Annotated in this window: 53 protein-coding genes, 1 tRNA gene, 4 pseudogenes and 2 riboswitches (2 of these 60 only partly in view); of the genes and pseudogenes, 18 read left to right on the top strand and 40 right to left on the bottom strand. The window is 34.1% G+C overall.

The genetic code is table 11. From position 1 onward, the window contains the following. Positions 1-939 (top strand): annotated as a pseudogene (locus GTO82_RS01375) (IS3 family transposase) (it extends 438 nt beyond the left edge of the window). Positions 940-1,193: 254 nt separating this feature from the next. On the opposite strand, the pseudogene GTO82_RS01370 reads toward GTO82_RS01375, so the two are convergent. Then, a pseudogene (locus GTO82_RS01370) lies at positions 1,194-1,697 on the bottom strand (GNAT family N-acetyltransferase). A gap of 53 nt (positions 1,698-1,750) precedes the next feature. Next, positions 1,751-2,896: a YncE family protein gene (locus GTO82_RS01365; RefSeq protein WP_260983169.1), complete on the bottom strand. Its 1,146-nt coding sequence runs from the start codon at positions 2,894-2,896 to the stop codon at positions 1,751-1,753. Between the two features lie 295 nt (positions 2,897-3,191). On the opposite strand from GTO82_RS01365, the gene GTO82_RS01360 reads away from it, so the two are divergent. Further along, the gene (locus GTO82_RS01360; RefSeq protein WP_180873509.1) at positions 3,192-3,284 is read left to right on the top strand and encodes a putative holin-like toxin; all 93 of its coding nucleotides are present in this window, start codon (positions 3,192-3,194) and stop codon (positions 3,282-3,284) included. Between the two features lie 186 nt (positions 3,285-3,470). Here GTO82_RS01360 and GTO82_RS01355 read toward each other — a convergent pair whose 3' ends face one another. Beyond that, positions 3,471-3,662 (bottom strand): hypothetical protein, encoded by a 192-nt coding sequence (locus GTO82_RS01355; RefSeq protein WP_235058720.1) that lies wholly within the window; start codon positions 3,660-3,662, stop codon positions 3,471-3,473. A gap of 7 nt (positions 3,663-3,669) precedes the next feature. Continuing rightward, positions 3,670-3,930, bottom strand: a complete 261-nt coding sequence (locus GTO82_RS01350) for a hypothetical protein (RefSeq protein WP_180873508.1) — start codon at positions 3,928-3,930, stop codon at positions 3,670-3,672. Positions 3,931-4,079: 149 nt separating this feature from the next. Here GTO82_RS01350 and GTO82_RS01345 point away from each other — a divergent pair, with 149 nt between their 5' ends. Both GTO82_RS01345 and GTO82_RS01340 read left to right on the top strand, forming a co-directional pair. Beyond that, entirely contained in the window at positions 4,080-4,613 is a 534-nt protein-coding gene (locus GTO82_RS01345) for a TetR/AcrR family transcriptional regulator (protein WP_023599177.1), read from the top strand. Position 4,614: 1 nt separating this feature from the next. Then, the gene (locus GTO82_RS01340) at positions 4,615-5,199 is read left to right on the top strand and encodes an NAD(P)H-dependent oxidoreductase (RefSeq protein ID WP_180873507.1); all 585 of its coding nucleotides are present in this window, start codon (positions 4,615-4,617) and stop codon (positions 5,197-5,199) included. Between the two features lie 58 nt (positions 5,200-5,257). Here GTO82_RS01340 and GTO82_RS01335 read toward each other — a convergent pair whose 3' ends face one another. Beyond that, complete coding sequence (locus GTO82_RS01335) at positions 5,258-6,541, bottom strand: Fic family protein (protein WP_127795701.1); 1,284 nt, start codon at positions 6,539-6,541, stop codon at positions 5,258-5,260. A 300-nt stretch (positions 6,542-6,841) separates the two neighbouring features. Between GTO82_RS01335 and GTO82_RS01330 the strand changes: the two genes are divergently transcribed. Together GTO82_RS01330 and GTO82_RS09860 are read left to right on the top strand one after the other, a co-directional pair. Continuing rightward, positions 6,842-7,819, top strand: coding sequence for a helix-turn-helix domain-containing protein (locus GTO82_RS01330; protein WP_180873506.1), 978 nt, complete (start codon positions 6,842-6,844; stop codon positions 7,817-7,819). Positions 7,820-7,992: 173 nt separating this feature from the next. Then, complete coding sequence (locus GTO82_RS09860) at positions 7,993-8,085, top strand: putative holin-like toxin (RefSeq protein ID WP_180873505.1); 93 nt, start codon at positions 7,993-7,995, stop codon at positions 8,083-8,085. 159 nt (positions 8,086-8,244) lie between these two features. Here the strand turns inward: GTO82_RS09860 and GTO82_RS01320 are convergent, their stop codons facing one another. Together GTO82_RS01320 and GTO82_RS01315 are read right to left on the bottom strand one after the other, a co-directional pair. Further along, positions 8,245-8,754 carry a YbhB/YbcL family Raf kinase inhibitor-like protein gene (locus GTO82_RS01320; protein ID WP_180873504.1) on the bottom strand — a complete coding sequence of 170 codons (510 nt, stop codon included), beginning with the start codon at positions 8,752-8,754 and terminating at the stop codon, positions 8,245-8,247. A 162-nt stretch (positions 8,755-8,916) separates the two neighbouring features. Further along, positions 8,917-9,549: a TetR/AcrR family transcriptional regulator gene (locus tag GTO82_RS01315; protein ID WP_180873503.1), complete on the bottom strand. Its 633-nt coding sequence runs from the start codon at positions 9,547-9,549 to the stop codon at positions 8,917-8,919. A gap of 206 nt (positions 9,550-9,755) precedes the next feature. On the opposite strand from GTO82_RS01315, the gene GTO82_RS01310 reads away from it, so the two are divergent. Next, positions 9,756-10,148 (top strand): hypothetical protein, encoded by a 393-nt coding sequence (locus GTO82_RS01310; RefSeq protein WP_180873502.1) that lies wholly within the window; start codon positions 9,756-9,758, stop codon positions 10,146-10,148. A 187-nt stretch (positions 10,149-10,335) separates the two neighbouring features. Here GTO82_RS01310 and GTO82_RS01305 read toward each other — a convergent pair whose 3' ends face one another. The 6 genes and pseudogenes from GTO82_RS01305 to guaA form a co-directional block, all read right to left on the bottom strand. Beyond that, entirely contained in the window at positions 10,336-10,617 is a 282-nt protein-coding gene (locus tag GTO82_RS01305; protein WP_260983168.1) for a hypothetical protein, read from the bottom strand. 47 nt (positions 10,618-10,664) lie between these two features. Beyond that, entirely contained in the window at positions 10,665-11,108 is a 444-nt protein-coding gene (locus GTO82_RS01300) for a restriction endonuclease subunit S (RefSeq protein ID WP_180873501.1), read from the bottom strand. Positions 11,109-11,149: 41 nt separating this feature from the next. Next, positions 11,150-12,538, bottom strand: a pseudogene (locus tag GTO82_RS01295) (IS3 family transposase). A 37-nt stretch (positions 12,539-12,575) separates the two neighbouring features. After that, a complete protein-coding gene (locus tag GTO82_RS01290) occupies positions 12,576-13,247 on the bottom strand; it encodes a restriction endonuclease subunit S (RefSeq protein ID WP_180873500.1) in 672 nt (223 codons plus the stop codon). Next, positions 13,234-15,309 (bottom strand): HsdM family class I SAM-dependent methyltransferase, encoded by a 2,076-nt coding sequence (locus GTO82_RS01285; protein WP_180873499.1) that lies wholly within the window; start codon positions 15,307-15,309, stop codon positions 13,234-13,236. Before GTO82_RS01285 ends, GTO82_RS01290 begins: the two co-directional genes overlap by 14 nt. Before the next feature lie 220 nt (positions 15,310-15,529). Then, complete coding sequence (guaA, locus tag GTO82_RS01280) at positions 15,530-17,083, bottom strand: glutamine-hydrolyzing GMP synthase (protein ID WP_180873498.1); 1,554 nt, start codon at positions 17,081-17,083, stop codon at positions 15,530-15,532. Positions 17,084-17,270: 187 nt separating this feature from the next. On the opposite strand from guaA, the gene GTO82_RS01275 reads away from it, so the two are divergent. The 3 genes from GTO82_RS01275 to GTO82_RS01265 all read left to right on the top strand — a co-directional run bounded on the left by GTO82_RS01275 (position 17,271) and on the right by GTO82_RS01265 (position 20,167). Continuing rightward, on the top strand, positions 17,271-18,047 hold the full coding sequence (locus GTO82_RS01275) for a beta-carotene 15,15'-monooxygenase (protein WP_180873497.1): 777 nt from the start codon (positions 17,271-17,273) through the stop codon (positions 18,045-18,047). Positions 18,048-18,090: 43 nt separating this feature from the next. After that, positions 18,091-18,189: riboswitch (purine riboswitch) on the top strand. Positions 18,190-18,259: 70 nt separating this feature from the next. Then, entirely contained in the window at positions 18,260-18,838 is a 579-nt protein-coding gene (locus GTO82_RS01270) for a xanthine phosphoribosyltransferase (RefSeq protein WP_180873496.1), read from the top strand. After that, on the top strand, positions 18,839-20,167 hold the full coding sequence (locus GTO82_RS01265; protein WP_180873495.1) for a nucleobase:cation symporter-2 family protein: 1,329 nt from the start codon (positions 18,839-18,841) through the stop codon (positions 20,165-20,167). It abuts the gene before it with no gap. Between the two features lie 73 nt (positions 20,168-20,240). Here the strand turns inward: GTO82_RS01265 and GTO82_RS01260 are convergent, their stop codons facing one another. The 4 genes from GTO82_RS01260 to GTO82_RS01245 form a co-directional block, all read right to left on the bottom strand. Further along, positions 20,241-21,506 (bottom strand): UDP-N-acetylglucosamine 1-carboxyvinyltransferase, encoded by a 1,266-nt coding sequence (locus tag GTO82_RS01260; RefSeq protein ID WP_180873494.1) that lies wholly within the window; start codon positions 21,504-21,506, stop codon positions 20,241-20,243. 131 nt (positions 21,507-21,637) lie between these two features. Further along, entirely contained in the window at positions 21,638-23,260 is a 1,623-nt protein-coding gene (locus GTO82_RS01255; protein WP_180873493.1) for a CTP synthase, read from the bottom strand. Positions 23,261-23,389: 129 nt separating this feature from the next. Next, positions 23,390-23,932 (bottom strand): DNA-directed RNA polymerase subunit delta, encoded by a 543-nt coding sequence (gene rpoE, locus GTO82_RS01250; protein WP_004898759.1) that lies wholly within the window; start codon positions 23,930-23,932, stop codon positions 23,390-23,392. 48 nt (positions 23,933-23,980) lie between these two features. Beyond that, positions 23,981-24,400, bottom strand: coding sequence for a DUF1934 domain-containing protein (locus tag GTO82_RS01245; RefSeq protein ID WP_014567032.1), 420 nt, complete (start codon positions 24,398-24,400; stop codon positions 23,981-23,983). Between the two features lie 112 nt (positions 24,401-24,512). Here GTO82_RS01245 and GTO82_RS01240 point away from each other — a divergent pair, with 112 nt between their 5' ends. Beyond that, a complete protein-coding gene (locus GTO82_RS01240) occupies positions 24,513-25,877 on the top strand; it encodes an HD domain-containing protein (RefSeq protein WP_014567031.1) in 1,365 nt (454 codons plus the stop codon). A 37-nt stretch (positions 25,878-25,914) separates the two neighbouring features. Here the strand turns inward: GTO82_RS01240 and GTO82_RS01235 are convergent, their stop codons facing one another. The 22 genes from GTO82_RS01235 to trpS form a co-directional block, all read right to left on the bottom strand. Continuing rightward, on the bottom strand, positions 25,915-27,531 hold the full coding sequence (locus tag GTO82_RS01235) for a glycoside hydrolase family 13 protein (protein ID WP_180873492.1): 1,617 nt from the start codon (positions 27,529-27,531) through the stop codon (positions 25,915-25,917). Positions 27,532-27,605: 74 nt separating this feature from the next. Then, on the bottom strand, positions 27,606-28,463 hold the full coding sequence (locus tag GTO82_RS01230) for a sugar ABC transporter permease (RefSeq protein ID WP_012845590.1): 858 nt from the start codon (positions 28,461-28,463) through the stop codon (positions 27,606-27,608). 2 nt (positions 28,464-28,465) lie between these two features. Then, on the bottom strand, positions 28,466-29,821 hold the full coding sequence (locus GTO82_RS01225) for a carbohydrate ABC transporter permease (protein WP_004898738.1): 1,356 nt from the start codon (positions 29,819-29,821) through the stop codon (positions 28,466-28,468). Positions 29,822-29,857: 36 nt separating this feature from the next. Then, positions 29,858-31,075, bottom strand: a complete 1,218-nt coding sequence (locus GTO82_RS01220; protein WP_014567028.1) for an extracellular solute-binding protein — start codon at positions 31,073-31,075, stop codon at positions 29,858-29,860. 111 nt (positions 31,076-31,186) lie between these two features. Beyond that, entirely contained in the window at positions 31,187-32,290 is a 1,104-nt protein-coding gene (locus tag GTO82_RS01215) for an ABC transporter ATP-binding protein (protein ID WP_180873491.1), read from the bottom strand. Between the two features lie 20 nt (positions 32,291-32,310). Further along, positions 32,311-32,973, bottom strand: a complete 663-nt coding sequence (pgmB, locus tag GTO82_RS01210) for a beta-phosphoglucomutase (protein WP_004898728.1) — start codon at positions 32,971-32,973, stop codon at positions 32,311-32,313. After that, entirely contained in the window at positions 32,958-35,228 is a 2,271-nt protein-coding gene (locus GTO82_RS01205; RefSeq protein ID WP_180873490.1) for a glycoside hydrolase family 65 protein, read from the bottom strand. Before GTO82_RS01205 ends, pgmB begins: the two co-directional genes overlap by 16 nt. Before the next feature lie 152 nt (positions 35,229-35,380). After that, the gene (locus GTO82_RS01200) at positions 35,381-37,105 is read right to left on the bottom strand and encodes a glycoside hydrolase family 13 protein (protein WP_180873489.1); all 1,725 of its coding nucleotides are present in this window, start codon (positions 37,103-37,105) and stop codon (positions 35,381-35,383) included. Positions 37,106-37,124: 19 nt separating this feature from the next. Further along, positions 37,125-38,780 (bottom strand): alpha-glucosidase, encoded by a 1,656-nt coding sequence (locus GTO82_RS01195; protein ID WP_180873488.1) that lies wholly within the window; start codon positions 38,778-38,780, stop codon positions 37,125-37,127. 105 nt (positions 38,781-38,885) lie between these two features. Beyond that, a complete protein-coding gene (locus GTO82_RS01190; protein ID WP_014567023.1) occupies positions 38,886-39,830 on the bottom strand; it encodes a LacI family DNA-binding transcriptional regulator in 945 nt (314 codons plus the stop codon). 151 nt (positions 39,831-39,981) lie between these two features. Next, on the bottom strand, positions 39,982-40,953 hold the full coding sequence (locus GTO82_RS01185) for a ribose-phosphate diphosphokinase (RefSeq protein ID WP_069168854.1): 972 nt from the start codon (positions 40,951-40,953) through the stop codon (positions 39,982-39,984). Between the two features lie 111 nt (positions 40,954-41,064). Next, complete coding sequence (gene glmU / locus GTO82_RS01180) at positions 41,065-42,450, bottom strand: bifunctional UDP-N-acetylglucosamine diphosphorylase/glucosamine-1-phosphate N-acetyltransferase GlmU (RefSeq protein WP_180873487.1); 1,386 nt, start codon at positions 42,448-42,450, stop codon at positions 41,065-41,067. 47 nt (positions 42,451-42,497) lie between these two features. Continuing rightward, entirely contained in the window at positions 42,498-43,334 is an 837-nt protein-coding gene (gene purR, locus GTO82_RS01175) for a pur operon repressor (RefSeq protein WP_014567021.1), read from the bottom strand. A 117-nt stretch (positions 43,335-43,451) separates the two neighbouring features. After that, positions 43,452-43,691 (bottom strand): Veg family protein, encoded by a 240-nt coding sequence (locus tag GTO82_RS01170; protein ID WP_004895990.1) that lies wholly within the window; start codon positions 43,689-43,691, stop codon positions 43,452-43,454. A gap of 75 nt (positions 43,692-43,766) precedes the next feature. After that, positions 43,767-44,657, bottom strand: a complete 891-nt coding sequence (gene rsmA / locus GTO82_RS01165) for a 16S rRNA (adenine(1518)-N(6)/adenine(1519)-N(6))-dimethyltransferase RsmA (RefSeq protein ID WP_180873486.1) — start codon at positions 44,655-44,657, stop codon at positions 43,767-43,769. Next, on the bottom strand, positions 44,647-45,210 hold the full coding sequence (gene rnmV / locus GTO82_RS01160; RefSeq protein ID WP_180873485.1) for a ribonuclease M5: 564 nt from the start codon (positions 45,208-45,210) through the stop codon (positions 44,647-44,649). Before rnmV ends, rsmA begins: the two co-directional genes overlap by 11 nt. Further along, the gene (locus GTO82_RS01155; protein WP_180873484.1) at positions 45,194-45,967 is read right to left on the bottom strand and encodes a TatD family hydrolase; all 774 of its coding nucleotides are present in this window, start codon (positions 45,965-45,967) and stop codon (positions 45,194-45,196) included. Before GTO82_RS01155 ends, rnmV begins: the two co-directional genes overlap by 17 nt. Next, entirely contained in the window at positions 45,967-47,943 is a 1,977-nt protein-coding gene (gene metG, locus GTO82_RS01150) for a methionine--tRNA ligase (RefSeq protein ID WP_180873483.1), read from the bottom strand. Before metG ends, GTO82_RS01155 begins: the two co-directional genes overlap by 1 nt. 98 nt (positions 47,944-48,041) lie before the next feature. Continuing rightward, positions 48,042-49,073, bottom strand: coding sequence for a cation-transporting P-type ATPase (locus tag GTO82_RS01145; protein ID WP_180873482.1), 1,032 nt, complete (start codon positions 49,071-49,073; stop codon positions 48,042-48,044). Between the two features lie 69 nt (positions 49,074-49,142). Continuing rightward, positions 49,143-49,315: riboswitch (M-box (ykoK) riboswitch) on the bottom strand. A gap of 56 nt (positions 49,316-49,371) precedes the next feature. After that, positions 49,372-49,959, bottom strand: coding sequence for a TPM domain-containing protein (locus GTO82_RS01140; RefSeq protein WP_180873481.1), 588 nt, complete (start codon positions 49,957-49,959; stop codon positions 49,372-49,374). Then, the gene (locus tag GTO82_RS01135) at positions 49,949-50,437 is read right to left on the bottom strand and encodes a deoxycytidylate deaminase (protein ID WP_180873480.1); all 489 of its coding nucleotides are present in this window, start codon (positions 50,435-50,437) and stop codon (positions 49,949-49,951) included. The genes GTO82_RS01140 and GTO82_RS01135 overlap by 11 nt, the downstream gene beginning before the upstream one ends. A 19-nt stretch (positions 50,438-50,456) precedes the next feature. After that, a complete protein-coding gene (gene trpS, locus GTO82_RS01130; protein ID WP_180873479.1) occupies positions 50,457-51,485 on the bottom strand; it encodes a tryptophan--tRNA ligase in 1,029 nt (342 codons plus the stop codon). A gap of 134 nt (positions 51,486-51,619) precedes the next feature. Between trpS and GTO82_RS01125 the strand changes: the two are divergent. Next, positions 51,620-52,232: pseudogene (locus tag GTO82_RS01125) on the top strand (SOS response-associated peptidase family protein). A 26-nt stretch (positions 52,233-52,258) separates the two neighbouring features. Then, a tRNA-Gly gene (locus GTO82_RS01120) sits at positions 52,259-52,329 on the top strand. A gap of 43 nt (positions 52,330-52,372) precedes the next feature. On the opposite strand, the gene GTO82_RS01115 is transcribed toward GTO82_RS01120, so the two are convergent. Further along, a complete protein-coding gene (locus GTO82_RS01115; RefSeq protein WP_180873478.1) occupies positions 52,373-53,035 on the bottom strand; it encodes a CPBP family intramembrane metalloprotease in 663 nt (220 codons plus the stop codon). A 137-nt stretch (positions 53,036-53,172) separates the two neighbouring features. Between GTO82_RS01115 and GTO82_RS01110 the strand changes: the two genes are divergently transcribed. The 5 genes from GTO82_RS01110 to GTO82_RS01090 form a co-directional block, all read left to right on the top strand. Further along, positions 53,173-54,033 carry an ROK family protein gene (locus GTO82_RS01110; protein WP_180873477.1) on the top strand — a complete coding sequence of 287 codons (861 nt, stop codon included), beginning with the start codon at positions 53,173-53,175 and terminating at the stop codon, positions 54,031-54,033. Between the two features lie 202 nt (positions 54,034-54,235). Further along, positions 54,236-55,615, top strand: a complete 1,380-nt coding sequence (locus tag GTO82_RS01105; protein WP_180873476.1) for a glycoside hydrolase family 1 protein — start codon at positions 54,236-54,238, stop codon at positions 55,613-55,615. Then, on the top strand, positions 55,615-57,045 hold the full coding sequence (locus GTO82_RS01100) for a PTS sugar transporter subunit IIC (RefSeq protein WP_180873475.1): 1,431 nt from the start codon (positions 55,615-55,617) through the stop codon (positions 57,043-57,045). The genes GTO82_RS01105 and GTO82_RS01100 overlap by 1 nt, the downstream gene beginning before the upstream one ends. Positions 57,046-57,190: 145 nt before the next feature. Then, the gene (locus GTO82_RS01095) at positions 57,191-57,514 is read left to right on the top strand and encodes a PTS sugar transporter subunit IIB (protein ID WP_004898688.1); all 324 of its coding nucleotides are present in this window, start codon (positions 57,191-57,193) and stop codon (positions 57,512-57,514) included. A 4-nt stretch (positions 57,515-57,518) separates the two neighbouring features. After that, a protein-coding gene (locus tag GTO82_RS01090; protein ID WP_180873474.1) for a hypothetical protein crosses the window boundary here: on the top strand, positions 57,519-57,671 show its 5' portion. It continues 96 nt past the right edge of the window; only the first 153 of its 249 coding nucleotides appear in the window; it begins with the start codon at positions 57,519-57,521; the stop codon falls past the right edge of the window.

Below are 57,671 nucleotides of genomic sequence, written 5' to 3'. Positions count from 1 at the left end.
GGAAAATCTTGTCTTAAAAAAAGTGGCTGCCCGATATCCACGTTATCCAACAAACAAAAAACACAATTAATACAGGATATTCGGGCAAAACACCATCAAGTTAAACTTAAGGTCTTATTTAAGGTGCTTAAATTAAATAGAAAGACTTACTATGACAATGTAAAAAATAGAATTAATCAAGCTGATAAGTATGCTTTAGTAAAAGAGAAGATTCAAGAAATCTATTATGGCTATGAAGGACAAGAAACATATGGTTATCGTCCTATGTGGGGAGCGTTAAGAGATGAAGGATTTAAACTTTCTCTAGAAACAGTACGTAAGTTAATGAGAAGTTTAGGAATAAAAACAACAATTTATCATAAAAATACTGGTAAATATAGTTCGTATAAGGGTAATGTAGGAAAGAAAGCACCAAATATCCTAAATCAAACTTTTGATGAAACTATCCCCTATAAAGTTCTTCATACCGATGTAACCGAATATAAACTAACTAACGGCAAGAAAGTTTATATTTCTCCTGTAGTAGATGAAGCTTCTTTGGAGATTCTAGCTTGTGCAGTAAGTTACTCTCCTGAAATGAAAACTATTTATAATATGCTAGATGAACTAGCAGATAATCTTCCACCAGGAGCTGCTCCTATCCTTCATTCAGATCAAGGCTTTCAATATCAGAATCCAGGCTATCAGGCTCGACTAAAGAAAATGAATATAATCCAAAGCATGTCCCGAAAAGGAAATTGTCATGATAATGCACCAGGAGAAACGATATTTAATCTAATGAAGAGAGAAAAACTGAATCGACTTAAGATTGGAAGTTTAGAAGAGATGAAGGAAATTCTGAAAGATTATATTTATTGGTTTAACAATGTTAGAAGATCAAACAAATTAAAATACACGACTCCTGTAAAATACAGAAATCGTGTATTATCAAATCTTTAAAGTTTTATAAATGTCTAACTTTTCTATGGCACTTCAAGCTAACATGAGATTTTTATTTTACTCTTCTTTTTCTTTACAATGACTCTGACAAACGCACTTTTTCTCACTTACCATGGAACAATGACAAACACCATCTTTACCAGCACATGGGCATCCCTGTTGACATTTCATTCCATTATGACAAAATTCATTGCTCATAGTCAGGACCTCCTTTTATCACCATTATAAATCTCTTTTTATTCATTTCCAAAAATTCACTTTTTTAGCTCTCTCACCATATTGTAGCTACTTACGTTTTCTGGATCAGGGATATCATCACTGGTCTTGCCTTCATTGACAAAACCGCGCGTTTCATAAAAATGGAAGAGCTTAGGTAAACAAGTCAGTGTAACTGCACGTCTATCCTGTGCTTGAGCAATCTTACACAATTCCTCAATTAAAGCTGATGCAATCCCTTGCTTACGATATTCTTTTCTAGTTGCCAAACTCAAAATCGTTTGATAAGGATACTGGGCATTATTGGGTTAATTTTTGAAATATAGTTCATCCTTAATGTAGCGATCTTTACTTACGGGACCAAAAACGTGTCCCACTACTTTTCCATCAACTTCCGCAACTAAAAAAGTATCTGAGTAATTTTCAATCCGCCCGACCATATCCTTACGCGTCATTTCTTCTGACATATGAAAAGCACTTGATTCAAGCTCAATAATTGCATCTAAGTCATCCATTTTTACAGTACGAATATTTAGTGTCATCGGTTCTCCTTGCAGTTATGTTTTCTATTTTGGCTTAAGGTTTCTCTTAATAGCTATTCCTTACTATTTTCGCGGTCCTTAAATTTAACTTTCAACTTAATTACTCGATCCATATGCAGTAAATTAGGATTTTGACGGTATAATGCTGTAGCAGATTCAAACAACATATAAATTTCACCATCTTTACCAATAATTTGTTCCATATATGGCGGTAAAATAATGGTTTTATCTGCTTCAGAAAGATCAAGATTGTAATTTGGCTTATTCAATTTATTTTTAAAGATTAATAGCTGGGAATTTAAATCACCATATGAAGTAGATAGTAAAATATCATTTCTATCAAAACTAATTCCTTGAATTTGAGAGTAAGTTGACCAGTTTTCACTAGGAATAGCTAGACCATCTTGCATCTTATCTTTTTTAAATAGTCCTTTTTTATTAAGTTTATAGGCAAAAAGCTGACCCCCCCCTTGGATTTTATCGAAGTAGCCTATATAGAGTTTATTCTTATGATATGTCATATAAGAGGTTCGAAGTGGTGCCGATAAGTTAGTACCATGCTCAAATTTTATTGGCTTTTTCTGTTTCTTAAAATTATATTTTTCAATTTCTTTCAGCGTTACAGATTGAACTTGTGCTCGTTGCTCTTGATTAATAGTGGCTACCCATAAACGCTTATGATCTTCGTCATAAGTAATTCCCCCAACATGATCAATATTATTTAAGGCAACCGTTTTTACAAAGCGGCCAGTCTTAAAATCTAATACCCACAGAACTGAATCAAAGGTCTTGCTTTTACTATAAGCTGAAATAATTAAATATTTATGGTCAATAATCGCTAAGCCCTGCGGATCCATATCATACGCAATCCCTGGTTGTCCCTGACCAGGAGGAGTATATTTAATTGCTGCTGACTGAATCAAACCAGGAATTACATAGAAAGTTGGTTTTTGTTTAAAATTCAAGTTTTTATAAATATCTGGATAATTTTGGGATAATAAATTTTTGAATTCTTTAGTTGTATACGAAGATGGACGAGTACTAGTATTGTCAATTAAAGCAGGTTGAGGCTTCAATTTATGATGTGGAGTTTTCTTTTTAGAATTATTCCACCATATAAAGATACCCATACATATTATTAAAACTATTCCAATTGCAACCCAATAATTAACTCTTTTTAGAATTTTTTTATCTTTCAAAAATTCCTCCACCTTACTCCAAATAAGTTTTCTCTTTTGACTCTATCATATCAATAATTTTACTATAGTTTAGTATTAGCTACTTACGATGATACTTTTCAAAGAGAACTATTTTTTGAATATAATTATGATAAAAGCCCGCGAAATTAATCGCGAGCTTTTTGACTAATCTATATTCTTTTGCAAACAAATTTTCGCTATAATTATATCTGCAGAAAGTTTTATGAGCAGTGGCTGTTTTTCCTCCCGGAGGTGAGGCCTATGGTCCGACATCGATTGGAAAGGGTTCAGCCAGATGAGCGTATACGAGGTTATCTCGTTAATGCTTTTGTTTGGTACCTTTGTGTTAGCTTTGCTGACATATATTGATCATCACAACAAAAAATAAACAAAAACGCCGCTCAATTCATAACTTTGGCAGGTTTATTGAGTAGGCGCATGTCAACTTTATAACTTTAGCCACCGCTCTTAAAGCGGGCTTCATGGGAGATCTTCGGATCTCCTTTTTCTTTACCTAAATTATAGCATATTTATCAAAAAAGCCCGCAAATTAATTGCAAGCTTCTCCACTCTACTAATATTTAGAACTATGCCTCTTCAAAATAGTGGCAACTTTTATCATTTCATCCTCACTGTCAGCTGCAGTGGTAACTCCTAGTATCAATGCTATACCTTCTGACTTATTTAGCGACAAATTATATCCGTTTTTCTTTAAAAACAATTTAGTTGCAACATATGCAGTTCGTTTATTTCCATCAGTAAAAATATGTTTTTTATAAATCTTTCAATGCCCAAATCAAGTCTGAATCTTCATTTAAAATGTTAGCAATTTCTTTTTTATTTTCTTGAGAAATCTTTGAAAATTTATTATAAGATATCGACCTTCCATCTAGAGATATTTCTTTAATGAATTGATCACTAGGATTAAGATCTAATAATTCAGTATCCTTTTTTCTCAGTCTTATTGCTTCAGAATTGCCAGTCGTAAATAATTTAGACATTTTATATTTATCATAATTTGCAGTGTGATCCATAAAATTGTCCTTTCACTATCTTATAATTACAATTATATCGTTTGTATATACATTTATTCTTGCATATTTATCTCTATTTTTGTTAGTTTATGATAACAGTGTTATCATAAACTAAAAAGATAACACTGTTATCAAGAAAGAAGATAAAAATGACAACCGAAGAAAAAATTATAAATCAAACCATTCATCTAATTGACACTAATGGATATCAAAACTTAAGTTTACGCAAACTTACAAAGGAACTTGGACTTACAACAGGTGCTTTTTATAGACATTTCAAAGATAAAAATGAACTATTTCAAAAAGCAGTAATCCAATTATCTAAACGATTTATTGAGCAGATCCCATTAAATGTAGACTATTCATCTAAGCAACAGTTACTCATTATCGCTAAATATATTTGTCAGTCTATAACTATGCATCCCAACCAAATGGACTTCTTATTCTACCAATTGTCAGCACTGGATTTATATTCAAATGCTAATCAATATCCCTTTTTGCAGAAAGTAAAAGCTTTAATTACTAATCTTAATTCATCAACTACTCTTTCTGATCAAGATTTATTTATTCAAATCTGGTCCTTTATTCAAGGATATGCATTACTAATTAAAAATAAAATTACTCGCTATGACGCACAATTAGTGGAATACACATTAGATCAACTTTTGAAAGGAAAAGATTAAAATGGACTTCTTAATCATCTATTGTCATCCTTATAAAAAAAGTTTTAACCATGCAATTTTAGAATCAGTAAAATCAAATTTAGCACATAAGCATAAAAGCTTTAAAGTAATTGACTTGTATCAAGAACAATTTAATCCTATTTATGACAAAGAAGAATTACGTTTATTTCATACTGGTAAAACTCATGATCCTCTAGTAACAAAATATTTAGATTACTTAAGAGAAGCTTCCGCAATAATTTTTATTACTCCACTTTGGTGGAATAGTGTCCCAGCAATGCTTAAAGGTTTCATTGATAAAGTGATGAAAGAAGGAAAAGGATTATCTCATACTGTAAGCAAAACTGGTATTCATGGCGAATTAACCAACATTAAACATACTTATGTCCTTACTACTTCAACTTCACCAACATTTTATGTAAAACTCTTTTTGGGAAATGGTATTAAACGAATTTTTGTTAATAAAACTCTAAAGCAATTAGGGATGCAAGATCGACATTGGATTCATTTTGGTGGCGTTACAAATTCTACACAACACCAGAGAATAGCTTACTTAACTAAGATTAATCACTATAATTTTTTATAAGAATTCTTAATTAAAGCCTTAGTCACTATGACTAAGACTAAAATGTACTCAATGTCATTTATATACTTAATTCATGCTGTTTAGGTTTAGAACAAATTTTATTAATCCAATTCATTTGTTCTAGCTGACTAATCGCAGACTTAGTTCGCCTAATGGAAATTCCACTCTCTTTAGAATTTAATTGAATGATATCTCTATCTCTAATTCCTAATTCTTTATTTCCAGCAAAAAGTTTAGATTCGGCTAAATAAAAAAGCACAGAGTAAATTGCTTTTTTATCGTAATCATCAGTAAGCGATGCCACTCTTTTCTTAATATTATCTACAATTTGTACTAATTTTTCCTTATCATCACTTAAAGTTGACACTATTTCTTCTTGTTGTGCAACCAATAATTTCAACATCGCAACAATAAAAAACGTTAACTCTGCATAATTTTCTGCTTGATCAGCTTCTTTAAATATTCTGTAATATGTCTGAACACGCGAGTGAATAGCAGTAGCTACAGAAAAACCAGTAAAATGATCATACTTATGCGAAATGTACGTCGACAATAAATATCTTCCCATTCTTCCATTACCATCTAAGAACGGATGCGTATTTTCAAAAAAGAAATGAGTAATCACGCTCTTATAAATTGGCGGTAAATCATCATTGTTCATAAATTCTATTAAACTAGTCAAAGATTCGTTTATGGCTTCTTCTGTCTGCGGAGGAACATGCACCGTATGAAGAGCATCCCCTATCCTTAGTTGTTCTCCCTCTGGCAATTTATCCCTAAACAGTTTTCCGTTAGGCAATTTGTTTTCTTCAATCTCTCCTTCTAATAGAGTGTCGTAAATATTTCGAAAGTCCTTAAGATTTTCAATTTTAATTAAATGCTCACTCTGAGTTTCTTGATACATTTTGATGGTTGACTGGAGTCGCTTATGGGAGGGACGTTTTCTATCTCTTTCATTATCACGAATAATTGTACTAATTTCTCCTCGATCAGTTTCTACTCCCTCTATTTTATTAGTATAGGTAATTTCAGAAACTAACAATGAATTTAAAAATTGTTGTTTGGCAATTCCAGGTAATTTTTTAGCAAGTTCTTTAATTTGATTGGAATTTTCTCTTAAATTATTTTCCAACTTAATAATTTCGGGTAAATAAACAAAAAATAATGGGTATTTATCAGTTTGGTTTTCTCTCTTATCGGTTAAGAGTGGATATAAATTTGTTTTAATTGTACTAAATCCATTCAAGCGTGATTGATAAATTTGGTCTATTTCTTCCTGACTTACCATTTGTGGCTTATGAAGATATTTTTCCTTAGATAATGAATGATATCCTTTCACCATCTTTATACTCACTTTCTTTGTTTATCTTTAACAAAAAGATCTTTTGTTACTTATCTTATTAAATACTGTAATTAATTATTAACAAAATGCCGGCTTTGTCAATAATCATTTTTATAATTTCGTTTAATTATTAACGAAGGTGGGATTTTGTTAATAAGATTCTAAAACAATTAGAGATATAAATCACTATAATTTTTCCTTTCGCAACCATTAGTTGCCTACAATGCAATCAAAAAGTGGTTGTCTGCAACCGTGATTTTTAATAAATTAAAATCAATCAACAACGAAAGGACAATCCATATGAGATTAGGTCAAAAAATCACGGAATTACGAAAAAAGAATAATCTTTCTCAAGAAGGTTTAGCTGAAAAAATGAATGTTAGTCGCCAAGCCGTTTCAAAATGGGAAAGCGATCAATCAATTCCAGATATTGAAAAAATCGTTAACTTATCAGAATTATTTGGCGTCACCACAGATTATTTACTAAAAAGTGGTGCTCCATCTTTTGAAATTAAAACAGCAGATATTCCCGCAGAAGATAAATTACCTATTTTACCTGATGAATTAGTTCAAAAATATTTGTCTACTGCCAAAAAGAGTTCACAATTACGTGCTTTGGCAATAGCTCTTGCTGTCTTCAGTCCAGCATGTATTAGTTTTTGCAGTGCTCTTTCAGGGTTCCTAATAGGTGCCAATGATAAAATGCAATTAATCATTTCCCTTATTGGATTTGCTGCAACGATTGTAGTTCTTGCAATTTCATTTGGTCTTCTAATTTATAGTTTTCTTATTATGCGTGAATTTAAGCAGTTAAATAAACAAAATTTTGATATTATGAAAGAGAAAGAGAGATTGAAGTCTACTATTCAATCATTTCACCATACTAATGATAAATATTTTGTTTTATCCTGCATCCTAGCAGTCTTAGGTATTATTGGACCAGTAATGAGTGGTCTCAGCAACTCTAATGGGACTGTCTCCCTTATTGCCTGGGGAATAACTTTCTCAATTTTCAGTGGTGCCATATATTTCTTTATATCTTATGTATCGCAACTTCGGTATCTTTCTCTTTTAGTTAAATACAGAAAGCATCTGCCGTCCAATTTACACAAATTATTTGTTTACGGGAGCTGGATTTATATTTTTGGTATTTTAGGTATAGATTACATTGTTAGCAGATTTATTGAACCTACTTTTAGCTCTACAAATGTTTTTTATTTAGGTATTATAATCTATTGTCTATTTACATATTTTTTCATTAAGGAAAAAGCAGAATAGGTTTAATAGTAAAAGCCCGCGAAATTAATCGCGAGCTTTTTGATTAATCCATATTCTGTTGCAAACAAATTTTCGTTATAATTATAGCCGCAGAAAGTTTTATGAGCGGTGGCTGTTTTTCCTCCCGGAGGTGAGGCCTATGGTCCAACATCGAATGGAAAGGGTTCAGCCTAATGAGTGTTTACGAGGCCATCTCAGTAATGCTGTTGTTTGGTACTTTTGTGTTAGCTTTGCTAACATATATCGATCATCACAATAGAAAATAAAAAACGCCGCTCAATTTATAACTTTGGTAGGTTTATTGAGTGACGTAGTTGCAATAGTATAACTTTTAACCACCGCTCTTAAAGCGGGCTGCGAAGGAGATCATAAGATCTCCTTTTTCTTTACCTAAATTATAGCATGTTTATTAGTAACTTCGACTTTTATTTTGCTCTACTTGGAACTGAAATAGTCGCACTGTCAATTATATGACCTTCCATCTCACGCAAAAAGTCGTTTAACCAGTAGCTTTCTTTTAGATCAAGTTTTGTATCTAATGCATACACGGTTAAAGTGTAATAGTGCGTATTATCAGGAGGCATCGGACCTGTATAGCCTTCAACTGGGCCAGAATTTTCACCTAAAAACTTGCTAATATTGCTATTATTTCCTTGAACAAAATCAAGGCTAGTATTCTTAGAATGACTAATATTAGCTGGCACATCTCGAACCGGAAGATTGGCAGCTAACCAGTGAATCCAAGTAAATCCACAGACTGGAACTGAATCAAAATCTCTAAAATACACAGCTAAGGTTTTTGCCTTATCAGGTGCATCAGTAATAAAAATTGGGAAAGATCTACTAGGCTTCCCTTCAATTTTTTGATCTTCATTAGCAAATTTACTGTAGCAATCCGGAATGAATCCATTCATAGTTGGAATTTCTATTTTCATTGACGTATCCCCTAAAACTGAGTTTTTTAATTACTATTATTCTCATGCTACTTCATATTTAAGTACAACTATTTCTCAATTGCCAACAAAACTACTTAATTCAATACTTTAGCCAGTTATAGTGGAGTTCAGCCTAATATACTATAAATTATTTTGTTGTCTCTAATTTTTATTTATATTCATAGAAGCTACTGGTGACTCACGTAAAAATGTAAGTATACTTTGACGAACGTCATATGGAGCTAACCTATCGCTGTATTCAAGTAAAACTCTTACCATACCAATGATACTATGTACAAATACCTGCACACTAATCATCATTCTCATTTGTTCTTTTTCATCCATTTTTAACTGATCGATATTTTTCATCTGGCTCATACGCTTCATAATTTCCTCACAACCAGTCTGGAAAATCATATTATAGAAACGCGTATCCCCATTGTCAGATAACAAGACTTGTATTTCTTTTTTATGTGCATAACAGAACTCAATGGTATTTTTTGTTGCATTTAAAATAGTTTCTAACTGATCTTCAAAAGGTGTATCTAAATCAAGATCTCCTAGTGAATCACGATCTTTTTCAACATTTTTTAGATACTCTGCAACAAAACTATCTTCTGTATCTCTTAGTAGATCATTGACATCTGAATAATATTGATAAAACGTTCTAGTACTTACGCCAGCTTTATCAATAATATCTTTTACTTTTAACTTATGCACACTCTTATTTTCTAAGCAGCTTAAAAGAGCAGCAATCAAATTATTCTTTGTATTCTGTACCCTAATATCACTCAAACTTGTTCCTCACTTCTCTTTCCTAGATATTTATCATCTGTAACTTTCTTTTACTTAATTATTAAAAATATTATATCAAAAGTAAAATAATTTTTTACTTTCGATATAAAAAGTTTTTCTTTTTCAACTTAGTTAAAATTCATTGTTTTTACTTTTTTCAATTTATATACTTTAGGTGCAATAGTAAGAATAGGAATTGATATACGATGATTAATTTAAACAACAATGATTATCAACTTAGTAGAAAAGATCAAAGATTACTTAGACAGTTTGAAAAACAAGTATTAAATTCTCAAATTTTATATCCTTTTTATCCGATTAGACATATCAATTGCGAATTTTTTCACTTTATTAAAGGTTCTGGAAAAGATTTATTGCTTGATTTCGTCATGCAGCCTCAAAAACGTAATTTGATTTTTTCTGAACTACTATTTATTAGTTATAAATACTTAACTAAAGTTAGATACGACATTGACGACTATTTTCTTAGAAAAAATTGGGTTAATCTGATTAATGTTTCATACACCAATGATACTATTACTGATGTTTCATCTTTCCTAACTAAGATAGACGAAACAAATAAGCTTGAATTTAATTAAACACTATAAAAAGCCTATTAAATCAAGGGTCATGAATACCAAGATTTAATAGGCTTCTTTAATTTATATTTTTTTCAGATACTTTTTTTATCTATTCCCTTAGAATAAGGGATGTTCCTTTAATATCAATACTTAAGCTGTTTTTTGTTTTGGCAGACTTTTAGCATACCACTTATCTTAGCTCCTGCTACATGCTGGTTGACATTAAATTCAACTTTAGATTTTTTGCGGGCTTCATATTTATGCTTCCTTCTATCTTGGAAGCTAATTCAATATCATTATTAGCAAACATATGAGCATAATATTTTAGCGTTGTCGTTGGATTTTTATGACCAAGCCGATGACTTACCTCAGTAATTAAATAAGACGCATTAGAATGCCTTAATCCTCGTCCATCTATTCTTGGAACACCTGCAATTTTTGAATAGCGCTGTAACCATTTGCCTAAAGTAGACTTTTTAGTGGACAATTATCGTAAGATAGCACAAAGCCTTTTACACTATTCTTTAACTTTTTTTAATATTTAATTATTTCAATTGTCTTATCTATTACTCTATCTTTATAATCAACTACATTTTTTATCGTTAACTTTTGTATTGCTTTAATATAATTTTCCATATATTGAAAATCTATTTTCCCATCATCCACTATTGGCAGACTGATATCAGTTGTTTTCATTCTATGAACATTCCACTTATATGTGTATCCATATTTTTTTCCGGCTTTTTTTAAAATCGCACAAAGATACTCAGCCAACTCTGGATTTAACTCTTTATCACGTAAAGTTAGAACATTTATATCATCCGAAGCCCAATATGATTCAGTTTGATAAAATGTTTCTCCAACTGAACCGTTATAACAAACAGTAATTGTATTAGGTTTAAAAATAGGTGCCTGTCCTATTCTGGCTGTTTTACCATGATTTATAGCTGTAGAACCTATAAATAAAGTATTGCCCAATTTTTGATTTGTGATATGAACCCAAAAATTAGGACATATTATTAAACTGTTTGATTTAAAACCATATTTCGATATTGAATCGGAGTATGGTTTTTTATTGAGCTCTTAATTCTAAAATTATTATAGTAATAAATATACTCTTTGATTGCATCTTCTAGTTCATCTAAATTCTTAAAATTTTTTTCAAAGCCATACCACATTTCTCGCTTTAAGATACCAAAAAATCCTTCCATTAATCCATCATCTAATGAATTACCTTTTCTAGACATTGATTGCTCAATACCATGATCTGTAAGCTATTTTTGAAAGGTAGAATGTTGATATTGCCATCCTTGATCAGTGTGAAAAATAAGACCATTTAGAGCAGGATGAGCTTTATAAGCTAGGTCAAGCATGGTCATTACTTGTTCTAAAACTGGACGGCGACTTAATGTATAAGAAATTATCTCATGGGTACACCCATCCATAATTGGTGATAAATATAATTTTTCGCCGTTTAAATGAAACTCAGTTATATCTGAATACCACTTTCTATCTGGTAAAATGGCTAAAAAATTGCGACAGATCAAATTAGGTTTGATTTCACCTACAGTTCCTCGATAACTTGAATATCTTTTTCTACGTCTAATGGCAATACCAAATAAATGCATCTTTTTCATCAGACGCTTTACTTTCTTATGATTGATTTTAATTCCTTCAATGTGCAATTGAGCTGTAATTCTTCTATAGCCGTAGCGATGTTTATGTTCTTCAAATATTTCTTTGATACGTTTCATGATCTGATGATTTTTTGAATCTTTATCATTTTGTTTTAGAACATAGTAATAATTACTTTTAGATAAGTGAGGTAAATCAGGATTAGAATTGATTACATTTAATATGAAACTGACGGTTACATGAAGTTCTTGCCTTAGTTCAGTAACCACCTGAGCTATTTCTGGTGCTTTTGGTTTTTTCTTTTGGAAACTAAGGCGCTCAATTTTTTTACAAATTCGTTTTCGACAGTAAGCTTGAGATTCTCTTGTTTTAAGTCTTTTACTTGTTTTTGTAGTTCTTTGATTTGTTGGTCTTTGCTTTTCATGATGTGGTCTGCCTTTCTTATGATTAATGACATTATACCCATCCTCTTTATATTTGCGAAGCCAATTATAGATCATACCTGAGCTTGGCAATCCCAAGTCTAATGAAACTTGATTCGCTGGTTCATCGTTAATCAATATTCTTTTAATGGCAGTTTTCTTAAATTCTACTGAATAAGAAGAATATGATTTATTCAAAATTTCTAAGCCGTGAAGGTCTATTAGACGGATTAAATAATATAAATTGTCAGGTCTTACTCCATATTCTCTACCTAGTTGAGATAGTGACTTATGATAATGCTTCCAATTATTGTAGATGTCAATTTTGTCTTGCTTAGATAATTTAGACATAATAAAAACCTCGAAATTCTTGTCCGAATTTCGGGGTTCATATCATTGCTTTAGTTAATCTTTTTCCTTTTTTAATTTTAAAAATATCATCAATTTTATATTTTCTAAATTCAGGTTTATAACTTAAAACTTTCTTATCTTCATCTGTTAATTTGTAATTATTCAAACCAGTAACTAGTAAATAGTTTTCGAGTGCCTTCACTCGATCTTGTTCGAGTGCCTTCACTCGATCTTGTTCGAGTGCCTTCACTCGATCTTCCATATATTGAAAATCTATTTTTTTATTTTTGGTAATTGGCAACTTTATTATCCATTTGGGGACATCATTAATATTAGTAGTATAGTTCTTTTTTTTAAATAACTTTCTTAAAATTGCCAAAATATACAACATATGGTGATAATTATAATTGCTAAATTTAGGGATAAGTGCCTGAAATGCTCCATTATTTCCACTTCTATAAAAGCTCTCACTAATCATTCCTACGCTACCAGTGCTGGAAGCATAAGCAAAGATCGGTTTTTTCGTATCTACTTTGAATAGATACTTTGGGGGCAATAAAACTTTCTGAGAATATTGATATTTAATATTCTGACCAAAGACATGATAGCCTTCTTCCGAATAAGTCATTTTTTCAGTTACTTTTGAAAAGCCTTTAACTGTCATTTTTGTAAATAATTCTGAGATTGTAAAATCCTTAAATTCTATCATTTTCACTCCCCTTTTTTATCAATTGACTAACTTTCCAACTTAGGTATTCTGCTACTACATTCTTAAAATCTTCTTCAGTAGGAGTAGTATCAATAACTTGGTGTTGACTAAATGTCCAATCATTCCCATCTAAACTAATTGAATCATGAATGACTTTACCATTAGCTTCTGTATAATAACTGGTCTTTGGTTTCTTACCTAAGATAATTGCTTCGACTTCTTCATAGCGTTCTTTAGCATGATCAGTATCACGAAGATTTACCTCTTGACTGGATTTCTTACGATTTTGTCTAGTGTATCCATCTTCAGACATATCAACAAAAGTTACCATGTCATCTTCTTCATGTGGTCGTGCTACTTTAAAGACGTAAATAGCTGTCTGTACTGAAGCTTTGCCAGTAAAGATATCATTCGGCATATGAATTGAAGCAACTAAAGTATTATTCTCTAGAATCCGCTTGGTATAAGGTAATCCATTGCCACTACCGGCATTTTCTTGAATTAAAATTGCAGCATATCCGTTTGTCATTTGTGATAAAGCTTCTTCTACAAAGTTAAATCCTTTACCATCAGCTGAATATGGTGGATTTAACAAAAAGACATTAGCTGGAAAAGATAATTGTTTGTAAATCTTATGGGAATCATCATTAAGCATATTAGTAGAACCGTCGCCCATAAGAATCATATTTAAAACTGCAAGTATGTAGATATTTCCTAAAATTTCAACACCTAATAGCTGATGTTGTTTGATATTCCTTATTTTTTTCTCTAGTTTTTCACTATCTTGAATACTATTCTTAGCATCTTTAATCATAATATCCATAGCCGAAACTAAGAATCCACCACTACCCATAGCAATATCCCAGACGAATGAATCTTTATTTGTTCTAGCCAACATAGCCATAAATCTAGTTACATAGCTTGGTGTCAAAACAACATCGTTAGCCGCATCATTCTCAATTGATACCCAGTCACTTAAAGAATTTAATATTTTACCAGTAAAGTCTAGGTGTAAATTACCTTCTAATAAAGGAATAACATCTGTACTTATTTGAGCGTAAAGACTTTTAATAAGACTTTCACCGTTTATCGGTTCCCACATTCCTTTCTTTCTAAAGATAGGACCCAATAAAGAATTAATCAAATCAATTTTATTCCTCTCAGCATTACGAGCAGTTAAAAAAGATGAAATATGCTGCAATACAAGAGTTCCATCATTCATTATCTCACTATTGTTAGAACTTAAATCTGATACTTCTAGACGTTTGATGCCCTGTGTATTAAGGCCTGCCATAATTAAGCCAGTAAACAAATATAACTTTTCATTAGTTTCCAACGTATGTTTTATAGATTTATCATCGTAAATACGTTGGTGAATTTCTTTGATTCTTGATTCTAACTTAGTTTCAGTTTCTTTTTTTAGTTTTTCGATTTCCTCATCGGTTAAGCTCAATTTATCGAAAATATCGTATAATTTTCCAATATTATTCTGTTTTAGTAGAACTAAAGATTTATCTAATTCTTTTACATGCTTAGGAAGCATATTATTATTTTCTGAAACATAATATGCCTTACATTCAGGATCAGATACAACACCATCGTCATCTAACTTAGTTCCGTTCACACCAATGATTAGAACCTCTTTATAAGTAGAATACTTCAAAATAGCTCTACCATAGTGCAGAGCACCATTAACAGCATAAGTAGTGATAGTAGAATAATTTATATCGCCTTTTTTATGTGGATTTTTGGCACCTTCTTTTGAATCCGAAGCAAACTTAGTTTCAAGAATAATATTGCCTTCTTTATCTAACTTTTCCAGCTTATTCTTTCCACCTTTAGCTTCGATCATAACTGGAATTCTGCGTGAATGTCCATCATCCAATAGCAATTTAATATCAGGGTAGTTATTCCCTTTACCACCAGATTTTGACTCTGCTTCACTTAAAGCATTGGAAATATCATTATTAATACTTTCCGTTTTACCAAAGTGTCTGATACCATATTCATCAAATTTGTTTTTATAATATTCTTCTACTTTTTCTTCAATACTTTTTGCCATAATTGCACCTAATTTATCATTATTTTTAACTATTCTATTATCTGTTAAATTTCATTTCGTCACAATATCATTCTTCAATATAAATAAAAAGCGCTCAATTTTATATTGAGAGCTTCAATAATTTGGCAGACAACCAAATCGTTTTCTATTATTTTGTCTGGAAATTGCTTTAGTTAAATGCTGTTAAATTAGGATTCTCTCTCCAATTAGCATTGTTATCCTATTCCCATTCAATAGTGGAAGGTGGCTTACTGGTGATATCGTAAACTACGCGGTTAATGTGATCACATTCATCTACAATTCTAGTAGAAATCTTGCTCAAAACATCCCATGGAATTTGGGCAAAGTCAGCAGTCATACCATCAATTGAAGTTACGGCACGAATACCGATGGTGTAGTCATAAGTACGACCATCCCCCATAACACCAACTGAACGAATACCTGGTAAAACAGTGAAGTATTGCCAAATATCTTCTTGAAGACCAGCATTCTTGATTTCTTCACGTAAAATTGCATCTGATTCACGCACGATCTTAAGCTTGTCTTCAGTAACTTCACCAATAACACGAATACCAAGACCTGGACCTGGGAATGGTTGACGCCATACCAAATCATGAGGAATACCGAGCTTTTCACCAAGTTCACGAACTTCATCCTTGAAAAGTTTACGAAGTGGTTCAATTAATTCAAAGTGCATGTCCTCAGGAAGACCACCAACATTGTGGTGTGACTTAATAGTTTGAGCAGTGTTAGTTCCTGACTCAATAACATCTGTATATAAAGTACCTTGAGCTAAGAAGTCAACATCTTTTAACTTTTTAGCTTCTTCGTTGAAGACTTCAATAAATTCTTTACCAATGATCTTACGTTTTTGTTCAGGATCAGTTACTCCCTTGAGCTTATTCAAGAAACGTTCTTGTGCATTTACGCGAATAATATTAACGCCAAGATCCTTGTTCAAAGCTTGCATTACTTGATCGCCTTCATCTTTACGAAGCATCCCGTGATCAACAAAAATCGCAGTTAATTGATCGCCAATTGCCTTATGAAGAAGAGTAGCAGTAACACTAGAATCAACCCCACCAGAAAGACCTAAGATGACCTTCTTATCGCCAACTTTTTCACGAATTTCTTCAACTTGCATTTCAATAAAGTCATCCATGGTCCAGTTTGCTTCGGCATCACAAACCTTAAATGCGAAATTTTTTAAAATATCTAAACCATATTCAGAATTGCGAACTTCGGCATGGAATTGAATTCCGTAGAATTTCTTCTCATCGTTAGCAATTGCAGAAATTGGACAATTCTTGCTTTTAGCAGTTACAGTAAAGCCTTCTGGAGCCTTAGTTACTAAATCACCATGACTCATCCAAACGTATTGTTCTCTTGGCAAGCCTTCAAATAAAACTGCATTAGGATCAGTTACCTCAATATCGGCACGACCATACTCGGAATTATCAGCCTTTTCGACCTTACCGCCTAAATCGTAGCTCATGAGTTGCATCCCATAACAAATCCCCAAAATTGGAATACCAAGCTTGAAAATTTCAGGATCAACTTTTAAAGCACCCTTGTCGTAAACACTGTTTGGACCACCAGAAAAGATGATTCCCTTAGGTGCCATTTCTTTGATCTTTTCAATGCTTAAGTTATGTGGTAAAAGTTCTGAATAAATACCAAAATCACGAATTCGACGAGTAATCAATTGATTGTATTGACTACCAAAATCAAGCACAATAATCTTGTCAAAATCATTTAGATTAGTCTTAGCCACAATTTTCTCCTTCTAAAAAATAATTTATCCCTATTTACTAGAAACTTTACTAAGAAAAATTCAATTGGTCAATCATTAATTTATTTTTTAACTTCACAAGCATCAAAATAGCGCTCTTATAATTTGTTATATAAAATTGAAGTAAAACTATATTATTTAACTTTTATATACAAAAGAGGTGACACCTATGTCTCAAAAAAATTATGTATCTCAATCTTCTATTCAAGACTTTTTATCTGCTAGAAAACGCAGTTCTACTTTGATTGCTACTGGCGTCATGCTATGTATTTTCTCACCCATTACTTTATTAATCTTAATCAGCCTAATAAGATTAGATATCTTAACTTCATCGATTAATTTTGCAACAGGAATTGGCGTAATTGTTTTAATACTTCTAGTTGCAGCCGCTGTAGCTCTCTTTATTGCGGGAAATCACTGGCTAAAAGTTCACGAAAATTTCGAGTATGAAGAATGTAATCTTTCTGACAAAACAAAAGAGCAAATTTTCAAATTGAGTAAAGAATATGAAAATCAGCACCTAGTGCTAAAGATTATTGGCATTACTTTCTGTATTTTATCTGCCATTCCACTTATGACGGGATCTTTATTTATTGGGTCTCTTTCAAATAGTCGAATTGATGATCTAATGACTGGTCTTTCAACTGCTACGCTTTTTCTTGTAGGAATTGGTGTCTTTTTCTTAGTCAAAACCAATATTGTTCGTGATAGTTTTAATATTATTTTGCAAATAGAGGACTATACTACTGAGAAAAAAACCAACAAAAAAATAATTGAAAAATATGCCACTATTTACTGGATGACTATTTCTTTTATCTATCTTGCTTATAGTTTCATTAACAATAATTGGAGTCAAAGCTGGATTATTTGGCCACTTGCTGGAATTACATATGGGATTCTTGAAACAATCATTTCTTTAAAAAAGAAAAAATCAATTTCAGAATAATACATCAAAAAAGAGGCCTTGTGTTCGGAAAATGATTCTGCTACACTCTAAATATCAAAATATCTATATATCGTCGTAATAAGGTCGACAGTTTCTACCCGGAACCAATTAATTCTGGACTATAGGTAATCGATGTCATAAGTAGCACTACAAAGGACTTCTTTTACCCTAATTTACGGGTAGAAGAAGTCTTTTTTTGCAGGAGGATAAAATTGAAATTACTTGAGGAACGGATTCGTAAAGATGGAGAAGTATTAGATGGCAATGTTTTAAAAATTAACTCTTTTCTAAATCATCAAGTCGATCCGCAACTTATGATGGAAGTCGGTAAGGAATTTAAGCGTTTATTCGAAAACGAAAAAATTACTAAAGTTCTTACTTGTGAAGCTTCAGGAATTGCTCCTGGTATTATGGCTGCATATCAATTAGGAGTGCCGATGGTTTTTGCGAGAAAGAAAAAACCTTCAACTCTTAATGATGCTGTTTATTGGGCAGATGTATTTTCCTACACTAAAAAAGTTAACAATAAAATTTGTGTTGAAAAGAAATTCTTGAGTAGTGACGATCACTTATTAATTATTGATGACTTTTTAGCACATGGAGAAGCTGTTAAAGGGATGCTTAATATTGCAGATCAAGCAAATGCAACTGTAGCTGGTGTTGGCGTAGTTGTAGCTAAAGAATTCCAAGGTGGCAGTGAATGGGTTAAAGATCACGGCTACCGTCTTGAAGCCTTAGCTAGGATTGCTGATTTTGAAAATAATCAAGTGCATTTTGTAGGAGAAGAATAAATGAAGCACACACAAGTTAACCACAAAAAAGCTGCTTTACTAGGTCTACAACATTTACTTGCAATGTATTCAGGAGCAATTGCAGTCCCGCTTTTGATTGGAACTGCCTTGAAGTTCAACTCCACTCAAATGACTTATCTAGTTTCAATCGATATTTTCATGTGTGGTTTAGCAACTGCTCTCCAGCTTCTACGTAATCGTTATTTCGGAATTGGCTTACCTGTTGTTTTAGGGTGTGCTATTCAAGCTGTAGCTCCTCTTCAAATGATTGGAAAAAAATTCACAATTGGTACTATGTATGGTGCAATCATCGTAGCAGGTATTTTCGTATTTTTAGTAGCGGGCTATTTTTCTAAGATCAAAAAGCTCTTTCCACCAGTTGTAACTGGAAGCTTAATTACAGTAATTGGCCTTTCCTTAATTCCGGTTTCTATTCAAAATCTTGGCGGAGGTAATTCTACAACTAAAAACTTCGGTGATCCTAAAAATCTTTTAACTGGTTTTATAACTGTAGCAATTATTTTAGCATTGCAGGTTTGGGGCAAAGGTTTCATTAAGTCAATTGCCGTTTTAGTTGGTTTAATTGCTGGTACATTAATTGCAAGTACACTTGGAATGGTATCTCTTACTCCAGTTGCACAAGCTTCTTGGTTCCACTTACCACAACCATTTTATTTCGGTATGCCACAATTTGAGTGGTCATCTAGCCTAACCATGATTATCATTGCACTAGTTTCAATGGTTGAATCAACCGGTGTCTTCTTTGCTATTGGTGATTTACTCCACAAAGATATCACAAGCGATGACCTCAAAAAAGGTTATCGTGCTGAAGGGCTCGCACAGATCCTTGGCGGAATCTTTAACACATTCCCCTACACTACTTTTTCACAAAATGTTGGTTTACTTGAATTGTCAGGTATCACTACTAAAAGACCTATTTACTGGGCATCAGGCTTTTTAATATTAATGGGATTATTGCCAAAATTTGGTGCCTTAGTAACTATTATTCCAAACTCAGTTTTGGGCGGAGCAATGTTAGTAATGTTTACTATGATTGCCGTTCAAGGGATGCGGATGCTTAAACGCGTTGATTTTGAAGATACTCGCAATATTTTAATAGTTGCTATTTCAATTGGCCTTGGATTAGGAGTTACTGTTTATCCACAAGTTTTCCAAGCTTTACCCGAAACTATTCAGTTATTCCTTGGAAATGGTATTGTTGTAGCTAGTTTAAGTGCTACTATCCTCAACCTATTATTTAAAGGAAAATCCGGTTTAGAAGAACAGCCTATCCTTGCTGCACCAGAAAAGATTGAGGTACAACACTAATTAAAAATTTTTCTTAAAACCACATAAAAAGGACTTGGAGTTTTCCAAGTCCTTTTTACTTTATTCAAAAACTTTAAACATCAATCACAGATACTTCTGCACCTAGTTGACGCAATTTTTGTTCGATCCTATCATAGCCACGTAAAATATTGCCCGCATTTGAAATGATAGTTTCACCATCTGCCATTAAACCAGCAAGCATCAAACAAGCTCCTGCTCTAATTTCACCAGCACTAACATGTGCTCCATGCAAATGATGAGTTGGATGAACTAAGATAATATTATCTTCTACTTGAATATTTGCACCCATCTTCTGAAGTTCAGGAATATGACCAACACGCTTAGGATATATTTGATCAATTACTACGCCTTCACCGCTCTTAGCTGTTAGAAGAAGTGGAGTAATTGGCTGCTGTAAATCAGTCGCAAATCCAGGATATACATCAGTTCTAACTTGAATCATTTTCAAGTCACCTGCTGGATAAACAAAAAGTGAATCTTCATCAGCATCAATTACTACACCCATTTCTTCTACTTTAGCCAAGTAAGAATCTAGGTGTTCTTCGATAATATTATGAATTCTAATACCATTTCCGATGCAAGCAGCTAGAGCTACATAAGTTCCAGCTTCAATTCGATCAGGAATAATAGTATGAGGAGTTTGTGCTTTTAATTCCTCTACTCCTTCAATTCGAATTACTTCAGTACCTGCACCACGAATAACAGCGCCCATATTATTCAAAAATGTAGCTAAATCAATAATTTCAGGTTCCTTAGCTGCATTTTCAATAATAGTTTGGCCCTTTGCCATTACGCTAGCCATAATTATATTCATTGTTGCGCCTACAGAAGGCATCTTTAAATGAATTTTTGCACCACGAAGCCCAGTTTTAGGAGCTGTAATGATAATTTGATCGTTTTCATTCTCAACAGTTGCACCTAATGCTTCAAAGCCTTTAATATGCTGATCAATAGGACGAGGGCCAATATCATCTCCGCCTGGGAAGCCCACCACAGCTTTACCAAAGCGACCTAATAATGCACCCATAAAGTAGTAAGAAGCTCTCAAGCTCTTAATCTTTCCTGCTGGAAGGGGACTACGCTTAATGTCATCCGGATTTATTCGTAAAGTAGTTTCATGAAAATCACACTTTACATCCATTTCACTAAGTAGATCCATCAAATTATCTACATCAGCAATTCGCGGAACCCCTTCTAGGGTAACAGGAGTCCGCGAAAGTATTGACGCTGGGATCAATGCTACAGTGGAATTCTTAGCACCGCCGATCCATACGTCGCCCTTCAGGGGCTTTCCACCATGAATAATCATCTGTTTCATTGGGGAAACAATCCTTTTCTCTATTTGTAATACCCAAATGTATCACAAAATATATTAAATGAAAAACGCAAAAAAAACAAGAGAAGCCGAGGATTATGGCTCTCTTGTTACCGAAATTTAATTTTTAAAGTCTAGTTAAAATGTTGTACCGGAAGACCACTTGCTGCACCAATAAATGCTTTAAACAATCCTTCCGGTCTTTGTGGACGACTTAAAAATTCCGGATGATATTGAGCTGCGATAAAGAATTTTTTATTTGGAATCTCAATAATTTCTACTAAATGATTGTCTGGAGAAACACCGGAGAAGACCATGCCTGCTTTTTCAAATGCTTCACGATATTCATTATTGAATTCATAACGGTGACGGTGTCTTTCTTGGATTACATCTTGATCATCGTATGCTTCACGTGTCTTAGTACCCTTTTTTAAAGTTGCTGGGTATAGACCTAAACGAAGAGTACCACCAATATTCTCTTCATCACGCTTGTCAGCCATAATGTCAATAATATTATTCTTAGTATCTGGATTAGCTTCTGCACTATTAGCATCTTTTAAGCCGAGCACATTTCTAGCAAATTCAACACTAGCCATTTGCATACCTAAGCAGATTCCTAAAAATGGGATATCGTGTTCACGGGCATATTTAATTGAAGTAATCATACCTTCAAGACCACGTGTACCAAAACCACCAGGTACAATTAATCCATCTGAATCCTTCATAATTTCTGCAATGTTATCTTCAGTGATGTCTTCTGCTTGGACCTTATTTACCTTAATTTTAGTGTCATATAAGTAACCAGCGTGTTGCAGAGCATCAGTGACAGAAATATATGCATCTTCAAGTTCTACATACTTACCTACTAAAGTAATAGTAGTTTCATGCTTTAAGTTCTTTGCACGTTTATCTAATTTCTTCCAAGCTTCCATATCTGCTTCTGGCTTTGGACTTTCTAAGTGTAAAAAGTCGCAAACTTTTTGGTCCATACCTTGTTCTTGGAAAGCAAGTGGTAAATCAAAAAGTGAAGGAGCATCAATGGATTCAATAATACGGTCTACTGGAACATCAGTAAAAGTTGAAATCTTATTTTTTAATTCTTGAGCAATTGATTTTTCAGCTCTCAAAACAAGCATATTTGGTTGAATACCAATACTTCTAAGTTCAGCAACTGAATGTTGTGTTGGCTTAGTTTTCATTTCGTGAGCGGCATGAAGATAAGGTACTAATGTACAGTGGATATACATTACATTTTCTTCACCAACTTCACGACGCATTTGTCGAATTGCTTCCATAAATGGAGTAGATTCGATATCACCTACAGTACCACCAATTTCAGAAATAATGACATCTGAATCAGTTGTTAAGGCAGCACGCATGATTTTTTTCTTAATCATGTCCGTAATATGCGGAATTACTTGCACAGTTGCACCATGATAGTCACCGCGACGTTCTTTATCAAGCACTTCTTGATAGATCTTACCAGTAGTAACATTAGAATATTTACTTGTTCTAACATCAACAATTCTTTCATAGTGACCCAAGTCAAGGTCAGCTTCTGTACCATCATCAGTAACATAAACTTCCCCATGTTGATATGGATTCATTGTACCTGGATCGATATTAATGTAAGGATCAAACTTTTGCATGGTAACTTTTAAGCCACGATTTTTAAGTAAACGTCCTAAACTTGAAGCTGAAATCCCCTTACCTAGTGATGAAACAACTCCACCAGTCACAAAAATATACTTTGTCATGCCGTGCTTCCTCTCTTTTCTTTTATTCTCTGTTAAAATCAAAAAAAGCTCCCAAATACATGGGAGCTTAATTGCACATAGAGTGCCCATACAAAATACTAAAGGGAAATTTGTTTTCCGTCAAGTACTTTACTCATCATCGTCATCAAGATCATCTTGATGAAGTTCAGATAATTGGCCTTCAATACCATCATCTAATTCATTGTCATCGGCATCATCAAGATCATCATCTGAGTAGTCGTCTTCATTAGTATCTTCTTCGTCAACATCCAAATCTTCATCTTCTGGATCATCTGAATCGTAGTCGATAATATCATCATCGTCAGAATCACCAATGAAAGCATTAACTTTCTTGTGGTGTTTCTTACGTGGTACATCTTCTTCATCTTCTGGATGGTTTACTTCTTCATCAACAGATTCATATGGGAACCAAGAACGCAATGCCCAAACATTATCACCCATTGAAATGAATTCACCATCAGTGTTCATATCAGTGTAAAATTGTGGCAAACGCTCACGAATTTCTTCGTCACTCTTACCCAGAAAGTTCTGGACGGCGTTAACGATATCAGCAAAGGCCATTCGCTTGCCGCTATCTTGTAAAATTGCACGAGCAACTTCGATCATTGACAATTCGTCCTTATTTTGGCCTTGAAAATCATCTAACCCCACAGTGGCACGTCCTTTCACGTAATCAATTTATCTAAATTTGCTAAAGATCTATTCTATTATATCAATCTTTATTGCATAGTTACCTACTAAGTATAGACCAGAAAAGAGATCATATTCAACTTTTAGTTGCATTTTTCCTGGAGAAATTTCAGAAAAATTCAATTTATTAGTCAAAGACTCTAAATTCATTTGCTTACCAGAAGCTATAACCTTGCATTTTCTTTTTTCTCCTGGTTCAAATTTCATTAGCGTATGATCACCTTTAGCGTCGCCTCGTTGCATTACAAGCTCATTTGGCTTAATTAATAATTTTACCTCAACATCGCCCTCTTTATTTTTCTCGCTATATTTTATGCGCCAATCTTCACCAACTTTTTCAATTGATCCTAAGCCATCTCTTTCAAAAACAGCTGATTCATCTTCCTGATGAATTTTACTAGTAATTTTAATTTCAACTTCCTTGGTCATATTTTCACCTTCATTCACACTAAGATAGCCTTAAAGTAGCATTATTGTTATAATCAAGTTGATTATACGTTAGCAGATTTATTTTATTATCCGAGAAAATAGTATAAGAAAAATGGAAAAATTTCAAAGTAAAAAGCTGGATCATGAAAAAGTATTAAGAGATCCAGTTCACAACTATATTCATGTTAAAGATCAAGTTATTTTAGATATTATTAATTCAAAGGAATTCCAACGTTTACGCCGAATCAAGCAATTAGGACCGGCATCTTATGTTTTTCAAGGAGCAACTCATACTCGCTTTGAACATAATCTAGGTGTTTATGAATTGACCCGGAGAATTTGTGATATTTTTGAAGAAAAGTATGTAAGTAAAGAGCCAGGCGACGGATTATGGAATCCAGACGAAAGACTCTTAGCAGAATGTGCAGCTTTACTTCATGATATTGGCCATGGACCTTATTCTCATACGTTTGAGCATCTTTTTGGTACTAATCATGAAAAAATGGGTCAACAAATTATTACTGATAAAAATACTGAAGTTAATCAGGCCCTAAGAAAAGTAAGTCCTAATTTTCCAGAATTAGTTGCTAGTGTTATTGCTAAAACCTACCCTAATCCTCAGGTAGTCAAACTAATTTCAAGTCAAGCGGACGCAGATCGGATGGACTACTTATTACGGGATGCTTACTTTACTGGCGTAACTTATGGAAGTTTTGACTTAACAAGAATTTTAGAAGTAATTCGCCCATACCGTGATGGTATCTGCTTTACAGATAAGGGAATTCACTCAGTAGAAGATTACATTATTAGCCGTTACCAAATGTATCAACAAGTTTACTTCCACCGTGTCAATCGTTCAATGGAAGTTATCTTGCATCACTTACTTGAAAGAGCTCAAATTATCTATGAAGAAGGTAAACTTCAAGTTACTCCTCAACTAGAAGCATTTTTAAACGGAAAATGGACTCTTGAAGATTACCTTAAATTAGATGATGGCGTGATGGAAACTAATTTCTTACTCTGGACCAACTCAGGGGATCAAATTTTATCTGATCTTTCAAATCGTTACTTATACCGTCATCCTCTGGAAAGTGTCAAAATCAATGAAGATACTAAGAGTTTACTGCCAAAACTAAAGAATCTTATTAAACAAGCCGGCTTTGATCCTAATTACTACACTGCTACCAATTCAGCTTTTGATGAACCATATGACGCATATAAACCAACTGGAAAAAATGCTCATAGTCCAATTGAAATCATGCAAGCTGATAGTAGCCTAGTTGAACTTTCTGAATTGAGCCCACTCGTTAAATCCTTAAATGGAACTCTCCAAGGAGATGAGCGCTTCTTCTTTCCAAAAGTAATGGTTAAAGAAACAGATGAGCCTCAAATTTTTGATCCAATTTATCAAGAATTTCAAAAATATATTCGAAATAATACTTTACGTTACTTACGACGTCCAAATAAAAAGAAATAAATTAAAGATGCATTGATAAAATTCAATGCGTCTTTTACTATGCCTTAACTGCAAAAGCTTCATAAGGTTTTAAAGCCATATCTTTTAAACTATCTCGGTTTTCATAGTTACTAATCAAAACTTTTTTAAAAGAAATATCTAAATTTAGATTTTGTTTTTTACCAGACAAGTTAGCCACTACTAGCCACTTTTCATCTTCTAGTTTTCTCCAAAAAGCCAAAATATTATCACTAGTATTTTCAACAAGTTCAAAATCTCCATCTACTACAACAGCATTTTCATGTCGCAGTTTAATTAATTTTTGATAGGTATAAAAAATAGAATTTGTATCTTCTAAATCTTTTTCAACGTTAATTTTTGTGTAGTTTGGATTTAATTTTAGCCATGGCTTTCCTGTAGTAAAGCCAGCATTTTCTTCATTTGACCACTGCATTGGACGCCTTGCATTGTCTCGACCTTTAGTATTAATTGCTTTAATTAGTTCATCCTTACTATAGCCTTTATCAATTCTTTCGCGGTACATATTAATACTTTCAATATCCTCCACTTCATCAATTGACTTAACAGGACAATTGGTCATCCCAATTTCTTCACCATTATAGATGTAAGGTGTTCCGTGCATTAAATGCAGTACAATCGCAAACATTTTTGCGCTTTGAACGCGATATTCTTTGTCATTTCCCCATCGTGAAATAACTCGCGGAATATCATGATTTTCCCAAAAAAGACTATTCCATGCATGATCAAAATCAATTTCTGTCTGCCATTTAATTAGAACTTTTTTCAATTCGCCTAAATCAAGCGGACGTAAATCCCATTTTTCTTTTCCTTCTTGCTGATCTAAGCCTTGATTTTCAAATTGAAATACCATCGATAATTCATGACGAACTGGATCTGAATATTCTGCAGCGATTTTTGGAGTAGAGTTCCATGTTTCACCCACTGTCATTAATTCTTTCCCAGCAAAAGTATTCTCATTCATTTCTTTTAAATAAGGATGAAGCATTGGACCATTTTCTCGTATCTTTTTATCCGGATCTTTTCCAATAAGTTCAATGACATCCATTCTAAAGCCGCCAATTCCCTTATCAATCCAATAATTCATCATTTCATAGATTTCATTTCTTAATTTTGGGTTCTTCCAATTAAGATCTGGTTGTTGACCAGCGAAGAAGTGTAAGTAATATTGACCAGTTTTTTCATCAAACTTCCAAGCTGAACCAGAAAAAGCAGATTTCAACTCATTAGGTTCATGTCCATCTACCGGATCACGCCAAATATAGAAATCTCTGTATGGATTATTCTTACTCTTTCTTGCTTCAATGAACCAAGGATGCTGGTCAGATGTATGGTTAACGACAAGGTCCATAATAATGCGTATATGATGTTTTTTAGCTTCTTTAATCAGATTATCCATATCATCCATTGTTCCGTATTGTGGGTCTATTTTTTGATAATCAGAGATATCATAGCCATTATCTACACCAGGGGATAAGTAAATAGGCGACAGCCAAATAGCATCAATTCCTAGTTTTTCTAGATACCCCAATCGTGAAATAATTCCGGGGATATCTCCAATTCCATCACCATTACTATCTTGAAATGACTTAGGATAAACTTGATAAACAACAGCTTTTTTCCACCAAGGTGTCATATTTTTCTCCTTCAAACAAACAAAAAAGTGCCCTGTTAAGACAGGACACTTTTTTCACATAAACTTTAATTTGATTAACCTTTATCAGCACCTGCTGTGATTCCATTAACATAGAACTTTTGCATTACAATGAACAAAATTGTAATTGGAATCGCAATGATTACACATCCGGCAATGAACTGAGTAAAGAATTGAGCCATCGTACCCTTTGCCGAGTGAACCATGTTGTATAGTCCATAGGCAACAGTGTAGGTCTTTGGATTTCCTGAGGTAGAGAGGATAATACCTGAGAAAATAAAGTCTACCCATGGAGCCATGAACGAAGTAAGTGCAGTATAAACAATCATTGGCTTTGAAAGTGGTAATCCAATGTGAGTGAACACTTGCCATTTAGTCGCACCATCAATTTCAGCAGCTTCATCAATTGCTCGTGGCATGGTGTCAAAGAACCCTTTAGCAATGTAGAAACCAAGGCCGGCACCACCAACATAAACTAAGATTAATCCACCAAGATTTAGCATGTTTAAAGCCTTTAGAATGTAGTACAAGGCAATCATAGACATGAAACCTGGGAACATTCCTAATACCAAAGCAATTTGTAAGAATGGCTTACGGAAGCGGAAACGTAATCTTGATAATACGTAAGCAACTCCGATAGTTACAAACGTTGATAATGTTGCTGAAACTACAGCGACAAATAGTGTATTTAACACCCAATTTACAAATGGATATTGTGAACTAGTAAGAATACCAACATAATTTTGCCAAGTAAATTTTTCTGGCCAAATTGTAGATACAAATCCTGTGTTGTTGTATGAAAAACTTGCTAAAATGATCCAAATAATTGGGAAAATCCATAATACGGCTAGGATAGCTAATAGAACATATCTAAAAATTAAAGCAATTCTTCTTTGATTATGATAAGACTTCATTTTTAGCCCTCCTTGTACGCATTAGTATGACGATATGCAATTAGTGAGAATGTAGCACTAATGATAAAGATCAAGATACCCAAAACAGCGGATGCATTGTAGCGTTGCTCTTGACCAAATGTTAAGTTATAGAGCCAAGTTACAAGCAAGTCTGTTGAACCAGCACCATTGTAGTTATTGTTCATTGGTGCACCACCAGTCAGCAAGTAGATAACATTGAAGTTGTTGATGTTACCAATAAATTGTTGAATCAAAGCTGGAGACATTACGAATAAAATTTGTGGGAATGTAATGTGGTTAAAAATTTGTACTGGGCTTGCACCGTCAATACGCGCAGCTTCAATTTGATCTTGCGGTAAGTTTTGAATAATAGCTGTTGAAGTTAACATTGAAACTGGGATACCAATCCACATGTTAACCACAATAACTGTAATTCTAGCAACAAGGGGACTAGCCTGGTTATCAATGAAGTGAATTGGGTGACTAATCCATCCCCAATTCATAAGTAAGGTGTTCAATGGTCCTTGATAGTCAAGGAATTGTGCCATCATTAATAGAGAAACAAATTGTGGTACAGCATAAACAATTACGAAAATTGTTCTCCATAGATTCTTATGCTTAATTCCCTTTGATTCAATCAAAAGTGCTAATAAGACACCAAAGAAGAAAGTAGTAGCTGTAGCAGCAACTGCCCAAATTAAGGTCCAACCTAAAACTGGGAAGAAAGTACCTGCTAAATCACCACTCAACACGTTTCCAAATGCTTGAAAACCAGTCCAGGAAAATCCAACTGAGTGTTGACGATCATAGTTAGTAAATGCCATTGAAATCATGAAGACTGTTGGCAAAACCGTAAATAAAATGATTAAAACAATTGGAATTGTCATCAAAGTTGCATGCAATCTTTGGTCAAACAAAGATGCAATTTCTTCACGGTTAGTTGGAATATGTTCATGTCTTTTTTCTAATAAGAAAGTATGCTTATTAGATTTCAAATTAATGATATATAGATATATAAAACCAGCAACAATGAATAAAGCTAAAATACCAAATAATAGAATTAAAACAGAATTATCTGGCTGCTGAGTAACATATACTCCTTGAGCTTTATTAAATACAACGCGTTTACTCTTTATTGCACCTAAGTTACTTAAACCAGCAATTGAATGAATTCCACTTAAAAAGAACCAAACTAAAAATACAATTTCAGCAAATAAAAGTGAAAATCCTTTTACCCATTGCCGATGTCTAATAGCATTTAAGCCCATGATGAAGAATGATAATTTTGTTACTGCATCTCCATCTTTCCATGTTTCCTTTAAGGTAACTGCAGGCGTAGCATGTCTTTTCTTAAACATAATTAATCAAACCTTTGCTTATGTGATTTTTCAAGATTATTCTTCCTTAGAAATCTTCTTTTGTAATTTAGCAAGCTTACTCTTGTATTGAGATGGCTTAATCTTGCCGTCGTATGCACCACTAATTAATGGAGCTGAGTCGTTCCAGAAGATTGACATTTGTGGCAATTTAGGTTGAAGAACTGAGTAGCCTGGTTGAGCCATTTGAATTACAGCCTTAGCAACTGGGTCGTTCTTAACCTCTGCAGTATTTTGAGCTGCCTTGTTTACAGGAATTTCACCAGCATTCTTGTGAACAATTAATTGATTTTCTTTGTTAGATAAGTATTTAGCCAAAATTGCTGCATTCTTAGCATTAGAAGTATGTGAGTTAACAGCGAAACATTCAATACCTAAGAAAGCTTCCATTTGTGCAGTCTTACCGCCCACTTCAATGGTTGGATATGGAGCAACTCCTAAGTTCTTACCTAAAATCTTCTTAATATTAGCTGCGTTCCATGGACCATCTAAGATAGCTTGGGCATTACCCTTCTTTAATTGGTTAAGTGCGTTTGAAGTTTGCATAACGCCTTTATTGTTCTTTTGTTCAGCGTACCACTTCATTGCATTTACACCATTTTGTGAATCCATAGTGGAGCCTTTTACATCTTCTCCGCTGTTACCAAATAACTTTGTACCTGCTGAGAACATTACTGGCCACATTACGTAAGCATTAGTGAAGTCAGTTGCAACTACACCTTTAGAAGTCATTGTCTTCCATGATTTAACATCTTCTGGTGAAAGCTTAGACTTGTCATAGTAAACAGTTTGAGCTTGTTCAGAGTATGGATATGCGTAAAGCTTACCTTTCCATTCAACACCCTTGTATGCTTCTGGAACGGAATTCTTCTTGATTTCCTTAGTATCAGATGGTGACAATGGGTTAATGTAACCTGAATCTGCCATTTGTCCTAATTGGTCATTTGGAACACCAAATACATCTGCGGCTTTTGAAGGGTCTTTAGCAACATCAGTTTTTGCATTAGCTGAACCATTAGGGTTTTGAGTAACCTTAACTTTAATATTAGGATGTTCTTTTTCAAAGTCTTTTACTACACCCTTATACCAACTAACACGAGCAGTATCTACCCAAAGAGTTAATTGCTTATTTGAGCTCTTTGATTCGTTTGAATTAGAGTTGTTACTACAAGCAGTTAATGAAATAGCAGATATTGCTACAACACTACCTAAAGCCAATTTTTTCCATAACTTCATGATTTTTCCTCCTAGCCATGACTGGCTAAATACATTATTACAACCGTGAACCAAGTTTCACACTCGTTGTAAACCTAATTAATATTTTGCAGAAGCGTCCTCTCCTGCAAGTTAACAAATGGCATTCGTTGTATCTTTATCAAAGAAGTGGGCTTTATTAACATCAAATCCCATTTTTACTTTATCGCCTGGAGTATGGTAATCACGGGCATTTACAATGGCTACAAATTCTGTTCCATCAACTTTTTGATAAAGCTGAATAGTTGAGCCCAGTAGCTCTGAAACAACAACAGTTGATTCAACAACTGAATTAGGCCAAGTTTCAAGGAAAGCTTCCTCTGAATGAATATCTTCAGGACGAATACCAAAGACTAAATCTTTATCTTCATAGCCCTTTTCCTTAAGCATCTTTGCTTTACCTTCAGGGATTTCGATATCTAGACCTTTTCCGTCGCTAATTCGATTTTCTTTAAAGTGAACATTAAAGAAGTTCATTTGAGGAGATCCAATAAAGCCAGCCACAAACATATTTACTGGTGTATTGTAAACTTCTAGAGGTGTACCAATTTGTTGAACTTTACCCACTGACATAACTACTACCCGATCTGCTAAAGTCATGGCTTCAGTTTGATCGTGAGTAACGTAAATCGTAGTAGTTCCCAAATTTTGGTGCAACTTAGCAATTTCGGCACGCATTGTGACACGTAATTTTGCATCCAAGTTTGATAAAGGTTCATCCATTAAGAAAATTGGAGCATCCCGGACAATTGCCCGTCCTAAGGCAACACGCTGTCTTTGACCACCAGATAATTCAGCTGGTTTTTTATCAAGATATTCTGATAAACCTAAAATATCTGCTGCATGCTTAACTCGCTTATCAATTTCATCTTTCTTATAGTGACGAAGCTTTAATCCAAAAGCCATGTTGTCGTAAATGGACATATGAGGGTACAAAGCATAGTTTTGGAAAACCATGGCAATGTCTCTATCTTTTGGTGCAACATCATTCATTACCTTATGGTCAATCTCTAAAGTACCTTTAGAAATATCTTCTAGACCGGCAACCATTCTCAAAGTAGTTGATTTACCACAACCAGATGGTCCAACAAAAACGATAAATTCCTTATCTTTGATATGTAAATCAAAGTCATTAACTGAATATTTATCATTTCCTTCGTACTTTTTATAGATATGGTTTAAATCTACTTCAACCATTCTCTTTCCCTACTTCCCTCTTATTTTTTATTAAAAACTGATTCAATTTCTGAAAGTTTCAATTCTTTAGTAGTTGGAACAATATAATCAGCCTCTTTCAAGGCCTCTTTATTCCCAATTCCAACTGCAAATTGACCAGCACTTTTAATTGATTGAACACCGGCTTGAGCATCTTCAAAACTAATTACTTCGTCTGCATTCAAACCAGCCAATTCCTGTGCCTTTTCATAAATTTCTGGATCTGGTTTTCCGCGATGAAGTGTTGCTGGATCAACAATGCCATCAAATTCATCCATAATTCCTAACTTTGTTAAAATCTTAGGTGCATTTTTTGAGGCAGAAGCAATAACCATTTTTAAGTTTTGCTTCTTTGCATCACTAAGTAGTTCTGGAATACCTGGCAAAATATCTGCTGGCGTCATTTTTTCAACTTGTTCAACAAATTTAGTATTCTTTTCTGCTGCAAACTTTTCTTTTTCTGCTTCAGAATATTTATCTTCCTGATCGCCATATTTCAAAATTAGATTTAAAGAATCCATTCTTGAAATACCCCTTAAGCTATCAAGTTGATCATCCGTTAAGTTAATCCCTAATTCCTTAGCTAAATTATTCCAAGCAGTTAAATGGTAGACAGCTGAATTTGTTAAAACTCCATCTAAGTCAAAAATTAGTCCTTTAAGCATTCACTTTCACCTTCTTTAAGCATTACCTTCTTATCATTAACAAGAATTTCTAGATCTTTACCTTCAAGTAAAGAGATCTTGGTTTCTTGATGATCAACATAAACTTTAATTAAACGACCACGGTAGTTAATCTTAAAGCTATAGTGATCCCAGTTATCTGGAATAAATGGCTTAAATTTCAATTGGTCATGATCGTATCTCATTCCAGCAAATCCCTGAACAATAGCTAACCATGATCCACTCATCGAAGTAATATGCAAACCATCAACTGTATCATTGTTGTAATTATCTAAATCAAGTCTTGCAGTTCTTTCATACAGTTCAACTGCCTTATCTTTCTTTCCTAATTCAGCAGCTAAAACTGAGTGAATTGAAGGTGAAAGTGAACTTTCATGAACAGTTAAAGGTTCATAGAAATCAAAGTTCTTTTCTTTTTGATCCTTAGTATAGTTTTCTGGGAAGAAATAGATACCTTGCAAAACATCAGCTTGTTTAATAAATGGTGATCTTAAGATCTTATCCCAAGACCAATGTTGGTTAATAGGACGTTGATCTTCAATTTCACTAACGGGACGAATCTCTTTATCAAGAAAATCATCTTGTTGTAAGAAAATACCTAATTCCTTGTCTTCCGGTAGATAAATCTTATCAACAATGTCTTGCCACTTTTCTTTTTCTTCTTCAGTAACATGAACTCGTTCTTGTGCTTCCTTAGTTGCAAGCGGCAAACGCTCTAGTGTATATTTCAGAAGCCATCTTGCCATAGTATTAGTAAACCAGTTATTATTTACATTATTTTCATATTCATTTGGTCCGGTAACACCATGCATTACATACTTGTTACGCCACTTAGACCAATGAACTCGAGCTGCCCAGAATCTTGCAGTTCCAACTAAGACATCCATACCTTCATTCTTAACATAGCTATCATCGCCCGTATATTCGGTATACATAGCAATCGCATGTGGAATATCAGCATTTCTGTGAATTTCTTCAAAAGTAATTTCCCATTCGTTATGACATTCAATACCATTGAAAGTTACCATTGGGAACAATGCACCTGGAAGGCCTTGTTCTTTAGCATTGTGATATGCTCCTGGTAATTGATTATGACGATATTGAAGAAGAGCTTTAGTAACGCTTGGGTTAGTAATTCCTAAGTACATTGGAACGATGTAAGCCTCAGTATCCCAATAAGTAGCACCACCGTATTTTTCACCAGTAAATCCTTTAGGACCAACGTTCAAGCGTTCATCTTCACCGTAGTATGTCATGAACAATTGAGCAATATTAAATCTAATCCCCTGTTGTGCTGCTGCATCACCAGAAATTTCAACATCACTCATATCCCAACGTTTTTGCCATTCAGCAGTATGGTCAGCTAAGTTTTCTTCAAAGCTCTTTGATTGAAGCTTATTCATTAAATCTTCAGCAACACTTGCTTGATCTTTTTCTTCAACATCTCTACTTGTTATAACAATAACGTCTTTTTCAAATTCGTAGCTTTGTCCTTCACTTAATTCGACTGAAAACTTTTCGCTTAACTTGGCTTCTTTAGTAGAAACTTCAGTTTGAATTAGCTCACCATTGTGGCGTAAAGATTCTTGAAGTAAAACTGTGAATTGAGGCACTTCATAAGAATTAGGCTTAGTTTTTACCTGAATAGTTTTTGTATCCTTATTCTCACCAAGTGGAATCCAGAAGCATTCATCATAGTTACTATCTTCGTTAACAACTGTTCCATCTAAAGTAGAATCAAAATCAATCTTAGCCTTTCCCTCAAGTACCGTAGCTTTTACCTTAATTAAAGCAGCTTCTTTTTGTACAATATGGAGAAAACGTTCAAATTCAAATTTAACTTTGACATCTTTACCTTCATAGATAAAACTTCTTGAAAGAAGTCCTTGATGCATATCAAGTGATAATTCAAAATCACTAAATTTCACTTTAGCTAAATCAATTTTTTCACCGTTGACAGTGATCCCGATTCCAATAAAACTTGGAGCATTTGGTGTCTTACCAAAGTACTTTGGGTATCCATTCTTCCACCAACCAACAACTGTCTTATCTGGGAACCACACACCTGCTAAGTATGTTCCTTGAAGCGTGTCACCAGAGTAACCCTCCTCAAAGTTTCCTCTCATTCCCATATAGTCGTTACCAATTGCTGTAATACTTTCTTGTAATCTTTTATCTTCCTTGGAAAATTCATGTGTTGTTACTTTCCAAGGATCAACCTCAAAAATTCTCTTCATTATCATTCTCCATCACTTTCGTGAAGTCTTTTTATTTACAAATCTATTATCTAATTATTGAAAGCGCTTAACAATATTTGTTTTCATGTTACCGGTATCAAAAAATTATAAGAAAAAAAGCAGCATCTTATTGCTGCTTTTTTGTTCATACATTAAGCTTCAACCTCGATCAAAAAGCCATCTGGTGCTAATACTTCCGATTTATAGTTCTGACTAAGTACTGCTGTTTTATCAATTTTAATACCTTTTTTACCTGTGTTATAGTAGGCCTTTATTGTTTCTTTGCCTGTTCGTTCAACTTTTAAGAGACCTTTTTCTGTTACCGTTAACTTAACAGTACCTTTATTCAAAGTATCGCTATGATCAAGTCTGAATTTCACTAATTCATGGACTCTTTGCCATACTGGTCCTTCGAGCTTGCTCCAATCCATTGGTTTGCGACAATCCGGATCATTATCGCCTCTCATTCCCATCTCTGTTCCATAGTAAATACATGGCACTCCAGGTTGAACAAATTCATACGCAACTGCTTGTAAAGCTAAATCTTGATTGTCTTTTGCTAAAGTTAAAATTCTAGCCGTATCATGGGAATCAAGCATATTCATCATAGCCTGGTCCACCATATCAGGATACATCATTAGCTGATCAGTTAAGTGTTCACTTAGGTCTTTAGCATCCATTTTATGCTTGAAGAAATGATCTTCAATTTGTAAAGTATATGGATAATTCATGACACCTGTAAATTGATCTCCCTGAAGCCATGGACGAGCTGAATGCCATATTTCACCAACAATATAGAAATCAGGCTTTATTTTAATTAATTCATCATGGAATCTCTTCCAGAAATGATGGTCAACTTCATTTGCAACATCTAGACGCCATGCATCAATATCAAAATATTTTACCCAGTAGGTCGCAATTTCTAATAAGAAGTCCTGTACTTCTGGATTAGCCGTATTTAACTTAGGCATATGCTTTTCAAAGGCAAAAGTTTCATACGGTGGATTTTTCTCACCTTTACTTGGGTCACGATATGGTTCAACAGGATATGAATTAATGTGGAACCAATCTTTAAAACGTGATTTTTCGCCATTTTTAACCACATCTTGCCACTGCATTGATTGGTCACCTAAGTGATTAAATACAGCATCAAGCATTACTTTCATGCCACGCTTATGTGCTTCATTAACTACTTTTGCAAATAAATCCTTGTCTCCGAAAGCTGGATCTACTTGTAAATAGTCTATTGTGTCATATTTATGATTAGAACTCGCTTTAAAAATTGGGCAGAAATATAGTCCTGTAACTCCTAACTTCTGTAGATCATCTAGATGATCTAAAACTCCCTGTAAGTCTCCTCCATAAAAATCTTCTCTGCCTGGATGATCTTCCGGATTCCACTCCTTAACATTTGCTGGGTCATTACTTTTATCTCCATTAGCAAAACGCTCTGGAAAAATTTGATACCAAACAACATCTTTAAGCCATTTTGGTGTTTTGATTCGATCAATATCATGAAAGTATGGAACTTTAAAATACATTCCATCTTCTCTTAATTTTTCATCGCTAAAGTTTTCAATACTACGGTCACCAAAGATATAATGATTTCCATCTTTTCCAATTATTTCAAAAGTATATTTAATCCGATGATAAGGCGCAGTTAAAGTTGCTCCCCAGTAATCATTAACTTGACCACTACCTATTTTTTCCATTTCAAGTTCCTTAGCTTGTTTTGGTGGGAGATAGTTATCCGTGTAATGAACAATTACTTTTTCTACATCATCTTTTGCTGTATGAAGTCTAATTTTTACGTGTGAATGATCAATAACAAAACAATCTTCACTTTCAGTTCTGTGTTTTAAAGCTGCAAGTTGCATATTTTATTCCTCAATCTTTTTAATTTTCTAATACTACTCCGGCATATGGCTCTAGGTGTAATTTTCCTGCCGTTAAATCATATTGACCAGCTGATAATCTTTCACTACTAAATTCTTTTCCTACTTCAATTTCAATCGGTTCTTGACTCAAAGAAACAGCAACAAGAGCTTTTTTGTCTTTTAAATTACGCTCATAGACGTAGCTTCCATCTGACGTTGACCATAAATAATAATTGCCATCTTGAAATAGTTGTTCTTTTTTCAAGCTAATAAGCTTTTTGTAAAAGTTAAACATACTACTATCATCTGCTATTTCATCAGCTGCATTTGTCTCATCAAGCTTTTTACCTTTAAGCCAAGGTTCTTTATCTGTAAAGCCATTATTTCTTTCGTTATCCCATGGCATTGGACCTCGAGCAGGAAGTTTATGGATTTTACTTACCATTAACAATGCTTCTTTTGAAGGTACGCCTGCTTTTTCTGCACTCTTTACAAACTCTTTTACAGTATCATCTTGAAAATCATTGACATTTTCAAACTGTAAATTTCTCATTCCTAACTCTTCACCATAATAAATGATTGGAATACCGCATTGTAAGTACATCAACATAGCCAAACTTCTTGCTTGAGTATCATTTTTAGCAATCCTGGTTGCAAGCCTTGCCATATCATGATTATTCCAATAAAGAGTAGGCTTAGAAATTCCACTTAAGGTTTGTTGCCAAATAGTTTGATTTTGTTTAAATTTAATCCAATCTAATGGTTTAGGTTGATAATTACTCAAAAAACTAGGATCAATTTTGCTCTGATCTTCAGTAAAATATCTAAAAGTAATTACGCTATCCATTAAATGATTATCCTTATTTGTATAATCCACAGCTAAATTCACATTTGCACTTGCTGCTTCTCCTAAAAGTAATGCATCAGGATAATCTTGCTTTATTTCCTCACAAAACGGTCGCATCCATTTTTGAACTTGTGGTAAATTAGCAAAAAATGGTTCTGCAATCACTGGCTCTTCATCTTTACAATTAACCGGAAAATTCTGTCTTAAATCTGCTTTTGCAATATGAATAAATGCATCTAGTCTTAATCCATCAATTCCCTTTTCTAGCCAATATTTTGCAATCTCAGTCATTGCATGTCTAACTTCTGGATTATTCCAATTCAAATCAGGCATTCTTTTATCAAAAAGATGAAAATAAAATTGTCCGGTACCTGCAGGATCCTTTTCCCAAACACTCCCACCAAAAAAACTTCCCCAATTATTTGGACGCTGATTGTTTTCTCCAGCAAAAATATAATAGTCACGATAGATACTTTCTAGATTTTTTATAGCATCTTGAAACCAGGGATGCTGGTCAGACGTATGGTTTAATACAAAATCCATAATCACATGAATACCAGCCTCATGCATCTCTTTAATTAAGTTATCCATATCCTCCATTGTTCCCATCTTTGGATCAATAGCAAAATAATTTGATACATCATAACCATTATCCACTTGTGGAGAAACAAAAATTGGATTTAGCCAAACAGCATTGATTCCTAATTCCTTTAAATACGGTATTCTCTTTCTTATTCCATTTAAGTCACCAATACCGTCACTATTAGAATCTTGGAAAGACTTCGGATAAATTTGATAAATAATTGCTTGATCATACCAATGTCTCATAATAAACTTCCTCCATAGCTTTTATTTTAAGCAATCATTTTAAGCGCTTACAATATATTTTATATGTTACCGGTATCAAAAAAAGGAAGCTGACTAAACAGCTTCCTAATTTCTTGTAGATTCACTTTGTATTAATTCTGGTTCAATCAAAACCTCACCTTGTTGAGCTCCATCTTGTTTTATTTTTTGTAGAATCATCCCAGCTAATAGTTCACCAAGCTTAAATAGATTTTGCTTAACTGTAGTCAATTTAGGATTAGAAACTTGATCTAACAAGACCCCGTCAAAACCAATCACACCAAAATCCCGAGGAATATTTCCATTCTTTCTTTGTATAGCTCGTACTACGCCCACTGCGATTCGATCACTAGCACAAATAAAGCATGTATTTGGCGCAAACTTTCTCCAATTGCTAATAATTAACTTTTCAGCCAGACTACTATGGTTTTGGATTCGAAAAATTTTTGGAATCATATTATGTTTCTGAAGTGTGTTGATATAGCCAGCTTCTCTTGAGTATTCAAACGGCTCTTTTTCATCAATTCCAATGAAAACAATTGATTGATAATTTTTATTAAGTGCATACTGTGTAGCCAGCTGTTCACCTAACTTGTTATCTGTATCAATAAAATCATAACCGTAGCGATTTTCTCCAAATAAAACAAAAGGTTTATCTAATTGATCTAACCATTCTGCATCCGTTGCTCGCCCACCAGTTATAATGTAGCCGTCTCCTCCGCCAACATCCCTATCTGTGGCTAATTGAATCGCGTAGTGTTTTTTGCTTAGTCCCTTAGCAATTCCAAAAAGTAGATTCATATAGTACGGCTCGGTTGTATCAATATCTTCTAAAATTACCAATTTAACCACATTCGTCCGATTATGAGCTAAAGCACTCGCAATTGAATTGGGATGATAATTCAATTGCTCCATTGCTTTTTCCACAATTTTTCTTAATTCGGGCGTCACCTGTTGCGGATGATTAATAACCCGTGATACTGTCATCTTAGATACACTAGCTTTTTTTGCTACATCAGATAAAGTAGTCATATTCCCATAGTTCCCTCTTTAAAACTGTATAGTTTATATACTACCTTAATTATCGGAAATATGTAAACGCTTTTTTCATTTTTAAAAATAAAAGTATAGCTTTTATTTTTAAAAAACAATACCTAAGTACATAGATATTGGTTTTTATTACTTAATTATGGGATTGGAAACGAGTATTAAATAGTGGACTAACCGGTTTATGTTCTTGGATCAATTTAATTGCTTCACCCATTAATGGTCCAACAGAAACAATTTCAGCCTTAGATAAATCTTTTTCTTCAGGTTGGTTAATTGAATCAGTTAAGATCAATTTCTTAATTGGTGAATTATTCAAGCGTTCAATTGCAGGACCTGATAAAACAGCATGAGTAGCGGAAGCATAAACTTCAGTTGCACCAGCATCCATTAAAGCTTGAGATGCTAAAGTAATAGTACCAGCAGTATCGATCATATCATCAATAATAATGGCACGCTTGCCTTTTACATCACCAATAATGTTCATAACTTCAGCAACATTTGCCTTTGGACGACGCTTATCCACAATTGCAATTGGAGTCTTAAGAAATTCTGCTAGCTTTCTTGCTCTAGTTACACCACCATGATCAGGTGAAACTACAACAGCATCTTTTTCTAAATCATGGCTTAAGAAGTAGTCCGCAAGAAGAGGTGCACCCATCAAATTATCAACAGGGATATCAAAAAATCCTTGAATTTGTGGAGCATGTAAATCAAGTGAAAGTACTCGATCAGCACCAGCTTTTTGTAACATATCAGCTACTAACTTAGCTGTAATTGGTTCACGTGCACGAGTCTTTCTATCTTGACGTGCATATCCGTAGTAAGGCATCACTAAGTTAACACTTCTAGCTGAAGCACGCTTAACAGCATCAATCATGATCAATAATTCCATTAAATTATCATTTACTGGAGCTGAAGTTGATTGTACTAAATAAACATCTTTACCACGAACCGATTCATCGATGTTAATTTGAATTTCACCATCACTGAAACGTTTAACATCAGACTTACCAAGCTCAACTCCTACCTTTTTAGCAATTTTTTCTGCTAAAGGTTTATTAGAGTTGAGCGCAAAAATTTTGATTTCTTTGTCTAATTGAGACATAATTTCCTCCACCGAAAAATTACAATTCCACATTTAATAATAGCAGAAAAATGCTTGTTACGCTTGTAAATAGCAAAAAAAAGAAGTTGTATTTAACAACTTCTTTTAAATTTATTCCCATTCTTTATCTTTTGCTAAAGGTAATTTGTGCCAATAATCTGGTTTGTTAGTCTGTCTACCTCTGGCAATTGCCATGTCATACTTCTCAACATCTTTAGTAATTGTTGAATCAGCTGCAACAAATGCATGATCGGCAATATTAACTGGAGCAATAATTGTAGCACCTGCACCAATAAATGAATGATCACCCACATTAGTGTGGAACTTCTTAACACCATCGTAGTTAGAGAAAATAGTTCCGCAGCCAATATTAATGTCTTTGCCTAAAGTTGCATCCCCAACATAAGTTAAGTGTCCAACCTTGGTATTTTCACCAATTTCAGCCTTCTTAATCTCGACAAAGTTACCAATGTGTGCACCCTTGCGAATTACGGCCTTTGGACGAAGGTGAGAGTTAGGGCCAATGTCAGTATTATCATCCATTTGAGCTTCTTGAAGAGTTGAAGAAGTAATGGTTACATTATTACCGATCTTAGAGTCAATGATTCTTGAACTCGTAGTAATATAACAGTTACTACCGATTTCAGTCTTACCCTTAATAACAACATTACCTTCGATAACAGTATCGTTGCCAATTTTAACATCGCTATCAATATATGCAGTATCAGGATCAATAAATGATACACCATTTCTCATGTGTTCCTCATTGATTCTTTTTTGCATAATTTTAGTTGCTTGAGCAAGAGCTATTCGGTCGTTAACCCCTAGACTTTCACTAAAGTCTGGCATTTCATATGCACCAACCTTGTAACCAGCCTTGCGCATAATTTCTAAAACATCAGTTAGATAGTATTCACCTTGCGCGTTATCGTTACCTACTTGTTTTAGAGCTTTAAATAATTCTTTATTGTCAAAACAAAAAACACCAGTATTAATTTCATCAACAGCTAACTCTTCTGGAGTACCATCTTTTTGTTCAACAATTCTCAGAACATTTCCATCTTCGTCACGAATGATACGTCCATAGCCAAATGGATTTGGAGCTTTTGCGGTCAAAACAGTTGCACTATTTCCGCTCTCTTCGTGTTTTTTAAATAAGTTATTAAAGGTTTCGGCTGTAAATAATGGAGTATCCCCAGTAGCAACTAAAGTTGATCCCTCTAAATTCTCTAATAGATCATTTGCTGCTAAAACTGCATCTCCAGTTCCTAATTGCTTTTCTTGAAAAGCAAATTCTGACTGACCTGCTAATACATCTTTAACACTCTCTGCGCCATTACCAACAACAGTGATAATCTTATCTGGATTAGTTCCCTTTGCTGCCTCAACGACATGTTCTACCATCGCTTTTCCGCAAACCTTATGTAATACCTTGTAAAGTTTTGACTTCATACGGGTACCTTTTCCAGCAGCTAAGATAACAACATATTTATTCATGAATTTAATATCCCCTCAATATTGTATTTAAGCTATCTATCAGTATATCATTTTGGGAAACGATTGAAGTCTGTCTGCTCTAAGAAATTACCTGGTCGTACTTTGATTAGTTTCTTATCCCTGTCAACTTCAGTGATTTTAATTAAAGATTGGTAGTCATCAACTACTTTTTGAGAGGCATACTTTGTTTCGCAAAGTACACACATACCGGCAACAGTACCTTTAAATTCTTTAACTAGTTCTTCCATCCCAGTTAAAGTGCCTCCACCTTTCATGAAGTCATCGACAATTAGTACATTACTTCCTTCTGGGAGGAGTCTTTTGGCCAACTCCATTTTTTCAACTCGTTCACTTGAAGAAGCAACATAATTAACTGAAATTGTTGATCCCTCAGTAATTTTAGGACGTCTTCTAACCATTACAAATGGCACATTTAAGAAACGACTTACTGCTTGTGCAAGAGCAATTCCTTTAGTCTCAATCGTCATTACATAGTCAACATTACTGTAAGCATATTTGGTAGCAATCAGTTGTCCAATTTGACGTAAATCTTGCGGCGAACCTAAAATATCGGATAAGTAAACAAAATTACCGGGTAAAATACGATCAGGATCTTCAATACGGTCAGCTAAATCATAAAGATAGTCTGTAGCTTCTTTTTTTCCTACAAAAGGAATGTATCTTACTCCACCTGCTGCTCCTGCTACAGTTTCTAAAATTCCATTTTGATCGTTGGCTAAAGTTTGACGTAAAATTGCCAAATCTTCTGAAATTGAAGATTTTGCTGCACCATAGCGATCTGCAAAAAATGGTAATGCAATCAAAGTATGAGGGCGAGCCAAAAGATACTTAACCATATCAACTAATCTTTCTGAACGTTTCATGCTTTTACCTTCCTAAACATTAAATAGATTTCTACGTTTAAATATACTCTATATAAAGAAAAATCACTAGCATTTTAAGTGAAATACTAGTGATTGTTCGTAATATTCTATTGTCGACTACATTTCATCAAACTCAAGTTCAATGTTCTTGGTTAATAAATCGGTATAACTATAAGATACTCGTTCAAAATTGTTTTGATCTTGGTCAAGATCTACAACAAATACTGCCCGATAAGTCTTAGTTAATCTACCTTTACGACGGGTTACTTTTTTTCTTCCTGCTTGAGCTACTACTACTAAGTTTTCACCCAAATGAGAATCCAAACTTTGTTTAATTGCCATTAGTGTTGTTGGCACTGGACGTCACTCCTTTGCTTGGACTCATTTTATCAAAAAATTAATATTTTTTCAAGTCTGTAATTTGTAACCGTTTTATGCCTGCCGATCGTTTAAAAGATGTGCCAACTGAACAAATTGATTTAGGGTTACTTCTTCCGGACGAATTCTAACATCTAGCCCTAGATCATTAATTAATTTCTCGCGTTCATCTTTATCTTTGATTAAAGTCTTCAAATTATTAGCTAAAGTTTTACGACGTTGAGCAAAGCACATTTTTACTACATGATCGAAGAATGCATAATCATTAATGTCAGGCTTTTCAAGAAGTGGCGTTAAAACAACAACAGCAGAATCAACTTTAGGTCTTGGCATGAAAGATGTGCTCTTTACTTCTTCGGCTAAGCGAACATTCATCCGACTTTGCACTGCAATAGATAAAGGACCGTATTCCTTTGTCTTAGGCTTAGCAACTAACCGTTCAGCAACTTCTTTTTGCATCATTAAGGTTAAACTTGAAAAATCTAAATCACTCTTAATCAGATTAAAAATAATTGGAGTTGTAATGTAGTAAGGTAAATTAGCAACAATCTTAACTGATTTACTTAAATCAAGAAAGCCATCATTATCCTCTACAAAGTTGGCTTTCAATACATCTTTCATTACCAACTTAAAGCGATCTTTCAATTCTTCACCATCAATTTTTTGTGGCAATTCATTGTTTAAGATTTCTGGTAAATCTTGATCAACCTCATAAGCTAAAACTTTAGCCCCAGCTAAAAGAAGTTGTTCAGTTAATGAGCCAATTCCAGGTCCAATTTCAATAACCTGGTCTCCTGGTTGAATATCTGCTGCTTCAACAATTCCTTTAATTGCTGCTAAATCCACTAAAAAGTTTTGACCTAAATTCTTTTTCGCATGCATAAAATAGCGATTAACAATTGCTTGAGTTCTAACTGGACTTGCAATCGGCATACTATTTGACATCTTCAACTGCCCTCTTTAATTCATCATAAGTAATTCCAAACATCTTTAAGCGTTTATAAAATTGTTTACTATTTCCATATCCAATTCCTAGCTTAATCCCAACCTTTTCACGTAAAAGACGAGCACCTGAACTCATTCCCAAGCCTAACTCATCGTACTTTTCCTTAGTGATATCACTTTCGATTGGTTTGATTTCATGCAAATCACTTAAAGCACGAACCAAGGCCTCTTTTGAAGCGTGTTCAACTCCTAAACTATTTCCACGCTTAGTTGGTTCTCCTTCTTTGCGTGTAATAAAAGCTTGCTTAGCCTGAGGAGCCGCTTGGGTAACTAAGCGCCGAATCCTTTCGCCATTATAATCTGGGTCAGTAAAAATAATTATTTCTCTAGTTTGCGAAAGTTTCTTTATTTCAGCTAAAGTTTGTTCAGATACATCTGAGCCATTGGTTTCAATAGTTTCAATTCCAGGAAAAAATTGTTTTAGTCGCTTGGTATCATCTCGACCTTCAACAATTATTACAGCATTAAATTGTTTCTTATTTTCTGATTCCATATACCCTCATCGTATTCTCAAATGTATGCTTAGCTACTTCTTCAACAGAGCTTCCACGCAAATCGGCAATTGCTTCAGCTACATAGCGTACATATCCTGTTTCATTCTGTTTTCCACGATATGGCTTTGGCGTTAAATATGGAGCATCAGTTTCAATTAAAAACTTGTCCCATGGCACAACCTTTGCTGACGCATGAACATCCACCGCTTTAGTAAAAGAAACCACACCAGAAAATGAAACCATCATCCCTAAGTCAAGAAACTTCTTGAGCCATTCCGGATCACCGTTAAAATTATGAATTATTCCACCATATTCACCGACATGGCTATCTTTCAAAACTTGATAAGTATCTTCAAAAGCATCTCGAGTATGAATATTAACAGGCATTTTCAAACTATGAGCCAAATCTAATTGTCTCGCAAAAACTTTACGTTGTACATCTCTAGGGGATTCATCCCAATAATAATCTAGTCCAATTTCTCCTAAAGCGACAGTTTTAGGTTCTTTTAGTTGCTCGACTAGCTTATTCTCAGCTTTTTGATCATAGTCTTTAGCAACATCCGGACAATAGCCAACAATAGCATATAAGTTATCGAATCTTTGACTCAAGTCAATCGCACGTTCGTTAAATTCAGGATCTTGTCCAGCAACCGCACTTTTCACAACACCTAATTCTTTAGCTCGTTCAAGATAAATGTCTTCTTTTCCGCGAAAAGGTGCACCATTTAAGTGTGTATGCGAATCAAAAATCTCCATTAGCCTAATTCAGCTCCAACCTCATGTTCATCGCCAACAATAGCTAACTTAACCTTGCCATCCTTTTCACTAGATAAAAGCATGCCTTGACTTTCATGTCCTAGCATCTTACGTGGCTTTAAGTTAGTAACTGCAAGGACCTTTTTATCTAAAAGTTCACTTGCATCTGGATAAAATTTACGAATACCACTTAAAATTTGACGTTCGTTTCCATCACCAAAATCAAGTTTAAACATTAATAATTTACTTGATCCCTTTACTGGCTCAACGGATAAAATTTGACCTACTTGAATTTTGACTTTGTCAAAATCATCAATTGTAATGTGTTTTTCTTCTTTCTGTTGACTTCTGGTCTTCTTCTTTGGCTTAGCCTTCTTCATTTCTTCCTTAATGTACTTAACTTCAACATCATTTTTAAGTCGTGGGAAGATTGGAGTTGGCTTTTCCGTTACCTTAATGTTCCAGTCAAAACCGCCAAAATCAAGTTTCTTTTGGTCATCATTATTCCAGTCAAGTCCGAGTTGTTCAAACATCTTAACTGGACTCTGCGTCATAACTGGTGCAATTAAAATGGCAATTAAACGTAAACTTTCAGCCAAGTTAGTCATCACTTTAGCTAATTCTTCACTCTTACCCTCTTTGTTTAAAGTCCAAGGTGTGGTTTCATCAATATATTTATTTGCACGGGAAATAAGCTTCCAAACGCTGTCTAAGGCTTGAGAGAAGTGGAGTGCATCCATTTGTTTTTGATATTCAGCGATTGTTTCATTAGCTGTTTTAATTAAATCTCTTGCAAATTCATCTTGTTCTGAAGCAACTGGAGCAACTTGGCCATCTTGATATTGATTAATCATTGAAACAGTTCTATTTAACAAGTTACCTAAATCATTAGCCAAATCAAAGTTAACTCTTTCAACAAAATCTTCCGGAGTAAAAATACCATCTGAACCGAATGGAATTGCACGCATCAAGTAATAACGAAGAGCATCTAAGCCATAACGTTTAACAATCATTTCTGGGTAAACGGCATTACCCTTTGATTTAGACATTTTACCGTCTCTCATCAATACCCAGCCATGCCCAAAGATTTGCTTTGGAAGAGGAAGATCAAGTGCCATTAACATAATTGGCCAATAAATAGTGTGGAAGCGAACAATTTCCTTACCAACTAAATGTACGTCAGCTGGCCAATATTTCTTAAATAATGCATCGTTATCTGAACCATATCCAAGAGCAGTAATATAGTTAGAAAGAGCATCAATCCAAACATAAACAACATGCTTAGGATCACTAGGCACAGGAATTCCCCAATCAACAGTTGTACGAGTGACAGATAAGTCTTCTAAGCCTGGCTTAATAAAGTTATTTACCATTTCTTTCTCACGAGAGTGAGGCAAAATAAAGTCTGGGTGATCCTTGTAGTATTGAAGTAAGCGATCAGCATATTTACTCATTCTGAAGAAGTATGATGGTTCCTTAACTAAACGTACTTCATGTCCTGATGGAGCCTTTCCGCCAATCACATTGCCATCATCATCTTTATATACTTCAGCAAGTTGTGATTCGGTGAAGTATTCTTCATCTTCTACAGAATACCAACCAGTGTACTCGCCTAAGTAAATATCTCCTTGTTTTAATAATCTTTCAAAAATCTTTTGTACAGCTTTAACGTGATCTTCATCAGTTGTTCTAATGAAGCGATCATAGGAAACGTCTAACATTTTCCATAGGTCCTTATAGGAATCAGCCATTTTATCTACAAATTCTTGTGGTTTAATTCCTTGTGCTTCAGCTTTTTGCTCAATCTTAAGTCCATGTTCATCAGTTCCAGTTAAGAAGAATGTATCAAAACCGCAAGATTTTTTATAACGAGTCATGGTATCAGCAGCAATAGTAGTGTATGCATTACCGATAGTTAATTTTCCAGATGGATAGTAAATAGGTGTAGTAATATAGAAAGTTTTCTTTTCAGCCATCTTTATTCTTCCTCTCATAAGTCTTTTAACTGCTAGTATAACATAGCATGCCTATATAAATTTGTGTACCAAAAAAGGAATTTCTTTTTTAGAAATTCCTAGTTAGATTGATTTTGTTTTTTCATTACCATGCTATTACTCGGATGGTGAATTGAATTTTTTAGTAATTGGCTAGTGATAGAAATAGGAACTGCATCAGAGGTTAATCCGACAACTACTGCAAGAGCAAATACTAAAGTATTTTCCCAGTTGCCATGCATCATACTACTAATTACTAAAAACAAAGGAACAATAACTGCAGCTAGAATTAAAAATACTCTTGTTAAATTTCTGGTATCTAAATTAAACACGTGCTTCTTTAATTCCATCTTGGAAATATTTTGAACTAATTTTCCAAAAATAGTCTCTTTTCCAGTCGCAAATACTACTCCAACTCCAGAACCAGAGATAATTCTGGTACCTGCGTATAAAATATTGGAATAGTCTACATAACCATGATTGTTTCTCTGACCTAAAGAAGTAATTTCACTCTTATATACTGGATTATCTTCATCCATAAAGAAATCGGCTGAACAAATTATATTATTATTCTTTAAAATTCTTACATCTGCCGGAACCACTTCTCCAGCTTGTAACAAGATAATATCCCCAGCAACTAACTCTTTAGTTGCCAACTCTTGTGGCATGCAGTCGCGCATAACTTTAGTAGTGGGTGATATTTTATGTAGTAAATTTTGAATAGCCGCTCTAATTTTGATATTTTGAATGAAACTTAACATTCCAGAAATAGCTAAAACTAAAATAATTAAAACAGGTGTATCTAAATTATGAACCTTTAATTTATAGTTAAGCATAATAGATACAATTGCTAAGCCCAAAAGAATACTTGTAAAAGGCGTCATGAATGCTTCACATAAAAATTGAAGTCTAGTATTTTTAGGTTTATTTACAATTTCGTTAGGACCATTTTTTGCTAAGCGTTGCCTCGCATCTTTAGTTTGAAGGCCACTAATTGAGGTTTTTAATCGTTGCAGTGTTGCAAATTTATCTTCGCATGCAATCCGGCGCACCAGCTTGGTGTCTGTAGTATGTCTTTTGCCGGAAGTGTTGATTTTTAACATCTTCAACATCCTTTCTTAAGAACCTAGCAAACAAACAAAAAGCCGATGCAAAAACTGCATCGGCTTAAATCCAAGCGATTTTTATACTCGTCGTTCAGTTTTAACACTACGTGACGTAAGGTTATAAAAATATAACTAGCTGGCTGGGGAGGGCCTTATATCGACGATCCCTGTTTGACCCGTTGGCATCTCTGGATGTTGCTGGGCGACAGCATGTGTTCACGTAGGAGTCTCACCTAACAGTTTATTTGCTCTAATATTTAATTTCTATTGATACTTTAACGGCTAACTAGCTTTTAGTCAAGCCCTAATGTGGCTTTCGCGTGCTTTTGAATAAAACTAATCCAAAACTAATTAAAGCTGCAATCACTAATCCCCAAACTAAACTTACACTTTGTGGATGATCAATTTTTTGTAACTCTTCTTGCGTCAAAGAATTTTTATCATAAGATAACTTATCTTTTTGGGCAATTAAAGTTGCACAGGCATTAAAAACTAATCGAATTCCTGAGTTGAAGCTTGCTTTTTTCTCACTTCTTAATTTATCGCCTGCATATCGAATAATGTTGCTACACTTATTTTGTGTCAAAACATCTTGGTAATTTTTACCAACAAGAATTTGAACATTTTTTCTTTTATTTTGTAATGCAGCTACAATAATTACCTGATTTTTCATCGGCCTAATTTTATTTATATCATTACTATTTTTTAGACTTAAAAGCCGAATCTCAGGTTTATTTTTTGTTTTTTGATACTCTTTATTTTTTTGAGTTACTAACTCTTTAGTTTGGTTATTAAATAAATTTTGCGGATCACTAACAAAAAAAGCTGTACTAGCAGTAAATAGTAAAAAAGAAATTAGAAGTAGTCCAAAACTGATAAACTTATTTTTCATTATCCGCCTTCTCTAACCTGTCAGCTAAGCTTTGAACATATTTATGATCTAGCGTTACTTGCTCAATCGCCACACCCTTTTCACGTAATAATTTGAGTGCTAACGGATTATCATGATAATCATAATAATAGTTAATTTTCTTAATACCGGCCTGAACTAAGCACTTGCTGCAATTAAAGCAAGGAAAATAAGTCACATAGATTTCAGTACCTTCAGTTGAAATGCCGTTTTTAGCACACTGAATTAAGGCATTCATTTCCGAGTGAATAGTTCTAACACAGTGTCCATCAACCATTAAATGCCCAACGTCATCACAATGAGGCTGTCCAGAAACACTTCCATTATAGCCAGTGGAAATCATCCGGTCATCCTTAACTAGCACACTTCCCACTAGGGCACGATCACAAGTTGAGCGCTGTGCAATAACTAACGCCTGCATCATAAAATATTGCTTCCACGGAATCCTGTCTCTCGTCATCAGTCTTACCCTCTTTAAATTATTTATTTAATCTATCAAAATAATTTAAACCAATTGCTTCTCTAACTTCTTGTAAAGTTTGGTTAGCAACTTCATTTGCCTTCTTTGATCCCTCTAGTAACATTTCGTATACAGCATCTGGATCTTGAGCAAACTTCTCTCGACGCTCTCTAATTGGCCCAAGTTCTTCTTCAAGAACCTTGTTCAAATAGCGCTTAATTTTAACGTCCCCTAAGCCACCTTTTTGATATTGTTCCTTAAGTTCAGCCACCTTATCTTTATCTGGTGCAAAAACATCAAGATAAGTAAAGACAGTATTACCCTCTACTTGACCAGGATCTTCAACATGAATATGGTTTGGATCTGTGTACATTGACATAACTTTCTTTTGTACAGTCTTTGCATCATCAGACAAGTAAATTGCATTTCCAAGTGATTTAGACATTTTTGCATTTCCATCTAAACCTGGAAGTCTACCTTGTCCCTTGGGTGGGAAGTAACCCTTTGGTTCAACTAAAATATCAGTGTTATAAACTCTATTAAAAGTACGAACAATTTCTCTAGTTTGCTCAAGCATTGGTTCTTGATCATCCCCAACTGGGATTACTGTTGCTTTAAAAGCAGTAATATCTGCTGCTTGAGAAACTGGGTAGTTTAAAAAACCAACTGGAATTGAATCCTTAAAGTTCTTTTGCTTAATTTCAGTTTTAACAGTTGGATTTCTTTCTAGACGTGCAACTGTTACCAAATCCATGTAATAAGCAGTTAATTCAAAAAGAGCAGGGATTTGTGATTGCACATAGATAGTAGACTTTTCAGGATCTAGTCCAACAGCTAAGTAGTCCAAAGCTACTTGAATTAAGCTATTCTTAATTTTTTCAGGATCTCTAGCATTATCAGTTAATGCTTGAGTATCGGCAATCATAATATAAGGCTCATATTTACCTTCATTTTGTAATTTTACACGGTTTTTTAAGGAGCCAATATAGTGACCAATATGAAGCTTTCCGGTTGGTCTGTCTCCAGTTAATAAAATTTCCTTTGTCATATTTTTTCTCCAATATATCTGTAATCTTTAGCTTTACCTCCAATTCTAGCAAAAAACCTTATTTGTTTAAACTTACCTAAAACTTGCTAAAATTAAATTGAGAGAAAAATTATATAAAGAAAGGATAAATACGGATGTGTAGTCATTATGAAATGCCGTCGCTTAAAGAAATTAAGACATATCTAAAAAACTGATTTAAAATTACCGCTAGTTGTACCAAAAAACATTGAAGACAAATTTGAATCTGTTACTCAAATTTATCCTAAATCTCCATCTTTAGTTATGCTATATAGCGATGACGAACTAAAGTTAGTCGAAAAGAAATGGGGCTATCCTAGTCCATTTAAAAAGAATCGAGTAATTTATAATGCTCGGGTAGAGCGTTTTTATGAAGAAAAGCCATCAATGTGGGATGATTCATTTGCTCGTCAGCGTTGTATTATTTTAGCTAATGAATTCTGGGAAAGCAGCAAGCAAACTTACCTTGCTTCAAATAACAAAACCTATCATGAGCACTCATCTTTTACTGCAAAAGATGAACCGATGGCACTAATTGCTGGCATTTATAAAGATGATGATTTTTCAATGGTTACTACTGCTTCTAATGATACTGTTCTTCCAGTCCATGAAAGAATGCCATTAGTATTAAAGCCATCTGAATTACGTCGTTGGCTCTTTCAAAACTTTACTTCTCTACTTGATCGTTCAGAATATAATTTAGACAGGCATCAGTTGCCACATCGTTAGCAAAATGATATAATCATTTTGCTTATGCGGGTATAGTTTAATGGTAAAATGTCAGCTTCCCAAGCTGAAGATGCGGGTTCGATTCACGCTATCCGCTTATATTAAAAACGAGGAACTTTACGAAGTTCCTCGTTTTTTTGTTAGGCTAAAATCACCATAAAAATTCCATTTAGGATTGCTAAATAAATTGGCATCACAATTCTTTGTGAATATAAGTAAGACCAAGCAAAAAGCATCCCGTAAAGACTATTGAGAATAAACAAACTAAATGAAGCTTGAAAATTAAGTATTCCATAGAAAAAGCCTGAGCAAATAATTCCCGCTATTCCGCTAGCCATATTCTGGGCTCTAAACCCATAATTAAAGAAAAAGCCTGTTGTTAAATATACTTGCATCGCTGGTAGCAAAAGACCAGTAGAAAATATGAGAAACCAAAATAAAAGATTACATTCAGCCTTTTGATAGATCACTTGAAAAGACATTAAAGGAATGCTCCCCTTGGTTTGAAGATAGGAAACAAAAACGCGTCCTAAAATCACCAGAATAGATACACCAACTATAAATCCATAATCTGCTAATAAAGGCATTGTGGGCTTTTTTTCAAAAAATCGTTGTTCTCGATTAAATTGACGAATATAAAAATATAAAGTAAACAAGGCACAAAGTAAGAAAAAAAAGTACCCAATTTTATTTACATGATCATTTAACAGAGCTAATTTTTTAACTCCAATTACAATTAGATACAAGACCAAATAAACAATATATCTAGTTAAATTTCCTTGTCTGGACGATGGTGTATTCATGTCTTTTCCCCTTTATATCAATTACTTTCAATTATAGCAAAGCATTTAATATTAGTTACACTTCATAAAAAATATATACTTATTGACAGCGCTTACTTTGATGATTAACATGAAAGATAAAAAGAGAGGTAATACTAATGAACTTAATTGCAATTGATATTGGCGGCACAACTATTAAAATCGCTACTTGGATAAATCAAAAATTAAAACTGATATTTACGATTGATACACCAGATAATTTAGATACTTTTTATGAGGAATTAAGTGATGCAGTTAATGAAATAAAAGCTAATCATAAAATTGAGGGTGTAGCTATCTCTTCCCCCGGTGCTGTTAATAAAGCTACTGGAGTGATTGAAGGGGCAAGTGCTCTACCTTATATTCATAACTTTAAGATCGTGCCTGAATTAGAAAAGAGATTTGGTCTGCCAGTAAGTATCGAAAATGATGCAAATTGTGCAGCTCTTGCCGAAATCGCGGACGGAGCAGCTAAAGGATGCAAGAGTATGGCATTTTTAGTTATTGGCACTGGTGTTGGCGGAAGTATTATTATTAACAATCAAATTTGGCATGGCGCTCATCTCTACGGTGGTGAATTTGGTTTTATGATTATTGATGGTGAGCAGCTAAGCGATCTAGCTTCACCTGTTACCATGGCTAAGCGCTACAATAAAAAAACTGGAAAAGATTTTGATGGTAAGACCGTTTTTGAACTTGCTGACACTGATGATCCAATTGCTCAAGAAGAACGTGGAAAGCTACTTCATGCTCTTGCTGTTGCAATTTTTAATATTCAACACAGTTTTGATCCTGAAAAAATTATTATTGGTGGTGGAATTTCACAAAATCCGGAATTAGTTCCACTACTTGATGATGAGATTGCTAAATTAAGAAATAAGATCGAAGTTACGACAATTAAACCAATTTTGGATATTTGTACGTTAAAAAATGAAGCAAATTTGCGTGGAGCGGTTGCAGATTTTGAAAAAGAGCATTAAATTTTATATAGACACTTTTTTATTATTAAATAAATGTGTTTGAAAGCATCATGAAAAAGGACTGAGGAAACTACCTCAGTCCTTTTTTGTTATCTAATCAAGCAAAAGTATATATTTTTAAATAAAAGTGCTTTACTTTTATTCCAAATAAGATTATATTTATACATGTAAAATATGTAAGCGATTGCAAAGAAGGAATATTATGAATAAGCACAAAATGCCTAAAGACTTCTTCTGGGGCAATTCAGTTTCAAGTATGCAAACTGAAGGTGCCTGGAATGAAGACAGTAAAGGCTTATCAGTTTACGATGTGCGCCCTGCCACAGAAAATACTACAGATTGGCACACCGCAATTGATGAGTACCATCGTTATGATGAAGATTTAGACCTAATGAAAGAAATGAATATGAATATGTATCGTATTCAAATTTCTTGGTCAAGAGTTTGTCCCGAGGGAGACGGGGATTTTAATCCTAAGGGAATTGAATTTTACGACAAATTAGTAAATGCCATGCTTGATCGCGGAATCGAGCCAATGATTTGTCTTTATCACTTTGACATGCCTCTACACCTAGCAAAAGAATACAACGGTTTTATGTCACGCCATGTTGTTGATGCTTTTGTTAGATTCGGTAAAAAGATGATTGATCATTTTTCAGACCGAGTTAAGTACTGGATTGTTTTCAATGAACATAATCTTTACTTCCAAGATGAAGTATTTAACATCTCTGGCTACGAAAAAGGTGACAAAACTTTAGATGATATGTATACCATCTTTCACCACACCATGATCTGTCATATTCGATTAGCTAATTACATCCATGAAAAATATGATGATGTGAAAATCGGCGGAATGCTTGCCTTCCAACAAATTTATCCTGAAACTTCGAAATCTACAGATGTTTGGGCAGCAAAACAAATTCAAGAATTTTTAAATTTCAATATTTATGATGCAGATACTGGCCGCGGTTATTCACCGGAAGTACTGCAATATGCTAAAGACCACAACATTAATTGGGATATAACTGAAGATGATAAAGAAGAAATGAAAAAAGCAAAGGCTGACTTTTTAGCCTTTAGTTACTATTCTTCTTGGACAGTGTCAGCTGATAAAATTCCTGCTGACGTTGCTCCTAACCGTTACATGAATTATGGCGGTGTAGAAAACAAGTATCTCAAGACAAATGCTTGGAGCTGGACAATTGATCCACTAGGCTTTAGAAATGCTATTACCACTATGTACAACCATTACAAGATTCCAGTCTTCCCAATTGAAAACGGAATCGGCCTAAAAGAAACTTGGGATGGTGAGCATATGATCGAAGATGATGAACGTATTGCTTACCACGAGGAACATATTAAGGCTATGAAAGATGCAATGTTCTTAGATGGAGCTAAAGTTTTAGGTTATCTAGGTTGGGGATTAATCGACATTCCAAGTTCACATGCCGATATGGAAAAGCGTTACGGTGCTGTTTATGTCAACCGTTCAAATCATGACTTAAAAGATTTAAAACGTGTTCCAAAGAAATCATTTTATTGGTTCCAAAAAGTATTGAAAGATAATGGAGACGAAATATAATGAGCGAACAAAAACAATCAGGCTTTAGTGTGTTTGTTAATAAACACATACTGCCTCCAGTAATGAAATTTGTTAATACTAAGGCTATCCAAGCCTTACAAAATGGTATGATTTATACTTTACCATTTATTCTTATTGGATCTATTTTCTTAATTTTAGGAAATATTCCTATTCCAGCTGTAGCTAATGCAATTAATGCTTCCGGTTGGGGTGCATTCTTCAACCAAGCCTACACTACTACTTTTAGTATCATGGCTATGTGGGCATCAGTTGGTATTGCCTATATTTATGTTAAAAATGAAGGCTATGAGCCATTAGCACCTGGTCTTACTTCATTAGCTGCATTCTTAATGCTTCAAACTTTAACTATTGACAGCCCATTAAAGAATGCCATGGCTAAAGGTATTGACGGTGGAATGAGTGCAAAAGCCGTAACTGAAAATATTGATAAGTTACCACACGCTTTACAAACATTCTTAGAATCACCAGTTACAGGTGTCTTCAACATTACCTGGCTTGGTGGCGACGGAATGATCGCTGCAATTATTGTTGGTTTATTAGTCGGCTGGATTTACTCAGCTATTATGAAAAAAGGTTGGACTATTAAGTTACCTGAACAAGTTCCAGCTGCTGTTTCTAACCAATTTACTGCTATGATTCCATCAGGAATTATCTTAATTGGTACTATGCTTATTTATGCAGGCTTTAAGTTAACTACTGGTTCAGACTTCTTACAATGGACTTACCAAACCCTTCAAATTCCACTTCAAGGTATCTCTGATTCACTTGGTGGTGCCATCGCTATTGGTTTCTTAGTACCATTCTTCTGGTTCTTTGGTGTTCACGGTGGTTTAATTGTTGGTTCTCTTGCCGGCCCTATGCTTCAAGCTAACTCTTTTGATAATGCTCAATTGTACAAAGCTGGTAAATTAACTATTGCCAATGGTGCCCACGTTGTTACTAACGAATTCTACAACAACTTTATTAACTTAACTGGTTCAGGCATCACTATTGGTTTAATTATCTTCATTTTAATTGCTGCTAAATCAGCACAACTACGTTCAATTGGTAAAGTTGAATTAGTTCCGGGCATTTTTAACATTAATGAACCATTCCTATTCGGTTTACCTATTGTTATGAACCCATTCTTAGCAATTCCATTCTTCTTAACACCAGTTGTAGTTTCTATCTCAACTTACTTCGTAATTAAGACTGGTATTATTCCCCCTCTTAATGGTTTTGCTTGTCCATGGACAATGCCAGCTGTTATCTCTGGTTTCCTAATTGGTGGCTGGAAGATGGCAATTTGGCAAGCATGTACCTTAGTTATTTCAACTTTGATCTACTGGCCATTTGCTAGAAAGTACGACAAGATCCTAGTCCAACGAGAAGCTACAGCGCTTAAGAAGGACGAAGCTGAAGGTAAATAATTTTTTAGCTATTAATTAACACTTATGATTAAAATCGTGCTATAATGTAAATGCTTTCAATGATGAAAGTGCATACATTTAATTTATAGATCAACACTCAAACACTGAAAAACACTTAATTAGATTTACAAAGGAGATAATTATTATGGCAGATAAAACTATTATGTTAGCTTGTTCAGCAGGTATGTCAACTTCATTATTAGTATCAAAGATGCAAAACGCAGCTAAAGAAAAAGGCAAGGACTACAAGATCTTTGCTACTGCAGCATCAGGTATCCAAGATGAAATTGATAAGGAACACCCAGATGTATTAATGCTTGGACCTCAAGTTCAATACATGGAAGACAGTGTTAAAAAGATTACTGATGAAGCAGGCATCCCATTAGCAGTTATTAACATGCAAGACTACGGCATGATGAATGGTGAGCATGTTCTTGAAACTGCTCAAGAATTAATGGGCGATAAATAGTCAAATGACTGACGAAATAAAAATTGTTAATGAATTTGATCGTAATGGTCATCACTTTAAAATTGGTGTCAGTGCAGATGGACAAGTTTCTATTTATTTAGATAATGAAACTAAGGCTCATCATGGTTACCATTTTCCCGGTATGATTCAGATTCCT

Origin of the sequence: Lactobacillus johnsonii, assembly GCF_013487865.1 — a bacterium.
Taxonomy (GTDB): domain Bacteria; phylum Bacillota; class Bacilli; order Lactobacillales; family Lactobacillaceae; genus Lactobacillus; species Lactobacillus johnsonii_A.
Note: the sequence above shows the minus strand (reverse complement) of the source record. Positions and strands in the feature narration are given on the sequence as shown.

Excerpts from the sequence above, each read along its gene's own strand:
- GTO82_RS01345 (WP_023599177.1), top strand. The coding sequence starts at position 4,080 with ATGACAACCGAAGAAAAAATTATAAATCAAACCATTCATCTAATTGAC.
- GTO82_RS01135 (WP_180873480.1), bottom strand. The coding sequence starts at position 50,437 with ATGACGAGAGACAGGATTCCGTGGAAGCAATATTTTATGATGCAGGCG.
- GTO82_RS01140 (WP_180873481.1), bottom strand. The coding sequence starts at position 49,959 with ATGAAAAATAAGTTTATCAGTTTTGGACTACTTCTAATTTCTTTTTTA.
- GTO82_RS01360 (WP_180873509.1), top strand. The coding sequence starts at position 3,192 with ATGAGCGTATACGAGGTTATCTCGTTAATGCTTTTGTTTGGTACCTTT.
- GTO82_RS01115 (WP_180873478.1), bottom strand. The coding sequence starts at position 53,035 with ATGAATACACCATCGTCCAGACAAGGAAATTTAACTAGATATATTGTT.
- GTO82_RS01240 (WP_014567031.1), top strand. The coding sequence starts at position 24,513 with ATGGAAAAATTTCAAAGTAAAAAGCTGGATCATGAAAAAGTATTAAGA.
- GTO82_RS01105 (WP_180873476.1), top strand. The coding sequence starts at position 54,236 with ATGAATAAGCACAAAATGCCTAAAGACTTCTTCTGGGGCAATTCAGTT.
- rnmV (WP_180873485.1), bottom strand. The coding sequence starts at position 45,210 with ATGGAATCAGAAAATAAGAAACAATTTAATGCTGTAATAATTGTTGAA.
- GTO82_RS01225 (WP_004898738.1), bottom strand. The coding sequence starts at position 29,821 with ATGTTTAAGAAAAGACATGCTACGCCTGCAGTTACCTTAAAGGAAACA.
- GTO82_RS01095 (WP_004898688.1), top strand. The coding sequence starts at position 57,191 with ATGGCAGATAAAACTATTATGTTAGCTTGTTCAGCAGGTATGTCAACT.
- GTO82_RS01110 (WP_180873477.1), top strand. The coding sequence starts at position 53,173 with ATGAACTTAATTGCAATTGATATTGGCGGCACAACTATTAAAATCGCT.
- pgmB (WP_004898728.1), bottom strand. The coding sequence starts at position 32,973 with ATGCTTAAAGGACTAATTTTTGACTTAGATGGAGTTTTAACAAATTCA.
- GTO82_RS01330 (WP_180873506.1), top strand. The coding sequence starts at position 6,842 with ATGAGATTAGGTCAAAAAATCACGGAATTACGAAAAAAGAATAATCTT.
- GTO82_RS01220 (WP_014567028.1), bottom strand. The coding sequence starts at position 31,075 with ATGAAGTTATGGAAAAAATTGGCTTTAGGTAGTGTTGTAGCAATATCT.
- GTO82_RS01285 (WP_180873499.1), bottom strand. The coding sequence starts at position 15,309 with ATGGCAAAAAGTATTGAAGAAAAAGTAGAAGAATATTATAAAAACAAA.
- metG (WP_180873483.1), bottom strand. The coding sequence starts at position 47,943 with ATGGCTGAAAAGAAAACTTTCTATATTACTACACCTATTTACTATCCA.
- GTO82_RS01245 (WP_014567032.1), bottom strand. The coding sequence starts at position 24,400 with ATGACCAAGGAAGTTGAAATTAAAATTACTAGTAAAATTCATCAGGAA.
- GTO82_RS01275 (WP_180873497.1), top strand. The coding sequence starts at position 17,271 with ATGTCTCAAAAAAATTATGTATCTCAATCTTCTATTCAAGACTTTTTA.
- GTO82_RS09860 (WP_180873505.1), top strand. The coding sequence starts at position 7,993 with ATGAGTGTTTACGAGGCCATCTCAGTAATGCTGTTGTTTGGTACTTTT.
- GTO82_RS01310 (WP_180873502.1), top strand. The coding sequence starts at position 9,756 with ATGATTAATTTAAACAACAATGATTATCAACTTAGTAGAAAAGATCAA.
- GTO82_RS01290 (WP_180873500.1), bottom strand. The coding sequence starts at position 13,247 with ATGATAGAATTTAAGGATTTTACAATCTCAGAATTATTTACAAAAATG.
- GTO82_RS01320 (WP_180873504.1), bottom strand. The coding sequence starts at position 8,754 with ATGAAAATAGAAATTCCAACTATGAATGGATTCATTCCGGATTGCTAC.
- GTO82_RS01185 (WP_069168854.1), bottom strand. The coding sequence starts at position 40,953 with ATGTCTCAATTAGACAAAGAAATCAAAATTTTTGCGCTCAACTCTAAT.
- GTO82_RS01350 (WP_180873508.1), bottom strand. The coding sequence starts at position 3,930 with ATGGATCACACTGCAAATTATGATAAATATAAAATGTCTAAATTATTT.
- GTO82_RS01205 (WP_180873490.1), bottom strand. The coding sequence starts at position 35,228 with ATGAAGAGAATTTTTGAGGTTGATCCTTGGAAAGTAACAACACATGAA.
- GTO82_RS01260 (WP_180873494.1), bottom strand. The coding sequence starts at position 21,506 with ATGAAACAGATGATTATTCATGGTGGAAAGCCCCTGAAGGGCGACGTA.
- GTO82_RS01340 (WP_180873507.1), top strand. The coding sequence starts at position 4,615 with ATGGACTTCTTAATCATCTATTGTCATCCTTATAAAAAAAGTTTTAAC.
- trpS (WP_180873479.1), bottom strand. The coding sequence starts at position 51,485 with ATGACAAAGGAAATTTTATTAACTGGAGACAGACCAACCGGAAAGCTT.
- GTO82_RS01200 (WP_180873489.1), bottom strand. The coding sequence starts at position 37,105 with ATGCAACTTGCAGCTTTAAAACACAGAACTGAAAGTGAAGATTGTTTT.
- GTO82_RS01145 (WP_180873482.1), bottom strand. The coding sequence starts at position 49,073 with ATGTTGAAGATGTTAAAAATCAACACTTCCGGCAAAAGACATACTACA.
- glmU (WP_180873487.1), bottom strand. The coding sequence starts at position 42,450 with ATGAATAAATATGTTGTTATCTTAGCTGCTGGAAAAGGTACCCGTATG.
- rsmA (WP_180873486.1), bottom strand. The coding sequence starts at position 44,657 with ATGTCAAATAGTATGCCGATTGCAAGTCCAGTTAGAACTCAAGCAATT.
- GTO82_RS01215 (WP_180873491.1), bottom strand. The coding sequence starts at position 32,290 with ATGGTTGAAGTAGATTTAAACCATATCTATAAAAAGTACGAAGGAAAT.
- purR (WP_014567021.1), bottom strand. The coding sequence starts at position 43,334 with ATGAAACGTTCAGAAAGATTAGTTGATATGGTTAAGTATCTTTTGGCT.
- GTO82_RS01195 (WP_180873488.1), bottom strand. The coding sequence starts at position 38,780 with ATGAGACATTGGTATGATCAAGCAATTATTTATCAAATTTATCCGAAG.
- GTO82_RS01190 (WP_014567023.1), bottom strand. The coding sequence starts at position 39,830 with ATGACTACTTTATCTGATGTAGCAAAAAAAGCTAGTGTATCTAAGATG.
- GTO82_RS01265 (WP_180873495.1), top strand. The coding sequence starts at position 18,839 with ATGAAGCACACACAAGTTAACCACAAAAAAGCTGCTTTACTAGGTCTA.
- GTO82_RS01255 (WP_180873493.1), bottom strand. The coding sequence starts at position 23,260 with ATGACAAAGTATATTTTTGTGACTGGTGGAGTTGTTTCATCACTAGGT.
- GTO82_RS01155 (WP_180873484.1), bottom strand. The coding sequence starts at position 45,967 with ATGGAGATTTTTGATTCGCATACACACTTAAATGGTGCACCTTTTCGC.
- GTO82_RS01230 (WP_012845590.1), bottom strand. The coding sequence starts at position 28,463 with ATGAAGTCTTATCATAATCAAAGAAGAATTGCTTTAATTTTTAGATAT.
- GTO82_RS01335 (WP_127795701.1), bottom strand. The coding sequence starts at position 6,541 with ATGGTGAAAGGATATCATTCATTATCTAAGGAAAAATATCTTCATAAG.
- GTO82_RS01235 (WP_180873492.1), bottom strand. The coding sequence starts at position 27,531 with ATGACACCTTGGTGGAAAAAAGCTGTTGTTTATCAAGTTTATCCTAAG.
- GTO82_RS01100 (WP_180873475.1), top strand. The coding sequence starts at position 55,615 with ATGAGCGAACAAAAACAATCAGGCTTTAGTGTGTTTGTTAATAAACAC.